At 44.4% G+C, this 51,581-nt stretch carries 48 protein-coding genes and 1 riboswitch; of the genes, 43 read left to right on the top strand and 5 right to left on the bottom strand.

Features of this window, described 5'->3' with window-relative positions; genetic code table 11:
- Positions 1-26 precede the first annotated feature (26 nt).
- The 29 genes from ACKX14_RS11290 (at position 27) to ACKX14_RS11150 (ending at position 28,278) form a co-directional block, all read left to right on the top strand.
- Positions 27-203 (top strand): helix-turn-helix domain-containing protein, encoded by a 177-nt coding sequence (locus ACKX14_RS11290; RefSeq protein WP_422447670.1) that lies wholly within the window; start codon positions 27-29, stop codon positions 201-203.
- 236 nt (positions 204-439) lie between these two features.
- Positions 440-1,840 (top strand): family 4 glycosyl hydrolase, encoded by a 1,401-nt coding sequence (locus ACKX14_RS11285; RefSeq protein WP_422447668.1) that lies wholly within the window; start codon positions 440-442, stop codon positions 1,838-1,840.
- Positions 1,841-1,904: 64 nt separating this feature from the next.
- A complete protein-coding gene (locus ACKX14_RS11280; RefSeq protein WP_422447666.1) occupies positions 1,905-2,348 on the top strand; it encodes a tripartite tricarboxylate transporter TctB family protein in 444 nt (147 codons plus the stop codon).
- A gap of 16 nt (positions 2,349-2,364) precedes the next feature.
- Positions 2,365-3,873, top strand: coding sequence for a tripartite tricarboxylate transporter permease (locus tag ACKX14_RS11275; protein WP_422447664.1), 1,509 nt, complete (start codon positions 2,365-2,367; stop codon positions 3,871-3,873).
- A gap of 91 nt (positions 3,874-3,964) precedes the next feature.
- On the top strand, positions 3,965-4,978 hold the full coding sequence (locus ACKX14_RS11270) for a tripartite tricarboxylate transporter substrate binding protein (RefSeq protein WP_422447662.1): 1,014 nt from the start codon (positions 3,965-3,967) through the stop codon (positions 4,976-4,978).
- Between the two features lie 230 nt (positions 4,979-5,208).
- Positions 5,209-6,450: a nickel-dependent malate racemase, LarAH6 family gene (gene larAH6, locus ACKX14_RS11265; protein WP_422447676.1), complete on the top strand. Its 1,242-nt coding sequence runs from the start codon at positions 5,209-5,211 to the stop codon at positions 6,448-6,450.
- A 32-nt stretch (positions 6,451-6,482) separates the two neighbouring features.
- Positions 6,483-7,751, top strand: a complete 1,269-nt coding sequence (locus ACKX14_RS11260; RefSeq protein WP_422447660.1) for a 3-isopropylmalate dehydratase large subunit — start codon at positions 6,483-6,485, stop codon at positions 7,749-7,751.
- Positions 7,751-8,248 carry a 3-isopropylmalate dehydratase small subunit gene (locus ACKX14_RS11255; protein WP_422447658.1) on the top strand — a complete coding sequence of 166 codons (498 nt, stop codon included), beginning with the start codon at positions 7,751-7,753 and terminating at the stop codon, positions 8,246-8,248. Before ACKX14_RS11260 ends, ACKX14_RS11255 begins: the two co-directional genes overlap by 1 nt.
- Positions 8,249-8,486: 238 nt before the next feature.
- Positions 8,487-9,698, top strand: a complete 1,212-nt coding sequence (locus ACKX14_RS11250; protein ID WP_422447656.1) for an NAD(P)-dependent malic enzyme — start codon at positions 8,487-8,489, stop codon at positions 9,696-9,698.
- A 550-nt stretch (positions 9,699-10,248) separates the two neighbouring features.
- On the top strand, positions 10,249-11,298 hold the full coding sequence (locus ACKX14_RS11245) for an ABC transporter substrate-binding protein (RefSeq protein WP_422447654.1): 1,050 nt from the start codon (positions 10,249-10,251) through the stop codon (positions 11,296-11,298).
- Between the two features lie 54 nt (positions 11,299-11,352).
- Entirely contained in the window at positions 11,353-12,864 is a 1,512-nt protein-coding gene (locus ACKX14_RS11240; protein WP_422447652.1) for a sugar ABC transporter ATP-binding protein, read from the top strand.
- 11 nt (positions 12,865-12,875) lie between these two features.
- Positions 12,876-13,850 (top strand): ABC transporter permease, encoded by a 975-nt coding sequence (locus ACKX14_RS11235; protein WP_422447650.1) that lies wholly within the window; start codon positions 12,876-12,878, stop codon positions 13,848-13,850.
- An 18-nt stretch (positions 13,851-13,868) separates the two neighbouring features.
- Positions 13,869-14,852, top strand: a complete 984-nt coding sequence (locus tag ACKX14_RS11230) for an aldo/keto reductase (protein ID WP_422447648.1) — start codon at positions 13,869-13,871, stop codon at positions 14,850-14,852.
- A gap of 46 nt (positions 14,853-14,898) precedes the next feature.
- A complete protein-coding gene (locus tag ACKX14_RS11225; protein WP_422447646.1) occupies positions 14,899-15,648 on the top strand; it encodes a GntR family transcriptional regulator in 750 nt (249 codons plus the stop codon).
- A 37-nt stretch (positions 15,649-15,685) separates the two neighbouring features.
- A complete protein-coding gene (xylB, locus tag ACKX14_RS11220; protein ID WP_422447644.1) occupies positions 15,686-17,203 on the top strand; it encodes a xylulokinase in 1,518 nt (505 codons plus the stop codon).
- A 28-nt stretch (positions 17,204-17,231) separates the two neighbouring features.
- Positions 17,232-18,155 (top strand): phosphoglycerate dehydrogenase, encoded by a 924-nt coding sequence (locus ACKX14_RS11215; protein ID WP_422447642.1) that lies wholly within the window; start codon positions 17,232-17,234, stop codon positions 18,153-18,155.
- Positions 18,149-19,120 (top strand): phosphotriesterase family protein, encoded by a 972-nt coding sequence (locus ACKX14_RS11210; RefSeq protein ID WP_422447640.1) that lies wholly within the window; start codon positions 18,149-18,151, stop codon positions 19,118-19,120. The genes ACKX14_RS11215 and ACKX14_RS11210 overlap by 7 nt, the downstream gene beginning before the upstream one ends.
- Position 19,121: 1 nt before the next feature.
- Complete coding sequence (locus tag ACKX14_RS11205) at positions 19,122-20,096, top strand: shikimate dehydrogenase family protein (RefSeq protein WP_422447638.1); 975 nt, start codon at positions 19,122-19,124, stop codon at positions 20,094-20,096.
- Positions 20,080-20,670 (top strand): glucose-6-phosphate isomerase, encoded by a 591-nt coding sequence (locus ACKX14_RS11200; RefSeq protein ID WP_422447636.1) that lies wholly within the window; start codon positions 20,080-20,082, stop codon positions 20,668-20,670. The genes ACKX14_RS11205 and ACKX14_RS11200 overlap by 17 nt, the downstream gene beginning before the upstream one ends.
- 83 nt (positions 20,671-20,753) lie before the next feature.
- On the top strand, positions 20,754-21,155 hold the full coding sequence (rbsD, locus tag ACKX14_RS11195; protein ID WP_422447634.1) for a D-ribose pyranase: 402 nt from the start codon (positions 20,754-20,756) through the stop codon (positions 21,153-21,155).
- Positions 21,156-21,199: 44 nt separating this feature from the next.
- Entirely contained in the window at positions 21,200-22,144 is a 945-nt protein-coding gene (gene rbsK / locus ACKX14_RS11190; protein WP_422447632.1) for a ribokinase, read from the top strand.
- Positions 22,137-22,796 carry a deoxyribose-phosphate aldolase gene (gene deoC / locus ACKX14_RS11185; RefSeq protein ID WP_422447630.1) on the top strand — a complete coding sequence of 220 codons (660 nt, stop codon included), beginning with the start codon at positions 22,137-22,139 and terminating at the stop codon, positions 22,794-22,796. The genes rbsK and deoC (ACKX14_RS11185) overlap by 8 nt, the downstream gene beginning before the upstream one ends.
- Before the next feature lie 51 nt (positions 22,797-22,847).
- Positions 22,848-23,243 carry a D-ribose pyranase gene (rbsD, locus tag ACKX14_RS11180; RefSeq protein WP_422447628.1) on the top strand — a complete coding sequence of 132 codons (396 nt, stop codon included), beginning with the start codon at positions 22,848-22,850 and terminating at the stop codon, positions 23,241-23,243.
- A gap of 23 nt (positions 23,244-23,266) precedes the next feature.
- Complete coding sequence (deoC, locus tag ACKX14_RS11175) at positions 23,267-23,959, top strand: deoxyribose-phosphate aldolase (RefSeq protein ID WP_422447626.1); 693 nt, start codon at positions 23,267-23,269, stop codon at positions 23,957-23,959.
- Between the two features lie 345 nt (positions 23,960-24,304).
- Positions 24,305-24,877, top strand: a complete 573-nt coding sequence (locus ACKX14_RS11170; RefSeq protein ID WP_422447674.1) for a LemA family protein — start codon at positions 24,305-24,307, stop codon at positions 24,875-24,877.
- Between the two features lie 2 nt (positions 24,878-24,879).
- Positions 24,880-25,713: a TPM domain-containing protein gene (locus ACKX14_RS11165; RefSeq protein WP_422447624.1), complete on the top strand. Its 834-nt coding sequence runs from the start codon at positions 24,880-24,882 to the stop codon at positions 25,711-25,713.
- A gap of 184 nt (positions 25,714-25,897) precedes the next feature.
- On the top strand, positions 25,898-27,559 hold the full coding sequence (locus tag ACKX14_RS11160; RefSeq protein WP_422447622.1) for an FAD-dependent oxidoreductase: 1,662 nt from the start codon (positions 25,898-25,900) through the stop codon (positions 27,557-27,559).
- Positions 27,560-27,571: 12 nt separating this feature from the next.
- Positions 27,572-27,793 carry a sulfurtransferase TusA family protein gene (locus ACKX14_RS11155; protein ID WP_422447620.1) on the top strand — a complete coding sequence of 74 codons (222 nt, stop codon included), beginning with the start codon at positions 27,572-27,574 and terminating at the stop codon, positions 27,791-27,793.
- Between the two features lie 11 nt (positions 27,794-27,804).
- The gene (locus tag ACKX14_RS11150; RefSeq protein ID WP_422447619.1) at positions 27,805-28,278 is read left to right on the top strand and encodes a DsrE/DsrF/DrsH-like family protein; all 474 of its coding nucleotides are present in this window, start codon (positions 27,805-27,807) and stop codon (positions 28,276-28,278) included.
- A gap of 67 nt (positions 28,279-28,345) precedes the next feature.
- Here the strand turns inward: ACKX14_RS11150 and thiD are convergent, their stop codons facing one another.
- Both thiD and thiC read right to left on the bottom strand, forming a co-directional pair.
- On the bottom strand, positions 28,346-29,161 hold the full coding sequence (gene thiD, locus ACKX14_RS11145) for a bifunctional hydroxymethylpyrimidine kinase/phosphomethylpyrimidine kinase (protein ID WP_422447617.1): 816 nt from the start codon (positions 29,159-29,161) through the stop codon (positions 28,346-28,348).
- Between the two features lie 13 nt (positions 29,162-29,174).
- Entirely contained in the window at positions 29,175-30,473 is a 1,299-nt protein-coding gene (thiC, locus tag ACKX14_RS11140) for a phosphomethylpyrimidine synthase ThiC (RefSeq protein WP_422447615.1), read from the bottom strand.
- Positions 30,474-30,524: 51 nt separating this feature from the next.
- Positions 30,525-30,629, bottom strand: a riboswitch (TPP riboswitch).
- A gap of 182 nt (positions 30,630-30,811) precedes the next feature.
- Here thiC and ACKX14_RS11135 point away from each other — a divergent pair.
- Positions 30,812-32,467: a nucleoside kinase gene (locus ACKX14_RS11135; RefSeq protein ID WP_422447613.1), complete on the top strand. Its 1,656-nt coding sequence runs from the start codon at positions 30,812-30,814 to the stop codon at positions 32,465-32,467.
- Here the strand turns inward: ACKX14_RS11135 and ACKX14_RS11130 are convergent.
- Positions 32,464-32,790 carry a hypothetical protein gene (locus ACKX14_RS11130; RefSeq protein ID WP_422447611.1) on the bottom strand — a complete coding sequence of 109 codons (327 nt, stop codon included), beginning with the start codon at positions 32,788-32,790 and terminating at the stop codon, positions 32,464-32,466. The genes ACKX14_RS11135 and ACKX14_RS11130 overlap by 4 nt on opposite strands.
- Before the next feature lie 421 nt (positions 32,791-33,211).
- On the opposite strand from ACKX14_RS11130, the gene ACKX14_RS11125 reads away from it, so the two are divergent.
- Positions 33,212-33,295 (top strand): IS3 family transposase, encoded by an 84-nt coding sequence (locus ACKX14_RS11125; protein ID WP_422447672.1) that lies wholly within the window; start codon positions 33,212-33,214, stop codon positions 33,293-33,295.
- Between the two features lie 191 nt (positions 33,296-33,486).
- Here the strand turns inward: ACKX14_RS11125 and ACKX14_RS11120 are convergent, their stop codons facing one another.
- Positions 33,487-35,412, bottom strand: coding sequence for an oxidoreductase (locus tag ACKX14_RS11120; protein ID WP_422447609.1), 1,926 nt, complete (start codon positions 35,410-35,412; stop codon positions 33,487-33,489).
- Between the two features lie 76 nt (positions 35,413-35,488).
- Positions 35,489-36,310, bottom strand: coding sequence for a MerR family transcriptional regulator (locus ACKX14_RS11115; RefSeq protein ID WP_422447607.1), 822 nt, complete (start codon positions 36,308-36,310; stop codon positions 35,489-35,491).
- Positions 36,311-37,236: 926 nt separating this feature from the next.
- On the opposite strand from ACKX14_RS11115, the gene ACKX14_RS11110 reads away from it, so the two are divergent.
- The 12 genes from ACKX14_RS11110 (at position 37,237) to madM (ending at position 51,379) form a co-directional block, all read left to right on the top strand.
- Positions 37,237-37,437: a cold shock domain-containing protein gene (locus ACKX14_RS11110; protein WP_422447605.1), complete on the top strand. Its 201-nt coding sequence runs from the start codon at positions 37,237-37,239 to the stop codon at positions 37,435-37,437.
- A gap of 150 nt (positions 37,438-37,587) precedes the next feature.
- Positions 37,588-38,118 (top strand): ribosome hibernation-promoting factor, HPF/YfiA family, encoded by a 531-nt coding sequence (gene hpf / locus ACKX14_RS11105; RefSeq protein ID WP_422447603.1) that lies wholly within the window; start codon positions 37,588-37,590, stop codon positions 38,116-38,118.
- Positions 38,119-38,252: 134 nt separating this feature from the next.
- The gene (locus ACKX14_RS11100; RefSeq protein ID WP_422447601.1) at positions 38,253-38,909 is read left to right on the top strand and encodes a hypothetical protein; all 657 of its coding nucleotides are present in this window, start codon (positions 38,253-38,255) and stop codon (positions 38,907-38,909) included.
- A gap of 226 nt (positions 38,910-39,135) precedes the next feature.
- Complete coding sequence (locus ACKX14_RS11095) at positions 39,136-40,401, top strand: HD-GYP domain-containing protein (RefSeq protein ID WP_422447599.1); 1,266 nt, start codon at positions 39,136-39,138, stop codon at positions 40,399-40,401.
- On the top strand, positions 40,391-40,960 hold the full coding sequence (locus ACKX14_RS11090) for a DUF5317 domain-containing protein (RefSeq protein WP_422447597.1): 570 nt from the start codon (positions 40,391-40,393) through the stop codon (positions 40,958-40,960). The genes ACKX14_RS11095 and ACKX14_RS11090 overlap by 11 nt, the downstream gene beginning before the upstream one ends.
- Positions 40,961-41,058: 98 nt before the next feature.
- Complete coding sequence (secA, locus tag ACKX14_RS11085) at positions 41,059-43,572, top strand: preprotein translocase subunit SecA (protein ID WP_422447595.1); 2,514 nt, start codon at positions 41,059-41,061, stop codon at positions 43,570-43,572.
- 158 nt (positions 43,573-43,730) lie between these two features.
- Positions 43,731-44,829, top strand: a protein-coding gene (prfB, locus tag ACKX14_RS11080) for a peptide chain release factor 2 (RefSeq protein WP_422447593.1) whose coding sequence is annotated in 2 segments (ribosomal slippage) — positions 43,731-43,790 and positions 43,792-44,829 — 1,098 coding nt in all. Because the reading frame shifts where the segments join, the coding sequence is not laid out codon by codon here.
- A 236-nt stretch (positions 44,830-45,065) separates the two neighbouring features.
- Complete coding sequence (locus tag ACKX14_RS11075; protein ID WP_422447591.1) at positions 45,066-47,276, top strand: ATP-binding protein; 2,211 nt, start codon at positions 45,066-45,068, stop codon at positions 47,274-47,276.
- Between the two features lie 69 nt (positions 47,277-47,345).
- On the top strand, positions 47,346-48,602 hold the full coding sequence (locus ACKX14_RS11070) for a sigma-54-dependent transcriptional regulator (RefSeq protein ID WP_422447589.1): 1,257 nt from the start codon (positions 47,346-47,348) through the stop codon (positions 48,600-48,602).
- Positions 48,603-49,011: 409 nt separating this feature from the next.
- Positions 49,012-50,196: a CaiB/BaiF CoA transferase family protein gene (locus ACKX14_RS11065; protein ID WP_422447587.1), complete on the top strand. Its 1,185-nt coding sequence runs from the start codon at positions 49,012-49,014 to the stop codon at positions 50,194-50,196.
- 16 nt (positions 50,197-50,212) lie between these two features.
- Positions 50,213-50,584: a malonate transporter subunit MadL gene (madL, locus tag ACKX14_RS11060; protein WP_422447585.1), complete on the top strand. Its 372-nt coding sequence runs from the start codon at positions 50,213-50,215 to the stop codon at positions 50,582-50,584.
- 30 nt (positions 50,585-50,614) lie between these two features.
- On the top strand, positions 50,615-51,379 hold the full coding sequence (madM, locus tag ACKX14_RS11055; protein ID WP_422447583.1) for a malonate transporter subunit MadM: 765 nt from the start codon (positions 50,615-50,617) through the stop codon (positions 51,377-51,379).
- The last annotated feature ends 202 nt before the right edge of the window (positions 51,380-51,581 follow it).

The following is a 51,581-nucleotide window of genomic DNA, read 5'->3' as shown; positions in this document are numbered from 1 at the left end:
GTTAGTTTTTATTTTTCAAGCCGTATTTGGTTAAATATGGATTGGGGAAAAGGGGGAGTTTTTACACTGGAATCAAATTTAAGTTTTTTATACCCGAAGGGGAATTCCTCAATAATTTTAATAAATCAAAGACTGCCAGACAACTGAGGATAGGAAGGATCACTCTGTGGAGGAGATTGAAGAGGCAGGAAAATGCCCGCTGAACTGTTCCGGCGTTCCCTGAAACATCATAATGTTTCAATGAAACATCACGCGTGAAACACTTTGCCTGTTCCGGCAGGGTGTTTTTTTCGTTATTATCAGGAAAAAAACATTTTCGAGAAATCTGGCATAATATTTGCTAAAATAGCATGAGGGAAATGCAGAAAGATATTCTGTAGATTAAAAAGTTTTCCTTAAACTAACAATACAGCAGGATATTGCGATGGAGGGTGGTACAATGTCTAATGCTACAATTTGCTATATCGGAGGGGGGTCTAAAGCATGGGCTAAAAAGCTCATGGGAGATATACTGTGCCAGCAAGATGTTTCAGGGGTTCTCAGACTTTATGACATCGATAAAGAGGCTGCTTTAAGGAATAAAAAATACTTTGAAGTATTGATAAAGGATAATAAGGACCTGATAAAGAGCAACTGGACATGCGAAGTCTACGAAAACCTGGATGAAGCACTGACCGGTGCGGATTTTGTTGTAATATCCATACTCCCCGGAACTTTTGATGAAATGGAGGTAGACGTCCATCTGCCCGAGAAATACGGTATTTATCAGTCGGTAGGAGATACCGTGGGCCCCGGAGGGTTCAGCAGGGCTCTTCGAGTGATACCTGCGTACAGAGAATTTGCAAGGAAGATACGAAAAAAATGCCCCGGTGCATGGGTAATCAACTACACAAATCCGATGGCAATATGTGTGGCGACTCTTTATAAAGAGTTTCCCGGGATCAAAGCTTTTGGATGCTGCCATGAAGTGTTTAAAGCGCAAATACTGCTCAAGGAAATGTATAAACTGATGACGGGCGATCCGGATCAAATCGATAGAAGAGCCATCAAAATAAATGTACAGGGGCTAAACCATTTTACATGGGTTACGGAGGCTAAATATAAGACCACAGACCTCATGCCGCTTTTTGCAAAGTTTGTAGAGCAGAACTGGGAAAGCGGTTATGTATTGGAAAAAGATAGGAACAATGCTGTGAGAACAAAATACTTCAGCTGCAAGGAAAAGGTCAAATTCGATTTGTTCAGGAGATTTGGAGTAATGGCCGCAGCGGGGGACAGGCACCTTGCTGAATTCATGCCATCATCTTATCTCAACTCACCCGATGAAATTATTAAATGGGGATTCAATATTACGCCGGTTTCGTACAGGAAAGAGGAAGAAAAGGCTAAAATACAGAAAACTTTGATGCAGATTGAAGGAAAAGAAAAGGCTGAATTAGAGCTATCGGGTGAGGAAGGAGTCGACCAGATCAGAGCCATACTGGGGCACCATGTCCTAGTAACAAATGTCAATCTTCCCAATTATGGCCAGCTGCCAGATCTTCCTTTAGGAACCGTTGTAGAGACCAATGCAGTATTTTCCAATGATAGCGTAAAACCCGTATATTCCGGCAAGATACATCCAAACATCAAAGCTATTTTGATGCAGCATTCAGTAAATCAACAAAATTTAATCGAAGCATATTTCAGTAAAAACAAACAGAAATTGTTTGAAACATTTTATAATGATCCTTCGGTGGCGAGATTAAAGAGAGACGATGCAGAGGCATTGTTCAATCAACTGATAGATGGTACTAAAAAGTATTTAGAGAACTGGATTGTTGAAGGCAGCATAATATAGCACTTAATATTGGAATTCAACCGGAGCGAATTCGCATCATGCAAGCTTGGTAGGAGGTGAAGACATGGTAGAAAAGGTTGTTTCAGGTGCTCTTATAATTATTAGCATAGGATACCTGTATATGGCCAAAGGGCTTTCTTTTGGTTCGGCCAGTCAACCCGGGGTAGGATTCATGCCAACCATTGTGGGCGCTATGGCAGTGTTTCTTTCGATTATAAATTTTATTTCGGTAATGATGAAAAAAGATAATAAAAAGGCCAACAAAAAAGATGACGATACAGCCCCTAAAATAGATATTGTAAAGCTTGTCAAATTTGTAGCCGGTTGTATTGTCTATGTATTTATGTTGGATTACACAGGTTTCCTGATAGCAACGTTTGTCGTAATGGTGCATCTCTTAAAAGTCACGGAAGTCCAGGGATGGGTCCTGCCCGTTATTGTCTCGGCGGGGACATCTCTAGGCTTTTACATCGTTTTTGAAAAAATGCTGGGTGTATTGTTACCTTAAAAAGGAGGTGAGATGATTGTCTACAGTAAGCTCTTTGCTAAGCGGTTTGGCGGCTGTTATGACCCCTACAAATTTTATCGCTTCGATAATCGGCGTGCTGATAGGGACCTTAACAGGTGTCCTGCCGGGTCTAGGAATAACTGGGGCTCTTGCCTTGCTTCTGCCGGCAAGTTATGGATTATCGCCAGCCACAGCAATGATCATGTTCTGTGGTGTATATTATGGTGCAATGTATGGCGGCTCCACCACTTCAATTCTGGTTAATATTCCGGGAGAAGGGGCTTCAGTAGTGACTTGCATCGAGGGATACGAAATGGCAAAAAAAGGGAGGGCAGGAGCAGCTTTAGCCGTAGCAGCCATAGGTTCATTTATTGCAGGCACCATGGGCACCATTGGCCTAACATTTTTTGCTCCCATGCTTGCAAAAGCGGCTCTAGCCTTTGGCCCTCCTGAATATTTTGCTATTGCAATATTGGGTTTGGTTTTATTATTTAACATCTCAGGCAAATCTCCTTTAAAATCCGCCCTCATGGTGATGATAGGGTTGATGGTGAGCACCATAGGATTTGACCCTATGACTGGTGTGAGCAGATTTACCATGGGGATTATAAATCTTGAAGACGGCATTGAATTTATTATCTTCACCATGGGCCTTTACGGTGTCGGTGAGATATTGGCTTCCATTTGCCAACCTGAAAAACAGGGAGAAATGATGAAGTTTAAATTCAGGGATCTGTATCCGAACCGTGAAGAGCTTAAACGCTCGCTGCCGCCAATGTTTCGCGGCGGTATCCTTGGGTTTTTAATAGGGCTTATGCCAGGGCCCGGAATGACAATATCTACATTCGTTTCTTATGCGGTAGAAAAACGATTAAGCAAGCACCCCGAGGAATGGGGCCATGGTGCTATTGAAGGTGTGGCCGGACCTGAGTCGGCAAACAACGCTGCAAACGCTGCCCAGATGGTGCCGCTTTTATCTCTGGGGCTACCCTTTAACTCAAGCGGTGCGCTTTTGCTGGCAGGTTTCATGATTCACGGCGTAGCCCCAGGGCCAATGCTGATGAGCACCAATCCGGATCTGTTCTGGGCAATTATCGCCAGTCTTTACGTCGGCAATGTGTTGCTGCTCATCATTAACCTGCCTTTAGTAGGTGTGTTTGCGTCTTTATTGAAAATTCCGATAAAAATACTGTTACCCATTGTAATGGTAATAACTTTTACAGGCGCGTATGCCATAAACAACAGTCTTTTTGATTTAGGTTTACTTTTGCTTTTCGGTATCTTAGGCTTTATACTGAAACAGGCAAAGTTTGATTTAGCGCCACTGGTCATAGGAATGTTCCTGGGCTCTACTATAGAAAAAGGCCTGGTACAGGGCATGATTATATCAAATGGCAGCTTTATGACACTGTTATCTCGCCCGCTTGCGGGCACAATGCTTAAAATAGGTCTTGCCGTATTATTGTTCAGCATATTAAGGGCAATTTACAGAGCAATAAGGGCAAGAAAAGCGGAGGTGATTTAAACTTTAAAATTATAGTGTTATAAAAATCTTTATCATTCTAATAAATTTATCTAATTAAAGATATAAATATGATAAACAGGAGGGTAAATTCATGAAAAAGAAAGCGTTAGTTAGTCTGACTGTATTAATGCTAGTTCTGGCGATGGCCCTTACGGGTTGTGGCGGAAATTCTAATTCAACAGAGCCTCAGGACCAAGACAAAAATGAAATCAAATATCCCGAAAGACCTATAACCATGATAATTCCAAACAGCCCCGGCGGAAGCACAGACTTGCTTGGCCGTACTGTAGCAAAAGGACTTGAGAAATATCTGGGTCAACCAGTTATAGTCCAAAATAAACCGGGAGGATCTACAACCATCGGTGCAAATGAACTAATGAATTCAAAGCCTGATGGTTATACTATAGGTTCCGTTAACACTGGTATGATTACCAGCTCGGTTTTAAAGAAATCACCCACTGATTATGCTCAAGAGTTAGAACCTATTGCTTTAGCTGCTATTTCACCTCAGATTTTAGCTGTAAAAAGTGATTCAGAGTGGAAGACCCTTGACGAATTTATAAATTATGCAAAAACAAATCCTGGTAAAATAAAAATTGGCCATACGAGTGTAGGTGGTTCCACACACATGGCCACCGCCCTGTTTGAGAAAACAACAGGAATAGAAATAGAAGATGTAACCTTTGATGGCGGCTCCAATGCTGTTGCGGCACTTTTGGGTGGCCATATCCAGGCAGCAATGCTGAGCCCCGTTGACTTTAAACAATTCATGGAATCAAAACAGGTTACAGCTTTAGCTGAAACAGGTGAAGAAAGAATTGATGACCCGGTTTACAAAGATGTACCGACTTTTAAAGAGCTAGGTTATGATTTTTCAGAGATATTATGGCAAGGATTTGGCGCTCCTAAAAATATGCCTGAAGAAGTAAAACACAAACTGGTAGAAGCCTTTAAGAAAACGATTAATGACCCGGAAATAAAACAGGCTATTATTGATTTAGGTTTAACACCTAAATACAGCACACCGGAAGAGTTCAAAAAGATGTGGCTTGAAACTCAAGAAAAATATAAAGATGTGTTTACCGAAATTGGACTAATTAAATAGAACAAGAATAGCAAAAAAATGGACATTAAACATTGATAATAATGCAAGATAATGTTTGCGTTAATATCGAGCAAATATTATCTTGCATTTGACTTTGTTATGATAATTAAAACAATATTAAGAATTGAAATAATAAATCATAATTAAAGATAAAAAGGTCGTCTTACACGATTGTGATGATTTGTTCGCATAAGGTATAACGATCGGAGGAGCGATTTACTTTGTCTACTGTGCTATTGAAATATAAGTCATCATATATAAATGTTGATATAAACGATAAGAATCTATATGCAATATTAAATCCTCAGGACTTGCCAGGAGTAAAAGAGCCGTTCAGTGAAGTAAGAAATGCTATTAATAATCCTATAAACAGCCCTTCATTAAAAGAATTAGCGAAGGGGAAAAAAAGAGTAGTAATCCTTGCCAGCGACATTTCAAGACCTTCGCCTTCACACATCCTGGTTCCGCCTATAGTTGAAGAATTAAACCAAGCAGGTGTCAGATACGGTGATATTAAAGTAATATTTGGATTGGGTTATCATAGAAAACATACGGAAGAAGAAAAGAGAAAACTTGTGGGCGAAGATGTTTACAGCAAGGTAAGGTGTATAGACCATGACATAAATGATTGTGTATACCTGGGCACAACAAAGCGAGGCACTCCGGTGGAGGTTTTCAAGCCCGTGGCCGACGCCGACCTTGTTATAGCTACTGGAAATCTTGAGTTTCACTATAAAGCGGGATACAGCGGCGGGGATAAAGCCCTCCTTCCCGGGGTTTGCAGCAAAAAGACTATTGAGACGAATCACATCATGATGATCAGGCCTGGCACAATGCCCGGAAGAGCCGACGGGAATCCCATGCGTGAAGATATAGAAGAAGCGGGGCGCATCGCAGGAGTCAAATTCATTGTAAATGCGGTTTTAAACAGCCATAAGGAGATAGTAAAAGTGGTGGCCGGAGACCCGGTTAAAGCCCACCGCGAGGGAGCTAAATACATTGACAAAATGTATAAACGAAATATAGACGAAAAGGTGGACATCGTAGTTGCGTCCTGCGGCGGCTTTCCGAAAGATATAAACCTGTACCAAGCCCAAAAAGGCCTTGAAAATGCCAGTTACGCCGTAAAAGACGGCGGAAGTATTATACTTCTCGCCGAATGCCGGGAGGGGCTCGGTGAGGCTACTTTCGAAGACTGGATGTTGAGGGCCAAATGCCCCCATGATTGCGTCGAATGGATTCAGAAGGATTTTAAACTGGGAGCTCACAAGGCGGCAGTAATATGCATGGTCCTCGAAAGAGTGAAGGTTTATCTTGTTTCCAGCCTGGATAAAGATCTGGTTAAAAAGATCTTTTTTATACCCGCCGAGTCCGCACAGGATGCTTTAAAGGAGGCATTAAAAGAATACGGTGCAGATGCAAAAGTTCTTGTATTGCCTTATGCAAATTCCACCCTTCCATATGTAGAGTAAGATAAAGTAATATTAAAGAAAGGAGAACTCATATGCACGCACTGGAAAAAATTCTGGCAAGGGCGTCGGGGAAAGAGAGGGTTAGAGCCGGTGAAATAGTTACATGCAGGGTAGACCTTGCCGAAGTAAATGATCTTTATCTGCAGGTTATAGAATCTTTTGAAGAAATGGGAGGAAAAAAGGTCTGGGACCCGGAAAAGGTGGTTTTCGTCTTCGATCACTACGCTCCGGCTCCCACAATAAAATCGGCGGCGAATCACAGAGTGATGAGAGAATTTGTCTGGAAGCACGGCATCAAGCATTTATTTGATATTAATTCAGGAGTGTGCCACCAGGTCATGCCCGAAGCCGGGCTGGTGTACCCGGGCATGATCCTGGTAGCAACCGACTCTCATACCACCACTCACGGAGCTTTTGGCGCGTTCGGGACGGGCGTTGGCGCTACGGATCTGGCGTGTATTCTCATATCGGGGGAATTATGGTTCAGGGTGCCTGAAGTAATTAAAGTAGAAATAAATGGAAAATCGCAGCCCGGCGTTCTGCCCAAAGATATAATACTTCATATATTGGGAAAACTTGGTACCGATGCGGCGGTTTATAAGGCTGTGGAATTTGCCGGTGAAACCGTTAAAAATCTTGATATCGGCGGTCGGATGGTTTTATGCAATATGTCTGTGGAAATGGGAGCTAAGACATCATATATACAGCCGGATGAAGTAACTTTCGGTTACCTCGGAAAAAGAGGCGTGAAGATAGAAGATCTGGATATTCCTGTTACAGACCCTGATTATAGGTACAGCGAGGTATATACCTTCGATGTTTCCAACCTTGAGCCCCAGGTGGCCATCCCGCACAGTGTTGATAACGTAGTCCCCGTAAGCGCGGTTTGCGGCACAAAAGTGGATCAGGTATTCATAGGGTCATGTACCGGCGGCAGGATTGAAGATATTGAGTGGGCTTATAGAATCTTGAAAGGAAGGAAGATAAATGAAAGAACCAGACTCATTATTATCCCGGCTTCAAATGAAGTATTTATAGAGTCTATAAAGAGAGGCTATGTGGAGGCTTTGGTTAAAGCCGGAGCAACTTTCAGCACGCCCGGTTGCGGCCCGTGCCTTGGAGCTCACCAGGGGGTCATTGCCGCGGGCGAGGTTTGCGTTACGGCCACCAACAGGAATTTCCCGGGACGGATGGGTAGCACCGGCGCCGACATATACCTTGCTTCCCCGGCCACAGCAGCCGCATGCGCGCTGGCGGGGAAAATCGTGGATCCGAGAGAATATATGGAGGAGGACAGATAATGAGACAGAAAATATCCGGAAGAGCATTTCTCTTTGGCGACAATATCGACACGGATCAGATTTACCCGGGGAGATATCTAGAACTGACGGCCAAAGCGGATATAGCTTCTCACTGTATGGAAGGTGTTCGGCCCGGTTTTTCAAAAGAAATACAAAAAGGTGACATAGTGGTGGCTGGGAAAAACTTTGGTTGCGGGTCATCCAGAGAACATGCCGCCATTACCTTAAAGGAATCGGGAGTAAGTGCGGTGGTGGCGGAATCTTTTGCCAGGATATTTTTCCGGAACGCCATAAACCTTGGCCTGACTGTGATAACCTGCCCGGGCATTACCGGCAGGTTGAAGGAAGGCGACATTCTGGAAATCGACGTTTCTACCGGGGTGATAGTTAACAAGACGTCGGGAGATACTTACCAGGGAGAAGGGCTTTCCGAATTTGTTTTAAGAATTCTGGAAAATGGAGGGATAAAACCGCTGTTTAAAGAAATATACGGCTGAATGTTGGCATGGTAAGGGAAGAACAGGACCGCTTTTAAGGAGTTCAGAGAATAACGGCTTAAGAACTGAAAAATCTGATATGGCACTCCGGCCGTTATACATGTTAAAATAGTGCAGGAGGGCGCGTTATATCTGACATAATTTCTTAAAGTTCCGGCAGCAAATTTATGTAAATGGAACCTGAACTTATATGAAGTAAAAGAAGCGGGGAGAAAAAAGGAGAAAGTGGGGTATTTATATGGATTTAAAAGCGGAGGCGTTGAAGCTCCATGAAGAAAACGGCGGCAAAATTGAGGTGATGAGCAAGGTGCCTCTCAAAGATTCCCGGGACCTGAGTCTTGCTTATACCCCGGGAGTAGCCGAGCCGTGCAGGGAAATCCAAAAAAACCCTGAGCTGGTGTATAAATATACCTGCAAAGGCCGCATGGTGGCCGTGGTGACGGACGGTTCGGCGGTGCTCGGCCTGGGTAATATAGGGGCAAAAGCCGGAATGCCGGTCATGGAGGGAAAGGCGCTGCTTTTTAAGAAATTCGGCGGGGTGGATGCCTTTCCCGTATGCCTTGACACCCAGGATGTGGATGAAATAGTTAAGACCGTAAAATACATATCGCCTTCCTTTGGAGGCATTAACCTGGAAGATATTTCCGCACCCCGGTGTATTGAAATTGAAAGGCGCCTTAAAGCAGAACTCGACATACCCGTATTTCACGACGACCAGCACGGAACCGCGGTGGTCGTACTGGCGGGGCTTATAAACGCATTGAAAATAGTAGGCAAAGATATTAAAGACATAAGGGTCGTAATAAACGGGGCGGGAGCCGCCGGAGTGGCGGTGGCAAAACTGCTGCTTTTAGCCGGTGCGGGCGATGTGGTGGTATGCGACAGAAAAGGGGTCATTTATAAAGGCCGGGAGGGGCTGGATTTTAGCAAGGAGGAACTTGCCGGGATTACGAACCGAACGGGCTTAAAGGGAAGCCTGGGGGAGGCCTTAAAGGGAGCCGACGTATTCATAGGCGTCTCCGCGCCGGGTGTGGTGACAAAAGATATGGTAAAGACCATGGCGAAAGACCCTGTGATTTTCGCCATGGCAAATCCCGTGCCGGAGATTTTTCCGGATGAAGCAAAAGAGGGTGGAGCCGTGGTGGTGGGCACCGGCCGCTCCGATTTTCCCAACCAGATAAACAACGTTCTGGCCTTCCCGGGCATATTCAGAGGCGCGCTGGAAGTCAGGGCAAAGGATATCAATGAAGAGATGAAACTGGCCGCGTCGCACGCCATCGCTTCACTGATTTCACAGCAAGAGCTTTCGCCCGACCGCTGCATCCCCGGAGCCTTTGACCGGAGAGTGGCGGCTCACGTGGCCTGCGAGGTGGCTAAGGCTGCCATCAGGACCGGTGTGGCCCGAATTCAGATGGACCCGGAAGAGTTGAAGGCAATTATGCTGAAGTGACCGATACAAGATACGTTCCCATAATAGAATTGAATATAACCGTCGGGATAATATTGAAAAAGGGAGACATATTCGAGTCTCCCTTTTTCATATGATAGAGTGAATACCAAATACCAGTCCTATAATCACCGCATTATGCCTGCCGACAAGAAGGCTTTGTTTGACACTTTTTATGACACAACGGCTTTTGCAGGTCCAGCCGAATCAAAAGTAATGCGCTGCCATAAAGATACTTTTCTATATTGATAATATATATAAGATATATAAAAAATAAAAAGTTATTAATATAACAAAGAAGGATTTTTTACAGAAACGTCGAATATCTTACAAAAGTAAAGATGTAAATATGTAATTACATATTTACGTCTTTATATATCTGGGGAAGGGGGGAGAGGTAGAAAGCGGTTTTTAAAAATCATAGAATCGACACTCCGGATAGATAGAAAGAAAGGGGTGGTAAATGATTCTTTCGTGAAAGGGGAAAAGATTTGACACCGAGAGAGATTATGAATGCCTTCTATAAATCATGAAATTTGGGGAGGAAAAATAAATGAAAAAAATTTTATGTATAATTCTGGCGGTATTACTGATCGGCCTGCTTTTAGCAGGATGCGGAAGCAAGCAGGCACAGCAGCCCGCCCAGCAGGAGCAGGGTCAGCAGCAACAGCAAGCCCAGCAGGAGCAATCCAAGAAAGATAAATATGAAATTGCGGTTATAGTGAAAGCCACCGACTCGGATTTCTGGCAGTACGTTTTAATCGGAGCCAACAATGCGGCGAAGGATAATCCGGACATCCACGTCACCACTTATGGACCGCCTTCAGAAGCCGACATAGACAAACAGGTTTCGATACTGGAAAACGTGGTGAACCAGAAACCCGATGGCATAGTAATCGCCTCCACCAGCTCCGAAGCCACAGTCCCGGCCCTTGAGAAGGCCTACGACATGGGCATAAAGATCATTACCATAGACAATAAGGTAAAGACCGACAAAATCCATTCCTTCCTGGCCACCGACAACGTGGAAGCCGGCGGCAAAGCGGCCCAGAAGCTGGTGGACGAATTAAAGGCCAGGGGTATTCCGCTGAAGGGCAAGGTGGGCCTCATCAGCGCCATGGCGGGAGTGCAGGTTTTGATAGACCGCGATAAAGGTTTTACTGAAAAACTGAAAGAACTGGCTCCGGATATTCAAATTGTTGGTCCCAGATACGTGGACAACGACGTGCTCAAGGCTGTGAGTGCGGCGGAGAATATACTGACCGCCAATAAGGATGTCATCGGCTTCTTTGCGGACAACAACATGACCGGTGACGGCCTGTCCCGTGTTATCACGGAAAGAAAACTGGCCGATAAAGTGGTGGCGGTGGCCTTTGACTCCGATCCGGAAGAAATAAAAGCACTGGAAAGCGGGGCCCTTAAAGCCTTGATTGTGCAGGACCCGTACGGCATGGGGTATAAAGGTGTAATGAGCGCGTACGATGCCATTCAGGGCAAAACCCTCGAAAAATACGTCAACACCGGTTCCACAGTGGTGACCAAGGAAAATATGAACCAGCAGGAAATCAAGGAATTACTCGATCCCACGCTCAAAAAGAAATAAAATTGCCGGGATAGGGCTTCAGGGCCCTATCCCCTTGTAAAAGGGGTTAATGCTATGTCGACACAGGAAATAGTAAGAATGGAAGGAATTACCAAGGAATTCCCTGGAGTTAAAGCTCTTTCTAATGTGAATTTAACGGTAAAAAAAGGGGAAGTCCATGCGCTGGTCGGAGAAAACGGAGCGGGCAAATCGACCCTTATAAAGATATTGATGGGCGCGTATCAAAAGGATAAGGGCAGGATTTTTATTGAAGGCAGGGAAGTTAATATAACAAGTCCGCTGGTGGCGAAGGAGCTGGGTTTGGGGGCTGTCTACCAGGACATTACTCTTGCTCCTCACCTTTCCGTGGGGGAAAACTTTTTTCTGGGCAAACTGCCGGTAAAGAACGGTTTGGTCGACTGGAAGACGGTGTATCGGGTCACAGCCGAAACTCTGAAAAAAATAGATATAGATATTGATCCCAGAAAAAAATTGAAAGATCTGCCCGTGGCCCAGCAGGAGATGGTGGCAATAGCCAAGATGATATATGAAAAAGTTAAGCTGGTTATATTTGATGAGCCCACGGCGCTGCTGACCAGCGAGGAAACTCAGAAACTGTTTGAAATAATAAGCAGGCTTAAAAAAGAAGGAGCGGGGGTTATATATATATCCCACAGGCTGGAAGAGATATTCGGCATCTGCGATACGGTGACGGTGCTGAAAGACGGCCAATGGGTGGACACGGTGCCGGTGTCGCAGGTCAATGAAGACCGGCTGATTTCTATGATGGTGGGCCGCAATATAAAAGATATTTATTCCATAAAGCACCATGACTCCCCTGATGTGGTCCTGGAAGTAAGGGGTTTGACCAAAGAACCCAGATTCAGAAATATCAGTTTTAAGCTGCACAGGGGTGAAATCCTGGGAATGTTCGGCCTTGTGGGGTCAGGAAGGACCGATGTGGTGCGGTGCATTTTTGGTGCGGATAGGCCCGATGCCGGTGAAATATTCATTAACGGCAAAAGACGATCTATAAATTCACCTATTGACGGGATTAAGGCCGGCCTTGGCTTTTTGCCCGAAGACAGAAAACTGCAGGGTCTGGCGTTACAGCTTCCGGTGATGACCAACACAAACCTTGTAATATATGAAAATATATCCCGTTTCGGAATTATTGACGGGGGCGAGGAAAAGAGGAGAGCCAGAAAATATATCGGTGAATTAAATATAAAGACCCCCTCCATCTATCAGAAAGTGAAAAAATTAAGCGGCGGAAACCAGCAGAAAGTGGTGGTTTCGAAATGGCTGAATGCGGAAAGTAATATATTCATTTTTGACGAGCCCACGGTGGGAGTGGATGTGGGCGCGAAACTGGAAATATACAGATTGTTTGAAAACCTGACATCGCAGGGGGCTTCCATTATATTGATTTCATCCTATTTACCGGAGGTTATGGGCCTTGCAAAGAGGATACTGGTGATGTACGAGGGCAATTGCACCGGCATTGTGAATAAAAACGAAGTTACGGATGAAGATGTGTTGAGGCTGGCGTCAGGCCTGCCGGTGGTAAGTAACAGCAGCAAATAGGAGGGTATCGGATGAGCACGAATACAAATACCAGCACCAAAAAAAGTATTTCCATAATAAGTCCGTCTTTCTCGGAAGGCACTATATTAATTGTTTTTCTGGCGCTATTCGTTTTGCTTTCCGTCGCGGTAAACGGGTTTTTTACGGCGAATAACCTTTCAAATTTGGTCAGGCAGACTTCGATTAATGGTGTCATTGCTCTGGGAATGACATTTGTAATAGTATCCGCGGGGATCGACCTGTCTGTGGGCTCCGTAGTGGGCTTTGCCGGTATGTTTGCGGCCATATTGATGACCCAGGCGGGCATGAACGCTCCGCTGTCTGTGATCATTGCTATTATAGCGGGAACTCTTGTGGGGGTGATAAACGGAATCCTGATTTACGACGGGAAGGTGCCGCCCTTTATCGCCACTCTGGGCACCATGACGGTATTCAGGGGAGTTATTATGCTTATAAGCGGCGCCAGAATGGTGTCGGGCCTGCCGGCTTCGTTCCTCAATCTCGCTCAGATGAGTATCCTCGGGATGCCGTCGCTTTTCGTCATCTGGGTTATAACGATTCTGATTTCGGCGTTTATCATATCGAAAACCAGATTCGGCCGCAACATTTACGCCATAGGCAGCAATGTGGAAGCTGCAAGGCTCAGCGGTATAAATATCAGGACCAATATGTATATGATATACGGCTACAGTGCCCTGATGTCTTCCATTGCAGGCATTATGCTGGTATCCCGGCTGGCCAACGGAATCCCCACCGCAGGAAGCGGCTATGAACTGGATGCCATTGCTGCGGCCGTTATCGGCGGGGCCAGTTTAAACGGGGCCGAAGGTTCCATTGTAGGGACAGTGGTGGGTGCCATGTTGATGTCTACCCTGCGCAATGCGGGGGATCTGTTGGGAATAGACCCGTTTATTCTTCAAATATTGATCGGCGCTCTTATCGTGGCAGCTGTCCTGATAGATCAGGTTAAAAAGCAAAGTAAATAATAAAAAGAGGTGGGACAAATGCAAAAAAGACGTATTGGGACTACGGATTTGGAGGCGTCTGTCATCGGTTTCGGCTGCTGGGTTATATCGGGAAGGGATTTCTGGACGGGAACAGACGACGAATCATCCGTAAGAGCCGTTCAGGCGGCTTATGACATGGGAATCAACTTTTTCGACGTGGCGCCGGTGTACGGTTTCGGCCATGCGGAAGAGTTGCTGGGCAAAGCATTAAAGGGGAAGAGAGACAAAGTCATTATCGCCTCAAAGTGCGGTCTTGTATGGGATGATTCAAAAAGAATCACCAACCTGCTTTCCAGAGAGAGTATTTTGAGGGAAATAGACGACAGCTTGAGGAGACTGGGAACGGACTATATAGATATATACCAGATGCACTGGCCCGATTACAACACACCCATTGAAGAAACTATGGACGCTTTAAACCGGATTAAAAAAGAGGGCAAGATAAGATATATCGGCGCTTCGAATTTCCCCATCAAATTATTGGATGAAGCAAGAAAATATGGAGAAATAGTATCTCATCAGTGCCTTTACAACATGATAGACAGAAACGCGGATTTTTATCATAACATACCGCTCTACTACAAGACTGAAAAGGAAATTATACCTCACTGCAGGGAGAACCGCATCGCCTTTATACCTTACAGCCCCCTGTGCCAGGGGCTGCTCACCGGCACCTTTAAGCCCGGAAAAAACTTTGATGAAAAGGATGTGAGAAACGCCAACCCTGAACTCCAGGGTGAAAAACTCCAGAGGAACCTTGGGATTGTGGAGGAGTTGAAAAAAATCGCCGACAGGATCGCAAGGCCGCTTTCTCAATTGGCTTTAAACTGGTTGATTAAAAATGAAGTCGTCACCACCATTATAGCCGGTGCCACAAAAATTCCGCATATTAAAGACAATGTAGAGAGCGCCACATGGGAACTGGATGACGAAACTTACAGAGAAATAAATACCATTCTTGAAAAGTATGAGCAAAAGTAATATTTTTATCTGTAGAAATTATTTTATGAAGTAAAGGATGGAAATAATGAATCTGGAAGCCGCGAAACTCAACAAAGATATACCTGTACCACTGTATTACCAGTTAAAAGAAATATTGTTGGCGTACATTCAGAAAAACCAGCTCAAACCCGGTGACTCTATCCCCACGGAAATTGAGCTGTGCAGAATTTTCAACATCAGCAGGCCCACCGTTAGGCAGGCTATAAACGAACTGGTAAGAGAAGGGTATTTAAAAAAAATAAAAGGCAAGGGGACGTTTATCACCCAGCCCAAGATTAACCAGGAATACACCCATCGAATTATAAGTTTTAACGATGAAATGATTCAAAAGGGCCTGATTCCCAAAACCAGAGTCATGAAGCAAAGGTATATAGCCGCTGATGAAAAAATAGCGGAAAAGCTGAATCTGTCCGTGGGGGAAGAAGTTTTTCACCTGAAAAGATTGCGCTACGCCAATGACGAACCCATTGTCTTCCTGGACAGTTACGTGCCTCTCAGGCTGTGCCCCGGCATTATCGATGTGGATTTTGTAAATAATTCGCTGTATTCCACCTTCGAGAAAAAATACGGTATTTTTATAAAAAGGGCAGTAAGGTCCATCGAAGTGGACCTGGCCGGAGAGTATGAAGCGAAACTGCTGAGGATTGAGGAGGGGGCTCCGATTCATTATTTCGAGACAGTAGCCTATAATCAGGATAACGTGCCGGTGGAATATACGATTTCCCGGTACAGAGGAGACAAAAGCAAGTTTATTGTGGAACTGGTCAATGAGTGAGACTTAAGCGGGGTCAGATTATGAGGAGGTGGATGGTATGGCGAAATACCTTCTGGCGCATGATCTGGGGACTTCCGGGAACAAAGCCACCCTGTATACAGCCGATGGGGAACTGATAGCCAGCAGGACCCATCCCTACGATACAAAATACTTTAATGCCAACTGGGCGGAACAAAACCCCGATGATTGGTGGCAGGCGGTATGCAATTCCACGAGACAGCTCATCCAGGGCATAGACGCGGGCCGGATAGTGTGCGTTTCATTCAGCGCCCAGATGATGGGATGCCTGTGCGTGGATAGATATGGAAGGCCGCTGAGAAATTCCATTATATATTCCGACCAGAGGGCTGTAAAAGAGACGGAAAAAATACTGGAGAAGATCGACGCCATGGAGTTTTACCGGATTGTGGGCCACAGGGCCAGTCCCTCCTATTCCCTGGAAAAGCTGATGTGGATAAAAAATAACGAGCCGGATGTCTACAGGAACACTTACAAGATGCTCAATGCCAAGGACTATATAGCTTTTAAGCTCACGGGGAATATGGTCACGGATTATACGGATGCGTCGGGGACCAACGCCTTTGATTTGAATACCTGCAAATGGTCGGAAAAAATAATTGATATTGCCGGTATAGATGGCGACAAGCTCCCCGAAGCTCACGAATCCACTTATGTGGTTGGCGAGGTGACAAGAAAGGCTGCTGAAGAAACCGGCCTGAAGGAAGGCACCCCGGTGGTCATCGGAGCCGGCGACGGCATGTGCGCTTCCGTGGGGGCGGGATGCACGAAGCCGGGGGTTGCCTATAATTATATAGGTTCATCTTCGTGGATAGGGATTACGACGGAAAAACCCATATATGACCCGAAGATGCGGACCATGACGTGGGCCCATGCCGTCCCCGGCTATGTGAACCCCATAGGGACCATGCAGACCGCCGGGACGTCTTACAGCTGGCTCAAAAATGAGATTTGCAGGATCGAAACAAAAGAGGCCGTTGAAAAAGGCGTAAGTCCCTATGACATAATCAATGAAGAAATAGAAAAATCCCCGCCGGGAGCCAGGGGAATATTATTTTTGCCCTATCTACTGGGGGAAAGGACTCCTCACTGGAACCCCAATGCTAAAGGGGCTTTTATAGGCATCCATGTGGGCCATAAAAGGGAAGACCTGCTGAGGGCCGTCATGGAAGGTGTGACCTACAACCTGAATACCATATTGAATATATTTAAAAATTACGTTTCCATCGACAGCATGATAGTTATAGGCGGAGGGGCCAAAGGCAGAGTCTGGCGTCAGATGATGGCGGATATATATAACCTGAAAATATTAAAACCCAATTATCTTGAAGAAGCCACTTCTATGGGTGCGGCCGTCATCGGGGGCATAGGCGTTGGTGAATTTAAGAGCTTTGATGCCATAAATAAATTCATAAAAATCGAAAGTGAACATGACCCCAACCCGGCTAACAGAGAAATATATCAGAAGACTTATCAGGTTTTCCTGCATTCATACGATGCACTGGTTGGAATTTACGAGGAATTGTCAAAACTCTGATTATACTTAAAAGGACTGTGATAATGAAATGAAAATACTGGTGACACCCAGGTCGTTTGCAAAACATGATCCCAAACCCATGGAAATGCTCCGTGAAAGAGGCTTTGAAATAGTGCAAAATCCGCATCAAAGGCCGCTGACCGAAGAAGAAATATCTGAACTCATTAAAGATATTGATGGCGTTATAATAGGCATCGACCCCCTGAATAGAAATGTCCTTGAAAAAGCCTCAAAATTAAAAGCTATATCCAAATACGGCGTAGGAGTAGACAACATTGACCTTGATTATGCAAAAGAAAAGGGCATTAAAGTCTCCAGGACGGTGGGAGCCAACTTTGATGCGGTAGCAGATTTTACCATGTGCCTCATGCTAGCTGTCGCAAGGAAAATCACCGTCATAGACAGAGAGTGCAGGAAAAACAACTGGAGCAAAATAATGTCTATGGAAATATACGGTAAAACCCTGGGCATAGTGGGCACCGGCCATATAGGCAGGGGAGTGATCAAAAGGGCAAAGGGATTTGACATGAATATCCTTGCCTATGATGTTTGCCCGGATGAAAAATTCGCCAGGGAATATGATGTTCGATATGTAAGCCTGGAAGAGTTATATAAAAATGCCGATATAATTTCGCTTCATGTGCCTCTGACAGAAGATACAAATAAAATGATAGGCAAAAGAGAATTGCAAATGATGAAGAAAACCGCCATTCTCATAAATACGGCCCGGGGAGGCCTCATCGATGAAGATGCGCTGTATGAAGCATTAAAAGAAAATGTGATATACGGTGCCGGCATCGATGTGTTTGAGCAGGAACCGCCGCTCAACAAAAAGCTTTTTGAACTGGACAATATAGTCATAAGTTCTCACAACGGAGCTTCCACCTATGAGGCGGTGGATAAGATGGGATTGATGGCTGTGGAGAATCTGATAAGGGACCTTTCATGTTGAGAAAAAATATCCAGACCGTATCGGGCCTTATTCCAAATGAAAAATTGGGATTTTGCCACAGCCATGAGCACTTATTCATCGCCCCGGGTCCATCGGCCAGAGTAAATCCTGCTTTGAGAATCGACGATTTTGAAAAGACCGTGGAAGAACTGAGGATGTATAAAGAGCTGGGAGGGCAAAGCATTGTAGATGCCCAGCCCGTCGGGTGCGGCAGGATGGCGGAGTATCTTGCCGAATCCTCTAGAAAAACAGGAGTCAATATAATTGCTTCTACGGGATTTCATAAGCTGATTTTTTATGCTGAAGACCACTGGATCAAATGCCTGGATGAAGATGAACTGGCTGATATTTTCATTCATGAGCTGGAAAAGGGCATGTTTGTAGATGGAGATTATAAAATGCCTGAAAAGGCTGTTCCTTCGAAGGCCGGCGTTATAAAAACCGCTTCTGACGGTGAAGGTATAACGCCGGAATATAGAAAACTTTTTAAAGCTGCAGCCAGGGCTTCGAAATCCACCGGCTTTTCCATATTGAGCCATACGGAGATGGGAAAACATGCTCTGGAGCAGATAGAACTTTTTGCGAAGGAAGGTGTAAACCCGGATTGTGTTATAATATGCCATCTGGATAGAGATCTGAGCGATATAGAATATCACAGGGCTGTGGCCGAAACAGGAGTATTTATGGAATACGATACCATTGGAAGGTTCAAATACCATAGCGATATGGAGGAAGCAAAATTTATTGCGAAAATGGTCGAATTGGGCTTTGAAGACCGGATACTGCTGGGCCTTGATACCACCCGGGATAGATTGAAAAGTTATGGGGGCAAAATAGGCCTTGGCTATATAAAACAAGAGTTTATACCACTGCTCCTGGAAGTCGGTATAACTGAAGGTATTATAGAAAAATTCACAATAAAAAATCCATCAGAAGCTTTAGCAAAAAGGAGTGAGACCGTATAAAATGGCTGTTGAATTACCTGAAAAGGCAACACAACCGACCATGTATTTCATCGGTGTGACCACAAAGCAATCCTCTATAATGAAGGTTTTTCCTTTATGGGCGAAAGAGCTGGGGCTTAAAGATGCGGTCCTTAAGGGAATAGATATGAAGATCCATGCTGATCCCGAGGATTACCGCAAAGTTGTAGGTTTTATTAAAAATGATGAATTATCTTTGGGAGCTCTGGTGACAACCCATAAAATCGATCTGTTCAACGCTGCAAAAGATATGTTTGAATATCTGGACACTTATGCACAGGCTTTTGGAGAACTGTCATCCATTTCAAAAAAAGAAGGCAGACTGGAAGGTTATGCAAAAGACCCCATTTCCAGCGGGTTGGCGCTGGAGGCCTTTCTGCCGGAAAATTTCTGGAAAGATCATGGGGGAGAAGTCTTTATAATGGGGGCCGGGGGAAGCTCCATAGCCATAACTTCATATTTGATAAAGGAAAAGCATAATGGAAATTACCCTTCAAAAATAATCGTTTCCAACAGGAGCAATCCCCGGCTGGTTTCGATGGAAAAAATCATCAGGCGGCTAAATCCACCGGTTCCCATCGAATACCATTTATGTCCCGAACCTAAAGACAACGACCGGTTGTTAAAAAACTTAAAACCCTATTCCCTCATTATAAATGCCACAGGTCTCGGGAAAGACAGGCCCGGATCGCCTTTGACCGATGCGTGTGAATTCCCTGAGAACAGTTTTGTATGGGAATTCAACTACAGAGGAAAATTGGATTTTATGCACCAGGCGTTGAGGCAGAAAGAAGAGAAAAATCTATATATCGAAGATGGGTGGACATATTTCATCCATGGCTGGACTCAGGTTATTGCGGAAGTATTTCACATTGATATCGACGGCGAAAAATTAAAGCGGCTGAGTGAAATAGCTTCCAGCATAAGAACTAATAAAGGAGATGGCGACGGTGAATGAAATATTAAGACCATTCGATATCGAATTTGATTTGAGAAGCGGCCTGTCAAATATGAAAAAATCTTCAAAAAGATATCTTTCGAATATGGCGGATATGTTTTATGATGCGGAAAAAGTCGATGAAATCTTAAAAAATGAAGATCCGCTCATATATGAATTTTATGAAATGGGAATCCCCCAGACGGTGGGAGACATCGCTTTCGGCACCAGCATAGTGTATCCCGGAAAGATAGGCGATGAATATTTCATGACAAAGGGCCACTTCCATACAGTGCTGGAGACGGCGGAAGTTTATTTATGCATAAGAGGAAAAGGGTATATGTTGATGGAGACGCCGGAAGGAGAGTGGGATGCTCAGGAATTTGTCCCCGGCAAAGCCGTGTATGTCCCGAAAAGATGGGCCCACAGAAGTATAAATGTGAGTCCAGATGAGCCTCTGATCACTTTTTTCGCCTTCAGGGCGGATGCTGGCCATGATTACGGGACCATTGAGACAAAGGGGTTCAGAAAAATGATTGTCGAAAAGGATGGCAGGCCTGCGATCGTTGATAACCCACGGTGGATATCTCGGTGATGAAGCTCATGGAAAAAATCGGGATTTCATCCGGTGAAATGTTTAAAAATCATGCCAATTTAGAATAGAAAGGGGAGGTTTTTATGCTCAAAAGAGGAATCCTTCATCCTCAATTAAAGCACGTTTTGACTTCCACAGGCCATCAGGATTATCTGGCGCTGGTGGACTCCGGATACTGCGTCCCGCTGGGAGTCGAAAGAGTGGACCTGGCCTTTCTGCCCAACATACCCACCATGCTGCAGGTCCTGGACGGCATTCTGGATGAGCTGGCTGTGGAGAAAATTATACTGGCTGAAGAAATTCATGAACACGCTCCGGAATTCTTAAAAGAAATTAAAAAGAGATTTCCCGAAAACTTTCCCATAGAGTTTGTGCCCCATGTGGAATTAAAGGAGAAGATTAAAGAGTCAAAGGCGGTAATCCGCACCGGCGATTTCGGCACTCACTACGGCAACATGGTGCTGGTGGCGGGATGCGTATATTAAAATTTATAATAATTGCTGCATAAATGAGAATCGGAGGAATATTTATGGCAAGACCCAAAATCACTGTGCTCGGCAGTTTTGTGGTGGATTTAATGAGCAGGACACCGCATCTGCCCGCGAGGGGCGAGACCGTATTTGGCGGGCCTTTTAAACTGGGGCCCGGAGGAAAAGGCTCCAATCAGGGCGTGGCCGCTCATAAGGCGGGAGCCGATGTCACCATGGTTACCAAACTGGGAAGAGACGATTTCGCTCAAATCGCCTTAAAGAGCTTCGAAAGCGTTGGGATGAGGACGGATTATATATTTTTTGACGATGAACATGAGACGGGCGCAGCGCTCATCATGGTGGAAAACGGCACGGGAGAAAACGAGATAGTGGTCTCCATAGGCGCCTGCAATTACATCACTGATGAAGAAGTGGAATCCGTAAGGGAAGAAATAAAAAATTCAAAGCTTTTATTAACACAACTGGAGACCAATTTAAGTGCGGTGTATAAAGCCATAGATATAGCCAACGAATACGGGGTTATGGTGGTTTTAAACACCGCTCCCGTCCAGCCCATTCCTGATGAAATATATAAAAAAGTAGACATTTTGACGCCCAACGAAACCGAGGCATCGATTCTGTCGGGGGTAGAAATTAAAGATATAGAAGGGGCTAAAAAAGCGGCTGAATATTTTGTGGATAAAGGAGTCAAGTCGGTCGTCATAACCCTCGGGGCATCCGGTGTTTATGTAAAATCTCCGGAATTTGAAGGACATATCCCCGCATTTAAACCCGACAATGTAATCGACACCACCGGTGCAGGTGATGCCTTTAACGGCGGGTTTGCCACCGCTCTGGCGGAAGGCAAAAGTATTAAAGAAGCCGCCGTTTTCGGAAATGCGGTGGCGGCCATTTCGGTCACGAGAATCGGCACCGCCCCCGCCATGCCCACAAGAGAAGAAGTGGAAGAATTTTTAAAAAAGCAGGTGAAAAATTATGAGTAAACCACTGGCTGAATTTATTGACCACACATTGCTGAAGCCCGAAGCGACTTCAGATCAGATTGAAACCCTCTGCAGAGAAGCGATAGAATACGGTTTTGCTTCTGTCTGCGTAAATCCCTGCCGGGTAAAACAGGCGTCGGAACTGTTGAAGGGCACGGGTGTAAAGGTGTGTACGGTAATAGGATTCCCTCTTGGGGCCAACACTCCTGAAGTCAAAGCCTTTGAAACCAGAGACGCCATTGCCAATGGCGCCGGCGAAGTGGATATGGTGATGAATATCGGCGCCCTGAAAGAAAAAGATTATGAGCTGGTGGAAAGGGATGTAAGGGCCGTGGTGGAAGCCGCCGGCGGTAAAGCCGTGGTTAAGGTGATTCTGGAGAATTGTCTGCTGGAAAAAGAAGAGATAAAAAAAGCCTGTGAAATATGCAAAAAAGCGGGAGCGGACTTCGTCAAAACCTCCACCGGCTTTAATAAATCCGGTGCCACCGTGGATGATGTAAGGTTGATGCGGGGGACGGTGGGAGATAAAATGGGGGTGAAGGCCGCCGGAGGCATTCGGGATGCAAAGACCGCCAGAGCCATGATAGAAGCGGGAGCATCGAGACTGGGCACCAGCTCCTCCGTTAAAATTATTTCCGAATCAGAAAATTAAGATGGCAGCAGGAGTATGCATTAATTATTAAGAAAGGAGCGCTTAATTAAAATGAAAAAAGGCGGTATATTGAACAAAAGATTGTGCGAAGTTATTGCCAGTCTGGGTCACATGGACACCATCGTCATATGTGATGCCGGCCTGCCCATTCCCGATGAAAATCAGAGGGTGGACCTGGCCTTTGAACCCGGAACTCCCGGCCAAATCCAGGTACTGCGAGCCATATTAAAAGAAATAGTGGTCGAAAAAGTTATCATGGCGGAGGAAAGCAAAAAAGTGAGCCCCAAAATGCACGAAGAAATTTTAAAGCTGCTGGGGGACGTGGAAATCGAATATGTGCCCCATACCGAATTTAAAGAAAGAAGCAGAAAATCCAAAGCCATCATCAGGACCGGAGAATTCACGCCTTACTCAAATGTAATGCTGGTGTGCGGCTGTGCTTATTAAAAATTAAAGAGGGAGCTAATAAAATGGGGTGTAATATTGCCTTAGAAACCCTCGCGGGGATGATTGACAACACAAACTTGAAGGTGGATATTCAAAAAGAAGATTTAAAAAAATTGTGCGAGGAAAGCGTAAAGTATGGGTTTAAATCAGTCGCCGTCAATCATTCTTCAATAAAATATTGCAGACAACTGCTGGCCGGAACGGGCGTCGGAATTGTTACCGGCATAAGTTACCCTCTTGGCACCAATACACTGGAAGAGAAACTTTTTGAAACAAAACATACAATAGAGATAGGTGCGACCGAAATAGATTATGTGATAAACATCTCCGAACTGCGGGCGAAAAATTATGACTATATGAGAAAAGAAATGGAAGAAATAGTGAAAATATGCAGGCAAAACAATGTATTATGCAAGGTGATACTGGAGACCTATTATTTAACAGATGATGAAATAAAGCAAATGTGTAAAATCGCAGCTGAAGTAAGACCCGATTTTATAAAAACCTCCACAGGCCAGATTAAGGGCGGCGGAGCCAGGGTGGAACACGTAAGGTTGATAAAGGAAGCTCTGGGAGATAGCGGAGTTCAGGTAAAAGCGGCGGGAGAGATTAGAACTCTGGATGATGCCCTGAAGATGATAGAAGCAGGGGCCACAAGACTGGGGACCAGTTCGGGAGCAAAGATTGTTGAAGAATATATGAGAAGGTTCGGCTGATATAAAAACAGCGGTTCCTTTAAAAACTATTTAAAAGGGAACCGCTTTTTTTGTTTTCCCGGCTTTGACAGGAGCAATCCGGTTAAATATAACTCAAGGGATTCTAAATACTAAGCTGTCAAAGATTTCAAAAACCTCAGGCGGATATCAAAATCATCATCCCCGGCAGCTTTAAGAAGTGACCCGAAAAAGTCAGGTATAAATGCAAGCCGAGAAAATGGAAGGGTTTTTAAATCGAAAAACCATCATAAAATCCTCAAAATTTACAGGTATCGTGACAGGTTTTTTTCATGTATAATAGAAGTCAAGAATGAAATTGGGGAGGGGTTTTTGTTGAGAAGTGGAATTTTCACGGCTTTTACAGCCGTAATAGTAGTCCTGGCACTGGGGGCCGTGCTTGTTTTAGGCAGTTATAACGGGCTCGTATCGGCCGAGGAAAACGTGAACAGCAAGTGGAGCCAGATCGAAAACCAGCTTCAGAGAAGGGCCGACCTGATTCCGAATCTGGTGGAGACCGTAAAAGGCTATGCCGCCCATGAAGAAAAAATCCTGACAGAAGTTACCCGTGCCCGGGAAAAGTTAATCGGAGCCCGGAGCGTGGGAGAAAAGGCCGAGGCCGACAGGGAACTCTCAAGTGCGCTTTCCAGGCTGCTGGCCGTCGTAGAAAATTATCCCAATCTTAAGGCCGACGCCAATTTCAGACAGCTGGCCGACGAACTGGCAGGCACCGAAAATCGTATTGCGGTGGCCCGCATGGATTACAACAACGCTGTACAGGCTTACAACAGCAGGATCAGGAGATTTCCAACAGTACTCATAGCCGGCATGTTCGGTTTTGAGAAAAAGGATTACTTTAAAGCCGAAGAAGGAGCAAAAGAAGTGCCCAAAGTGGATTTCAACACAAAGGGGAATAATTAACCATGGGCGGCAAAAAAGCTGGCGGCGTTTTTTTAATCCTCGCTCTATTGATATGCGGCTTTATACCGGCATTCTATGCAAAAGCTGCAGCCGCGGAGCCCATACCACCCCCTCCGGCCACCATAAGCTACGTATATGATTACGCCGGTCTCATAGATAGCTCCGATAAAGAAAATATCATAAAAATCGCCCGGGCCATTGATTTGAAGACCAAAGCTCAGATAGTGGTCGTGACCGTAAACAACCTGGACGGCATGTCCCTGGAAGAATACTCTCTGAAACTCCTGCGAAGCTGGGGAATCGGCGACAGGGAAAAGAACAACGGCGTTTTGCTGCTGGTAAACAAAGAGAATTTACTGGCTGGAAAGAGCGGCCGTATTAGAATAGAAGTAGGATACGGCCTTGAGGGGACCATAAACGACGGCAAGGCGGGAGCCATCCTGGACACTTTCGCCCTGCCGGCTTTTGAAGACGGAAAATACTCAAAGGGGATTTACGACACCTTTATGGCCATAGCCTTTGAAGTCGCAAAAGAATACGGCCTTGATTTGAGCGACGGCGAACTTTCGCAACTTGAGGACTATTATCTGGAGGGAGAAAACGATATACCTTTTGACGTGCTGCTTTGGGTTGTCGTCTTCATTATAATAATATTTTTTCTCATTTCCGGTAGAAGAGACCGGCGGTATCGCGGTGGCCCCTTTGGCGGTCCGTTCTTCGGCCCCTTTGACGGTGGCGGCGGTTTCTGGAGCGGTTTCGGCGGAGGTTCCGGCGGGGGATTTGGAGGTGGAGGATTCGGCGGAGGCTCCGGCGGTGGCGGCGGAGCCAGCAGGTAAAAACTTTTTATAAAACCTATAAAATTGGAATTGTACCACATGTTAAGCCCGCATTTCTTAAGAATGCGGGCTTTTTCACATTGGTTTGTAATTTGCAAGTATCATATAAACATATTATTATAATATATGAATATAAAAGAAATATGTCACAAAACGGCCGGTGGGCCAAAAAGGAGAGAGCTTTATGAAACAAAAACTTCTTGTCATCGGCGGCGTCGCATCGGGCACCAAGGCGGCCGCCAAGGCCGTACGGGAAAACCCGGACCTTGAAGTTACCGTGCTCACGGAGGAGGATTACATTTCCTACGCGGGCTGCGGCCTGCCCTATTATATAGGGAATGTAATCAAAGATAAAAAACACCTGACGGTAATGACTCCGGAAAAATTCAAGGAAAAGGACATCACGGTTTTACTGCGCCACCGGGCAGAGAAAATAGTTCCTGCGGGGAAAAAAGTCATTGCAAAAGATCTGGTAACGGGAGACGTAAAAGATTTCGCCTATGACAAGCTGATCCTTGCCACGGGGGCAAAACCCGTAGTCCCGCCCATCCCGGGTGTCGGCCTCAAAAACGTCTACACCCTGCGCAGCGTTACGGATGCACTTAAAATAAGGGAGGCGGTTGAGAAAGAAGGCATAAAGAAGGCCGTAGTGGTGGGTGGCGGCTTCATCGGCCTGGAGGTGGCGGAGAATCTGACTCTGCAGGGCGTAAAAGTCACCCTTGTGGAGCTCCTTGACCAGATCCTCCCCAACTTTGACAGAGAAATCGCCCTCCTGGCGGAAAAATACCTGAAGGAAAAGGGAATAGAAATACACACCGGTGATAAGGCTGTAGCCGTTGAAGGAGACGCCGATGGAAAAGCAAAGGCCCTGGTGACGGAAAAGATGAAAATAGATACGGATATGGTGCTGCTTTCCATAGGAGTAAAGCCGAATACTCAACTGGCCGCCGAAGCCGGCGTCGAACTGGGCGTAAAAGATGCCATCAAGGTCAATGAAAATATGGAGACGAACATCCCGGATATCTACGCCGTTGGGGACTGCGCGGAAAACATAAATCTCATCACGGGTCGGCCAGCATGGTACCCCATGGGCTCCACCGCCAACAAGATGGGCCGGGTGGCGGCGCTCAATCTCTACCCCAAAGGTGAAAAAGAAAGCCTGAAAGGCGTCCTGGGGACCACGGTGGTAAAACTGTTCGATATGAATGTGGCCAGAACGGGCCTCTCCGAGAGGGAAGCCAGAAACGCCGGCTACGATGTGGTGACCGTCCTGGTGCCCGCTCATGACAGAGCTCATTACTACCCGGGCGCAAAGAATATAATTACAAAACTTGTTGTCGACAGGGCCAGCCACAGGGTGCTGGGAGCTCAGATCATCGGCGAAGGCGTTGTGGATAAACCCATTGACATTATAGCCACGGTGATAACATTTAAAGGCACCGTGGAAGACGTGTCAAAACTTGATCTGGCCTATGCGCCGCCATTCTCTTCGGCCATGAGTTCCACCATAGTGGCCGCCAATGTGGCGGTAAATAAACTCACCGGAAAGCTCGAGGGCATTTCACCCCTGGAGTTAAAGGAAAGGCTGTCAGATCCCGGCCTCCAGGTGATCGACGTGAGGGAAGAGGCGGAGTATCTGGTGGGAGCCATCCCGGGTTCCAGGAACATCCCCCTCAAGACTATAAAAATTAGGGCCGGTGAAATAGACAGGAGCAAGGAAACCGTAGTCGTCTGCAAGATAGGGTTGAGGGCTTACCTGGCATATACAACTTTAAAACATCTGGGTTTCGGCAATATAAAAATTCTCGACGGCGGTGTTGCGGCGTGGCCTTTTGAACTGGAGTAGGAGGTGCTGAAAATGGCGGAGATTAAAATTGACGCAAAATGCCTTCAGTGTCCCGGGCCCATTGTCCAGCTTTTTAATGCGGCCAGAAACGCAAAAAGCGGCGATATAATTGTGGTGGAAGCTACGGACAGGGGATTTTACAAAGACGTCCAGGCCTGGTGCCGGAAGACCGGAAATGAGCTTATAAGCCTGGAAGATGGAGATGTTATTGTGGCGAGAGTTAAAAAGGCTTAGGAGGGTGCGCCATGGGCAATAAAAAGACTATCATAGTTTTCTCCGGGGACCTGGACAAGGCCATGGCGGCCTTCATCATAGCCACCGGCGCCGCGGCCATGGGGGACGAGGTAACCATGTTTTTCACCTTCTGGGGCCTCAACATCCTGCGAAAGGCCCGGAAAGTCCGTGTAAAAAAGGACTTTTTCGAGAGAATGTTCGGATTCATGATGCCCCGCGGGCCTGAGAAGCTGGGCCTCTCAAAGATGAACTTCGGCGGCCTGGGAGCCAGGATGATGCGATATATTATGAAGCGCAAAAACGTCGACACATTGAACCAATTGATGCAAAACGCCCAGGCCCTGGGAGTTAAAATAATTGCCTGCACCATGTCCATGGATGTCATGGGCATAAAAAAGGAAGAGTTGATAGACGGCATAGACTACGCCGGAGTGGCGACCTATCTTGGGGAAGCCGATGAAGCAAATGTTAATTTATTTATTTAGAAAATGCCCCGGTTTGGATTTAATCCTGCAGCCGGGGTTGTTTTATTAATCAGCTTATTCAGAACTTTCATTCATATCGTATCCCGGCCTTTTTGTACAGTTCCACCAGGTGGCCGACAGGACCCGCGCCTTTGCCCAGCGATAAAGAATTTTTTATGGCCTCTGTAATGTATTTTTTCGCAAGTTTTACTGCCTGTTCCATGTCAAACCCCCTGCCCAGGTAGGATGCAATGGCGGCGGAATATGTACAACCGGTCCCGTGAGTGTTTCCGGTGACAATCCTCCCGCTCGACAAAATTTTAAAGGCTTTTCCGTCGTAAAATACGTCAGATACATTTGCGGCATCATCGTTCATGTGCCCGCCTTTTACCACCACCGATTTTGGCCCCATGTCAATTATACGCTTTGCCGCCTCTTTCATGTCCGCCACAGTCGCAATTTTCATACCCGTCAGTTCCTCAGCTTCGGGTATATTGGGAGTTACCACATCGGCCAGCGGCACCAGGTTTTCCTTTAATGCGTCGATGGCCTCTTTTTTTAGAAGATAATAACCGCTTTTTGAAATCATGACCGGGTCCAGCACAATATTTTTTGCATTCCAACTCTTTAATGAAGACGCCACAGTTTCAATGATGGTACTGCTTGACACCATGCCGATCTTAACGGCGTCTACCTCAACATCCTCAAAAATCCGGTCTATCTGTCCCCTTATAATTTCTTGGTCAAGCTCCCTGACGTCAAAAACACCCATTGTGTTTTGGGCGGTGACGGCCGTTATGACGCTCATGCCGTATACACCCAGGGCACAAAACGTTTTTATGTCGGCCTGGATGCCCGCTCCGCCTATGCTGTCGGAACCTGCGATGGTCAAGATTTTCTTCATAAACAGCTCTCCTTTAACAGTCGCTCCTGCTTTTTCCCAGGTATTTGGCAACAATGTCCATGGCGCAGAATTTGCCGCACATGGTGCACGTCCTGACATCCGAAGGGTTTTTTTCGTCCCTGTATCTTCGTGCTTTCTCAGGGTCCAGCGCCAGCTTTAACTGAGACTCCCAGTCGAGGTTTTTCCGGGCTGCGGCCATTGTTAAATCCCACTCTATCGCTCCCGGAATACCCTTTACTATATCGGCCGCATGGGCCGCAATCCTGGATGCTATAACTCCCTCTCTTACGTCTTCCTCCGTAGGGAGTCCCAGGTGCTCTGCAGGAGTCACATAGCACAGGAAATCGGCTCCGGCGGACGCCGCCACGGCCCCGCCGATGGCGGCGGCGATGTGGTCGTAACCCGCTGCCACGTCGGTCACAAGAGGCCCCAGCACATAAAAAGGCGCTTCGTGGCATATCCTCTTTTGAAGCTGAACATTGGCCTGAACCTGATCCAGCGGCACGTGTCCGGGGCCTTCCACCATCACCTGCACCCCATGTTTCCAGGCCTCCTGCACCAGTTCGCCAAGTATTATGAGCTCCTGGATCTGGGCGCGGTCTGTGGCGTCGGCGATACAGCCCGGCCTCAAGCCGTCTCCCAGGCTCAGGGTCACATCGTATTTTTTGGCGATTTCCAGCAGCCTGTCGAAGTGTTCGTAGAGAGGGTTCTGCTTTTCGTTTTTCAGCATCCAGCCCGTGATGAAGGCCCCGCCCCTGCTCACGATGTCGGTTATCCTGCCCTCCCGCCGAAGCCTTTCTACAGCCTCCAGTGTCAGGCCGCAGTGAACGGTGATAAAATCCACACCCTGTTCGGCCTGCTGTTCTATAACTTCAAAAAGCTCGTCATCCGTGAATTCAATGACACTGCCGTTTTTGTTCTGGGCCAGAACCCCAACCTCATAAACCGGCACCGTTCCCAGAGGCACACTGACTTCAGAAAGCATGACCTTTCTTATGGATTTAATATCCCCTCCGGTGGAAAGATCCATTATGGCATCGGCTCCGGCGTCTATTGCCGTTTTTGCCTTGGCAAGCTCCGGCGCCATATCGGGGTACTTGTCGGATGTCCCGATATTGGCATTGACCTTTGTCCTGAGCCCCTTTCCTATGCCGCACGGTTTTAACCCTCTGTGGTTGGGATTAAAAGGGATTACTATCTTGCCTGCGGCAACTCCCTCTTTTACCACTTCCGGGCTTATTCCTTCTTTTTTTGCCACCTCCCTCATCTCATCTGTTATAAATCCTTTTCTGGCCGCTTCCAGTTGGGTCATTTTTATCCCTCCAGAAAAATAAAATCCGCATCCGAAGGGATGCGGTTTATAAACACTGATATTCTACCTTCCCTTCGCTGGCATTACCCAAACAGGTTCTAAGGGTTCGGGATTGTCCCGTCTCAGCCGCTCTAAGCAGCACCCCTGGTAGAAAATATTTAGTTTGATTCATTATACTTTAAAAACAGGGTAATGTCAATTCGGTTCTACAACTGTGAAATTTCCTGCCTGAAGATGTGGTATAATAGCAAAGGGAACCTTGAATTGATTTATGGAAAAAAGAAATGTTAAGTATTAGATTATAAAATTGCACTGTATTAGCAGGAGGGGGTAACGTTATGAAGGTTACCATCGATGGCCGTGGAGAAAAATTAATAAATGAACCCGTGGCGCTTCTAACACTGGCAAAAGAATATCAAAAAGAGTACTCATCACCCATTGTCGGGGCCATAGTGAACAACCGGCTCAGGGAACTTACATACGTCCTGAAAGAAGATGCCCGGCTGGAGTTTCTGGACCTTACCACGGAAATAGGCATGAAGATTTATGTAAGAAGTCTTTCTTTTTTGTTCATAAAGGCATGTCACGATGTCTTACCGGGCTGCAGGGTCCACATTGAACACTCCCTTGGAGATGGTCTCTACTGTGAGATATACAGGGGAGAGCCCATCAGTGAGGAAGATGTGGAAGATATTGAAAGCAGGATGAGGCAGCTGGTGGAAAGGGATATCCCGATCCTGAAGACGAAGATGTCCGTCGAAGAGGCCGCCATAATGTTCAAAAAAATGGGCCTTGAAGACAAAGTGAGGGTATTGAAGTACAGGAAAGAACCCTTTGTCAATATATACGAACTGGACGGTATGAAGGACTACTTTTACGGTTACATGCTGCCATCAACCGGCTACCTTAAATGGTTTAAACTCAAATTTTACCTCCCCGGCGTCATACTTCAATTCCCCGGCAGGTCAAATCCCACCCTGGTGGCGCCATACCGGGAACAGCCGAAACTTGCCAGGGTATTCAGGGAAGCCGAGCGATGGGCCCATATTCTGGGAGTCGCCGATGTGGGCGCGCTGAACGACTACATCGCCGCCGGCAGGGCCGGTGAAATCATCCGAATAGCCGAGGCCCTGCATGAGAAAAAGATAGCCCAGATAGCCGACACCATATATGAGAACAGGGAAAGAATGAGGATAATTCTCATTGCGGGCCCATCCTCATCGGGCAAGACCACCTTCGCCCAGCGCCTCATGGTCCAGCTCAGGGTAAACGGACTCCGGCCCATATCCGTATCCCTGGATGACTACTTTGTTGACCGTGATAGAACTCCTCTGGATGAAGAAGGTAAACCCGACTTTGAAGCGCTGGAGGCCATAGACATAAAGCTTTTCAATCAACACCTGACCAGGCTGATTCAGGGAAAGGAAGTGCTGCTGCCCAGATATAATTTTCATACTGGCAAAAGGGAGTATCAGAACATCCCCATAAGGGTGGACAGGGACCAGCCCATTATCATTGAAGGCATACACGGCCTCAATGAGCGTCTGACGTTGTCTATCCCTAAGGAGAACAAATTTAAAATATACGTAAGCGCCCTCACGCAGCTCAGCCTTGACAACCACAACCGTATTTCCACCACCGACACAAGACTGCTTCGCCGCATTGTGAGAGACAGCTGGAGCCGTTCGGCCGACGCCAGGAAGACCATAGCCATGTGGCCGTCGGTTTTGAAGGGTGCCGAGAAAAACATATTCCCGTACCAGGAAGAGGCGGACGTGATGTTCAATTCGGCCCTGGTGTATGAACTTGCCGTACTGAAAAAGTACGCCGAACCGCTGCTGAAGCAGGTTAGACCCGAAGACCCCGAATACGTCACCGCCAGCTACCTGTTGAAGTTTCTTGCATACTTTGTGCCGATAGAAGATGAAAAAGATATACCCCTGACGTCCATAATACGGGAGTTTATAGGGGGCAGCTGCTTTTACGGGGATTAAGATTTGCGGGGCGGGATTTCGGGCGGGGGGGACGGAGGCGGCCCCGCCAGGGGGTGTCTTGGGGCATGGACTACAGTTATGCTGCTGTATATGATTTCATATTCATATCTGGTGCAGGCGTCGTCAAGGCATCTCTTTCGGATTTCCGCCCTTGGCACCACCACCGTAACCTCGTGAGGCGTGTCGATATCCAGTTTTCTGTTGAGCTTTATGGAAAGGCCCGGAAGGTTGACCACGACCGTGTCATCCTGCCGGGTTTTCTTTCGTTTAATAAAATTCTTCATCCAGTTTTTTATTTTTAATATAGCACTTTTCAAGGGCATGCAAACCCCTCTTTTGAAAATTTTAAAGAATCCTTAATAGAACATATTAAATATAACCTGATAAGGTGATATTATTTTAATGCTTTTCAGTAAAACTCTGTCTAAAATTTGCACGGAGGAATCTTAAAAACTGACCTTTCGCACCATTAACCTCTAAAAAAATTTTTTAAGCTGCTAAAACTAGAAGGTAGAAAGCGACAAAATCAAGTGTTATTTACCCGAGAAGTATATCACTGAGCCAAGGAGAGTGGCGAGTTTCATGTGGATTGATTTTGGTATTTTTATAAACCCGCCTTAGGTTATTATTGCCATTTTATGGAATATAAAAATATGTTGTCTTATGAAATAGGGTGTGAAATCGAGATAAATAATAAAAGATCTATGATTCTTAGAAGAATTATGATGAACTTTAAAATTAGAAATATATTATACATTTAAAAACATTGAAGAATTAAAAAAGGCAATTAAAAAATATATCTATTTTTACAACAATGAGCGATTATAAGAGAAAACTAAATGGAATGACATATTTAGAGTATTACAATTGCTATCTTGAATATATCACTTCATAAAAAAGATTGAATCCCATTAGGGATTCAATCTGAAAACTTCTTGTTTTTTTGACCGGTTGATTGAAAGGAAGTAGTTTAGATATTTTTTAACAAACCCTTCTAATAAAGAAAAGAGTAGAACAAACTACAGTTTTAAACCGACCTGAAAACCATCCTGAATTGCATCCAATGCATTGCTGGTCTTGACAGCACCGCCTATAGTATAAACCTCTCTGCAGTATGCCCTTGCTTTATCTTCCAATGTTTTATTGGGTTTATAGCCAAAAGCCAAAACTATTGTGTCAGCAGGAAGGGTAAACCGGTTACCTTTACTTTCACAAACAACGCCATTATCCGTGATTTCAACTACTTTTGTATTTGTATATTGTTTTACACCGTATTTGTTCAAGATATTGGTCAGTTCGATTGTCTGTACCGGATCAAGTTCTTTCAGAATTTCCGGAAGCATTTCAACAATGGAAACTTTCTTTTCTTCCAATGCAAGGGCTGCAGCCGTTTCTCCACCGACTTCACCACCGCCGCAAACAACAATTAAATCCTTAGTCGGTACTTTACCTAAAAGGACATCTTCTGCAAAGACAACGTGATCTTTGTCAATGCCTTTGATATTTGGTTTTACCGGGACACCACCAGTAGCAAGGACTATTGCATCCGGATTAACTTCCTTTATTAATTCTTCAGTGACTGTTGTATTTAATTTTATCTCGACGTTCAGTTTCTTTAACTCATGGCGGATCCAAGAAACAAAGGTTGAAAGTTCACCTTTGCATGGAGGGTAGGCAGCAGATTTGAACTGTCCGCCAATATCGTTTCTCTGCTCATAGACGGTAACCCTATGACCGCGTTTTGCAGCAATCATTGCAGCTTCTAGCCCGCCAGGGCCTGCGCCAATGACCATTACGTTTTTCGGTTGTTCTACTTTTGTATAATCGGTTTCATATTCGTGACCAATTTCCGGATTGACGAGGCAAGTGATACTTCTGCCCTTAAGTAGCTGCATGACACATCCTTGTAGACAACCGATGCAGTAACGAATTGATTCAAAATCGCCCATTTTCGCTTTCATCGGGAGATAAGGATCAGCTAATGAACCACGGCCCATACCTACAAAGTCTGCTTTTCCCATACTTATGATGGTGTCTGCCATCTTAGGTTCGTTGATACGGTTAACAGTAATAACTGGAATACTGACAACCTTTTTCACTTCTGCTGCAAAGTCAGTAGTCCATGCGTGTTCCTGGTACATGGTAGAAACAATGCCTTTATTATAGTTACCGTAAACACCGCTTGAAACATGGATACCGTCAAAACCCATTGATTCAATTTCCCTGGCAAGGACAAGGGTTTCTGCCATGGTCCTGCCCCCTTCAACCCGTTCTTCACCGGAAATACGGACGATAACGGGGAAGTCCTGACCTACTTTGCTGCGTATGTCAGCAATTACTTCTTTTAAAATACGAATTCTATTTTCAAAACATCCCCCATATTCATCTGTCCGTTTGTTGGCATAAGGAGAAAGAAATTCTGCAAGCAGATAGCCATGTGCAGCATGGACTTCAACACCATCAAAACCTGCTTTCTTTGCACGCAGGGCAGTATCACCAAATTGACCGACAATTTCATGGATTTCGTCGACCGTCAGCTCACGCGGAAGATCACGACACCATGGGCATGGGATTGCAGAAGGAGCAACCGGCTGAACACCGCCATTAACAAAGTGGCTGGTCTGTCTTCCTGGATGATAAATCTGGCAGAAAATTTTTGATTCATATTTGTGAATAGTATCGGTTAAGCGTTTGTTGCCTTCAATTTGTTCATCATTGTACAAGCCAGCTATGAACTGGTAGCCTTTTGCATTCGGATTTACCGCGTAGTCTTCGGTAATGATTAAACCCCAGCCGCCTTTTGCCTTTTCTTCATGATATTTTATGAAGCGATCGGTGAGGGTACCATCTTCGTTGCAAAAGTTTGTAACCATTGCTGTAACTACCAGCCTGTTGGGAATGACGCAGTTGTTTATTTTTTGTGGAGTAAATAGTGCCTTTAACATGTACAAATCCTCCTTGTTTGTTTTTTATTTCACAAGAATGATTATACAGTATGAAGAAACTATAGACTCAAGTCCTTTATTTTTTATTTACGGGAATCTGCACTTCGAAATAACGGCAATAACGTTTGCCTTTATGCACACGTACAAGTAGTTTCCCGATAACGTCACCGCAAATTTTATAATTACTGGTTTGCAAATATTCCATTATGGGATTGAACAGTTTTAAAGATAAATTACCTTTATCGCCGGCATTGATAATAGTGCAAAGGCAAAGCTGTGATGGCACAAACTTTACGGACTCATTTACCGGGAGTTTTAAAATATCAGCATATTTCTTCTCTGTAATCAGCGACCATTGAATACGGTCCACTGTATTTCGGTGTATCAGATCTTCCAAAGTAACATGTAAGCCAAACTCTACAAAAGGCAGAAAATTCATCCATTCAGAAAACAGTGGATTTGTACTATCAAGCTCTTCATATTGATCTCCTTGGCTGCTGAGGTAAATAAAATACAACTGTTCCGGTATTTTTTTAATCCAGAAATTTCCTTCATTCAACTCTACGGTTTCAATACTTGAGCGATATTGTTCAATTTTCTCATATAGCAGCGTATTGTAACGGATCTCATCATTGATACTATTTTGCTTTTCATCTATCTTCTGCAGAAAAAAGTCCAAAGACTCAGCGTGTAAGATTTTAGAAATATCCTTAACCGATATATCAAAGCTTCTGTATTTCATACACTCCATCAGAAAGAAAATATCCCAAGTTTCATAAATACGATATTTACTGTCCGCTTTTCGGGAGGGCTTGATTATATTCTGTGATTCGTAAAAGCGGATCGTTTCCACCGACATATTTAAAAGCTTTGACACCTCGCCAATCTTTAAACTCATCAAAATCTTCCTTCCTAAAGTCTGTAGTTTCTGCAGGCTTTATTTTTTATTTATTGTTTTAGTTTTATTATAAAATCGTGAAAGGAAATTCATCAAGATTACTACAAAAAACAATAGTTTTGATGATTAAATTGATGAACTAAATCTATACAAGACAATTATTGAGTTAATTATTTGAAATTTTTGAAATATGATGCATAACTTAAACTTTAAGCAGCCAAAAGCTGTCAGATTATTTCTGATATCTTCAGCTTGTAGACAAACACCGCTTTTAGACCGTGCATCCTAAAAGCAATATTTTATTAATCAGTACCACTGTATCAATACAGGGTTCTGCCAGTATTTTCGCTGTAAAATAACCTGGGCTACAACAAAGAACATCGCACCGATTTAAAGCAATTTAAAGTTGGCTTTGTATTTGGTAGTGTATGCCCCTTAAACCCCGACAAGCGCAAGCTATGAGGACTGGAATCTGTTTACCGCATCAAAATAAGGGTAGAAGACCCTGATGAAAAAGCTATAATTACCCTTTTAATCTACATGCTCATCCAGATAAGGGTTCGCCATTCACTTAAAAAAGAAAAAGACCCTATCGAACTGGTAGGAAAGGCAAAAAGCTTTGAGCCAACAGGGGCCGGGATTCTGGAACTATTTGAATACGTGAAGATATTGAAAGTAAAGGAAAGCGACAAAATCAAGCGTTATTTACCAAAGAAATATATCACTGAGCTAAGGAGGGTGGCGAGTTTCATCAGGATTGATTTTGGCATTTTTACAAACCCGCCTTAGGTTATTATTACCATTTTATGGAATACGAAATCTGAGTTAAAAAAACTTTTATTTAATTTGACTTTACCATCCCGGTGTGTTATAGTGAATGAAGTGGATATCCCACTTCTATTTCTTTTTTAGGAGGAATGAATAAATTGCAAGGCAAAGTAAAATGGTTCAATCAGGAGAAGGGTTATGGTTTCATTCATGTGGAAGAAGGAAAGGACATATTTGTCCATTACTCCGCGATTCAGCAGGAGGGCTTTAAGACCCTGAAAGAAGGCGATACGGTAGAATTTGACATAGTCGAAGGCCAGAAAGGCCCTCAGGCCGCAAATGTTGTAAAAGTCGACTAGAAAATCAAGCCCGGTGAAAGCCGGGCTTTTTTAACTTTATTCTCCCTTTCCTGTTTTTCGAGGAGGAATTTTGTAAAAAATGAGGAATAATATATATGTACTAGCAAAAATATAATAAAAACCAATAATTCCCAGAAGGGAGTTGAACTTATGAAAGTAAATGTCAGCGGCAAGAACTTTATCGTCACAAATCCTTTGAAAGAATATGCGGAAAAGAAAGTAGGTAAAATTGCAAAATTTTTTGACGGAGAGCTCGAAGCTCAGGTTACGATGAGCGTGGAAAAAGACAGGCATATAGTGGAAGTAACCATACCGGTGAATGGCATTATACTGAGGGGAGAAGTGGAGAGTCCCGACATGTATTCGTCCATTGACCTGGTGGTGGATAAATTAGATAAGCAAATAGAAAAGCACAGGACAAAATTATCGCGAAATTTGCGCAGAGTACCGATTAAATTTAACGGTGAAGCCGCCAGCGCCGCCAGGGTGGAAAATGAACCCAGGGTGGTCAAGGTGAAAAAATTTGCCCTGAAACCAATGGATGTAGAAGAAGCTGTATTGCAGATGGACCTTCTGGGACACGACTTTTTCGTGTTTTCCAATGCAGAGACCAATGAAATAAATGTGGTGTATAAGCGCAGAGACGGGAATTACGGATTGATAGAGCCCGAATTATTATAGGCGGAGTCTACTGTTAATGTATTGAAACTAAAGCCTGCTTTATGGGCTCTTTTTTTATCAAAAAGTTACTTTATTTAGAAGGAAATAGCAATTTCGAGTCGAATTGTTTATTATACGGAGTGAGGGGTGATTTAATGTCAGAAAATATAGATAGAGAGCAAATTATCAGACACTGCGAAGAATTGATACGCAAGATAAAAGATATAGTTTCGGCCAAGATTATTACGGCTCCCGACGGTAAAATTTCCGAAATCCACGTCATAGCGAATTCAAAGAGAAACCCGAAGCAGATTGTAAGGGACATAGAGTCGGCCTTAATAGCGTCGTTTGGCTCTGAAGTGGATCATAAAAAGATTAGCGTGGCTCAGTTGAACAACGAAAACCAGTTTACATCCGAGATTAGACTAAAGGTGGAAGGAATAGGAGTAAAAAATTATCAGCAAAATTATGAAGTCACGGTGTCGCTGAGCGACCCCGAAGGCAATACTTATGAAGGGAGGTCTTCCGGTCCAGGGTCTTACGAGAGCCGCATGAGGACGGTGGCCGTAGCAACCCTGGAAGCCATACGTCAATATTTGAAGGCAAACTGCATATTGAGTCTGGAGGACATAATTGAATTTAAGGTGGGCGGCAAAGATGCCGTGGCCGTCTTAATATCGTTTATAATTGACAGAAATGAAGAGCATTTTCTCGGTAGCGCGCTGGTCAAGCATGACAGGGTGGAGAGCATAGTAGCCGCAGTATTGAATGCAGTTAACAGAAAGATAAGTTTTCTGGTAAAGGAGATGTAGTTTAAGGGCCGACAAAGAGCGAAGCGATTTTATAGCCTGCTTAACTAGCGGTAGAGCAGAGCAACCGAAAAAGGAGGCTATAAAATGAAGCTTAACGACACGCTGATAAAGATTTTACTAGCTCTTTTCGCCTTGGTTCTGGCCGGTGGAGCCAGTTTCAGATTAGGACCTTAGTTGAAAAACTTTTTTGTCGGCCCTTATTTCATATAAACAAGGTGATAAAGCTATGAAAAAATACTCAATACAGTTTTTTATGTACTTTTTTGTTATTGTAATTTCCGCACTGTATCTTTTGTTTTATTCAATGACTAGCGTGAATCTTGATGATGTAAGATCGCCTGTGGGGATTTTACTTTTTACCGGCCTTTTAATCTTTGCCCAACAACTGCCAGTGCCCCTGCCAGAAAAAGCCGAAGTTACGGTAGACTTTGCCATTGTATTAAGTTCGTTATTGATTTTTGGTACAAAGACCAGTATATTGATGGTCTTTTTATCATCTCTTATTACGGAAATAAAACGTATTAAAATCATGTCATTTTATAAAGCGGTATTTAATATCTCTCTATATGTTGTAATGGTTGGGGCAGGAGGATTCGTTTTCGAAAAGTTGGGAGGCATTCCCGGCGAAATAAACCTTTATCGCGATTTCCAGGGAATAATGGCAGTAACGTTTACATATCTTTTTATAAACGTTTGTCTTGTAACTGTTGCTTTGTCATTGATTGAAAAAGAACCTGTATCACGCATTTTTTTCAATAATTTTAAATGGGCCCTGCCAAATTATATTGCCCTCGCTCCACTTGGTATTCTTCTTGCGATAATCTTTCTAAATGTTGGTGGTCTTGGAATTTTGCTTTTTTTGGTTCCTCTGCTCGTAGCTCGCCACTCTTTTAAGCTGTACATGAATATGAGAAAAGTATACCTCGACACCGTCCAGGCTCTGGCAACGGCCATTGAGGCCAAAGATCCGTATACCCGCGGCCACTCAGAGAGGGTTGCCAAATATTCTTCGATAATAGCCGAGGAAATGAATCTGCCCCAGGATGTTGTGAACAACCTGAATTTTGCAGCCCTACTTCACGATATAGGGAAAATAGGCATACCCGAAGCCATCCTCAATAAGCCCGGGAAGCTATCCGAAGATGAATTTTCAAAGATTAAAACTCACCCCATCCTGGGGGCGAGCATAGTGGAAAAAATAGATTTTTTAGCCAGGGCCTCATCATTTATAAAGTTTCATCATGAAAAACAGAACGGTTCCGGTTACCCGGCGGGTTTGCAGGGAGAGGAGATTCCCCTAGGAGCGGCCATACTGGCGGTGGCCGATGCCTTCGACGCCCTGACGTCCGATAGGCCCTATCGAAAGGCCTGGAGCGTCGAGGAAACATTAGTAGAGATAGAGAGAAATTCAAACATTCAGTTTAAGCCGGAGGTCGTTGACGCTTTGAAAAGTGCTGTGAAAAAGGGGAGGATAAAGGTTAATGCTGATTGATTTTTTAGTGATATCCATTGCCGTTGGTTTAATAAGGAGGGGCAATTTCAGAGGGCTGGCCGCCATACCGCTAAGAAAAGTGGAGTTTATTTTTTTGTCCTTTATCATCCGCTATTTGCCTCTTTTTTTAAGGGGACGACTGTACGAACTGGCAGTAAAATACAATGTCATAATAGCCGCCGCGGCTTATGCAGCTTTGCTCTACGGCCTTGCTTCCAACTGGCACATTAAAGCCATGCGGCCGGTGGCGCTGGGAGTCTTTTTAAATTTCCTGGTCATTGCGGTCAACGGCGGTAAGATGCCGGTATCCCTGAAGGCCGTCGAAACTGCCGGACTCGCCGATCTGAAGCTGTTGCTCTTCGACCGAAACTACCTGTACCATGCGGCCGTAAATTCAGCCACGAAGCTGAAATTTCTGGGAGATGTTATACCCCTCCCGCCGCCATATCCAAAACCCAGAGTATTCAGCATAGGCGACTTTATTATGGGCCTGGGGATATTTTTTACCATTCAGCAGGCTATGTTGAAAAAAAGTTCTACAAGTGATAAAATTATATAGATAAATTCAGGAAGGAACCTTAAATGGGTTCCTTATATAATTTTTTTGAAATAGAAGACTTTTGGCAAGGTACATGCCGGAAGTTATGAGGTGATATCATGCTGGGTATTTTAAATAAGATACTGGGAAAATCCAACGAAAGGGAGATAAAAAAACTAAATAAAATAGTGGAAGAGGTCAATTCATGGGAGCCTAAAATAACAGAGCTTTCCGATGAAGAACTCAGGAAAAAAACCGATGAGTTCAGGGAGCGCCTGTCAAAGGGTGAAACACTGGACGACCTGCTGCCCGAGGCCTTTGCAGTGGTGAGGGAAGCCGCCAGGAGGACCCTTGGTATGCGGCCCTTTGACGTACAGGTGCTGGGCGGCATAGTCCTCCATCAGGGTCGCATCGCCGAGATGAAGACCGGCGAAGGGAAAACGCTGGTGGCCACAATGCCGGCCTATTTAAATGCCCTGACGGGCCGCGGCGTCCATGTGGTGACGGTAAACGACTACCTGGCCCGAAGAGACAGCGAGTGGATGGGCAAGATTTATAAATTTCTCGGCCTGGAGGTGGGCCTCATAGTCCACGGCCTGGATTACGAAGAACGCAAGAGGGCATACAGCGCCGACATCACTTACGGCACCAACAATGAGTTCGGGTTTGACTACCTGAGGGACAATATGGTGCTCTACAAGGAGCACATGGTCCAGAGGGAACTAAACTACGCCATCGTCGACGAGGTGGACAGCATTCTCATAGACGAAGCCCGTACTCCGCTCATTATATCCGGCCAGGCGGAAGAATCCACGGATATATACTATAAATTCGCCAGGTTCGTACCCAGGTTGAAGGAAGGCGAGGATTACACCGTTGACGAAAAGGCCCACAGCGTAATGCCCACCGAAAAGGGCATTAAAAAAGCCGAAAGCTTCCTGGGGGTGGAAAATCTTTACGATGAGGAGAACATGGAGCTTCTGCACCACTTCCAGCAGGCGTTAAAGGCCCATGCTCTGATGAAGATAGACAGGGATTACGTTGTAAAAGACGGCCAGGTCATTATAGTGGATGAGTTTACCGGCCGCCTCATGTTCGGCCGCAGGTACAGCGACGGCCTTCACCAGGCCATAGAGGCCAAAGAGGGAGTCAAGGTGGAGCACGAGAGCAAGACCCTTGCCACCATTACCTTTCAGAACTATTTCAGAATGTACAGGAAACTCGCCGGTATGACCGGCACCGCCGCCACAGAGGAAGAGGAATTCAGGAAGATATACGGCCTCGATGTGGTTGTTATTCCCACAAATAAGCCCATGATAAGGGTAGACTATCCCGACGTGGTATTTAAGACGGAGAAAGGCAAATTTCAGGCGGTGGTCAGGGAAATCGAGGAGTGTTACAGAAGAGGCCAGCCGGTGCTGGTTGGCACCGTCTCTATAGAAAAATCTGAACTCCTGAGCGCCATGCTCAAGAAAAAAGGGATACCCCACGAGGTGCTGAATGCCAAGTACCATGAAAAGGAAGCGGAAATTGTGGCCAGAGCGGGTCAGAAGGGCGCCGTCACCATAGCCACCAATATGGCGGGCCGCGGAACGGATATCGTCCTGGGCGAAGGTGTGGCAGAACTGGGAGGCCTTCATATTATAGGTACGGAAAGACACGAGGCACGCCGGATTGACAACCAGCTCAGAGGCCGCGCAGGACGCCAGGGAGACCCGGGCTCTTCCAGGTTTTATATATCTCTGGAAGACGACCTGATGAGGCTTTTCGGCTCGGACAACATTAAAGGTATCATGGATAAGCTGGGGCTGGAAGAGGATCAGCCCATCGAGCACCCGCTTATAACCAGAGCCATAGAAAACGCTCAGAAGAAGGTGGAGGCCAGAAACTTCGATATAAGAAAACATGTGCTCGAATACGATGATGTCATGAACACCCAGAGGGAGGTCATATACTCCCAGCGCCGGAAAGTGCTGGAGGAGGAAAACCTCAAAGATAGCATAAAAGACATGATAGTCCAGGTTGTCGACAGGCTGCTGGACATATATGCCGGAAAGGAAATTCATCCGGAAGAATGGGATCTGAAAGGCCTTTCGGAATACCTGGCAGATATCTTCCAGATAAAAGGGGAAATCCTGCCGGGGGACGTTGAAAAAATGTCGCGGGAGGATGTGCGCCAGAGCATTATCGAAAAGGCGCTTTCCGCTTATGAGAGAAAAGAGGCCGAACTGGGCGCCGAGACCATGCGGGAACTGGAAAGGTTCATCATGCTAAAGGTCGTGGACCAGAAATGGATGGACCACATCGACGCCATGGACCAGTTAAGGGAAGGCATCGGTCTCAGGGCTTACGGCCAGAGAGATCCGCTGGTGGAATACAAAATAGAGGGCTATGAAATGTTCCAGGAGATGATAAAAAACATCCAGGAAGACACACTGCGGTACCTCTTCAGAATGCAGGTGAAAACCGCTCCTCAGAGACAGCAGAAGACATACAACGTTACCTATTCCCACGGAGGAAGTGACGAAAAACCGCAGCCCGTCCGCAAGGAAAAGAAAATAGGCCGAAACGACCCATGCCCCTGCGGCAGCGGCAAGAAATACAAGAAGTGCTGCGGTCGCTTTGCGAGCTGAAGAAACTTCCAACTCGCAGCCGATACAATATAGTTTATGCTCCCATGCAGATGTTCCATGGTAAGAGCGCCTGAATTTGTCAATCACCCGTTGCCAGAGATGTCCGGGTAAATGCCTTTACCTTGCAAAAACTTATAGAAGGGAAGTGAGGTTTGCAAATGTTTGAGGAATATAAAGCAGAAGTAGAATCTATGAGATCCGTTTTATCCGAACTGAGGGATTCTCTTTGAAATAGATAAGATGCAGGAAGAAATTGGGGAACTGGAGCGGAAAACCGCTGTCCCGGATTTCTGGGACGACCCGGAAAACGCCCAGAAGATTTTGCAGAGGTTAAATGAAAAAAAAGAAAAAGTGGAAAAATACCTGCGATTGGAAAAAAATTACGAAGACCTGGAGGCCTTGATTGAACTTGGCATTGAAACTGCGGAACCGGAACTGGAGCAGGAAATAAAAGAGGAGACGAAACTCTTTAAAGACAGGCTCGAGAGAATGAAGCTTGAAACGCTGCTCTCGGGCAAATATGACAGGAACAACGCCATATTATCGCTTCACGCCGGGGCTGGCGGCACTGAAGCCCAGGACTGGGTGGAGATGCTGCTCCGCATGTACACCCGGTGGGCGGAAGATAAGGGATATAAGGTAACCACCCTGGACGTTTTGCCGGGAGAAGAAGCCGGAATAAAGAGCGCCACGATATTAATTCAAGGCCCCAATGCGTTTGGCTATTTGAAGTCGGAAAAAGGCGTCCATCGTCTCGTGCGCATATCGCCTTTCGACGCGGCCGGCCGGCGCCACACCTCCTTCGCATCGGTGGATGTCATGCCGGAAATCGACGACGATGTGGAGATTGAGATCAGGCCCGAGGATATTAAAATAGACACCTTCAGGGCCGGCGGTGCCGGAGGCCAGTATGTCAACAAGACCGAGTCGGCTGTGCGTATAACTCATATTCCTACGGGCATCGTGGTATCCTGCCAGAATGAACGTTCCCAGCAGAGCAACAGGAACACCGCCATGAAATTATTGAAAGCCAAGCTGTTCGAACTTTATCAGGAAAAACAGCAGGAAGAGCTTGAAAAAATTCGAGGCGATCAAAAAGAGATTGCCTGGGGCAGCCAGATAAGGTCTTACATCTTTCACCCGTACAGCCTGGTAAAAGACCACAGGACCAATGTGGAAGTTGGCAATGTCCAGGCCGTAATGGACGGCGAGATAGATGTTTTTATAAATGCGTATCTGAAATTTCAGGTAAGGTAAGGAAAACCAAGAATAAAATTGTATTTAAATTTAATAATTAAATAAAGGTTGCCTTAAAAGTCATTTTCAAGGCAGCCTTTTTTATTTTTGAGTGTTTTCGCCGTCATAATTTGGTTGTGAAAAATCTTGTCATTTGTGGATGGTTTGTGTAACATAAATATATAGATTAATTCAGGGAAATTAAAGCGCAGAGAAGGAAATTGAGACTATCAGAGATTTGGGTAAGGAAGGAAAGAATGAAATTTTTCAACTTTAGTTTGAAATTAAAGATCCCAATTTTCATTGTTATTCTGGTCATCATTACCGTCAGTGTTACCGGGGCCCTTTCTCTTTTTATTGCCACAAAAAACACGCAAAAAGAAGTACTGGATAAAAATTTGCTGATTTCTCGAATGATATCCGAACGTATTTATCAGTTTTTATCCGATGCTACGGAAACCGTAGTAACGGCAGCCAATATTTCATCGCAGAGTAATGACAACTTCGAGCAAATAGAAAATGAAATATTTAGAATATACGACAATTTCGCGTATTTTGATTTAATATTTTACATGAATTCTGAGGCAAGAATGCTGTTCTCAAAACCGTCCAACGAGCATGTGAAGGACAGGACATATTTTGACAGGGATTATTTTAATGAAGTAATGAAAACAGGTAAACCATTTGTAAGCCGGCTTTTAATTAGCAGCGTTCTTGGAAGACCGCATTTCATCATCGCGGCTCCAGTTTTCGATAAATATGGCCGGGTGCAGGGACTTATAGGCGCCGGCATACCGCTTGAGAAAATTGGAAGTATAGTAGAAGAAATACAGAGAGAATTTAACGGCAGGATATGGGTGACTGACAGGGAGGGAGTGATTGCCGTCCACCCCGATAAAAAGCTTATTTTGAAATTAATGCCTTCACCGGAAGTTATGATAAATCTTGAGTCTTCCTCGAAAAAGCTGGCAGATATCATAAAAGATAAAAGTGAAGGGATTAGATATTACAAGGAAGGTAAAGATACAGTTTTTGCGGCTATCAGTTTTGTTCCTAAAGTGGATTGGATGGTCATGGTGGAACAGTATGAAAAAGATGTTTTTGCTCAAACCCTGAATTTAAAAAGGCAGCTGAAAAGCTCCATATATGTTATTATATTTATAGCTATTATTTCGGGCGTCCTCCTGGCAATGAGCATTACAAATCCAATAGAAAGACTGGTAACTAGCGTCAGGAATATAGAAAAAGGGATGTCCAATATAGAAAGCATACCAGTAAACAGAAAAGATGAAATCGGGGACTTGAGCAGAGCCTTTAACGATATGAGCATTCGACTAAAAAGTTATGTGAACGAATTGCAAAATTCTTACTTAAAGGTAAATAATATTCAGCAATACTTAAATAACATTATAGAAAGTGCGGCCAGCGGGATCATTGTAATTGATAAAGAAAAAAATATAACAGTGTTTAATAAGGAAGCAGAAAAAATTACCGGTTTCAAAAGCAGCGATTTTACCAATAAGCACATTTTTAAATTTTGTGAAGCCACGAAATTTGACATTGGCTTGATAGATAGCCTTAATCAGAACATGGATGATGTGGAAACAAATTTGATTACAAAAAATAATGATGAAATACCTATAAATGTTTCGCTATCGCCTGTAATAAATGAGCAGGGTGAAATTCTGGGAACCATTATTCTTTTTAAAGACCTTTCACGTATAAAGATGCTGGAAGAGGAGTTAAAAAGAGAAGACAGGATAAGAACATTGGGAGAAATGTCGGCAAGCATTATCCATGAGATTGGAAATCCTTTGGCCGGTATTGCCAATTTGCTTCAGGTGTTAAATGAAAACTGGCAGGATGATGAAACAAGAACTGAGATAATGAATATCCTGCAGGAAGAAGTTGGAAACCTAAATAAAATGGTGATAAATTTTTTGAATTTCAGCAGGTCCAGCAAACTGAATCCGGAGGCGACAAATATCATAGATTTGCTGGAAGATATTTTAAATCTGTTAAAATCCGATTTAATTGCAAAAAAAATAATTGTAAGCAGAAAGATAGACCCTTTTATTCCACCTGTTTTTGTTGATCGGGGAACTATAAAACAATGCTTTTTGAATATATTGATAAATGCCATTCAGGCGGTGGGCCAGAATGGCAGGATAGTGATAGAGTGCAAAGCCGTTGGCGAATCGGGCAATAACAATTCAAAGAAATTCGCTCAAATTAAAATTTCAGATAATGGGATCGGCATACCTCCGGAAAATATCGAAAAGATATTTTCGCCCTTTTTTACTACAAAAAAAGGAGGTACAGGTTTGGGTCTGGCTATAACATATAAATTAGTAAAAGAAAACGGTGGTAAAATTGCGGTAAAAAGTGAAGTCGGCAAAGGGACTGAAATCGAAGTCCTGCTGCCTGCAGTACCCTGCAGTGTTTCGGAAGCTGGTGAAAAAAGATGAAAATATTGATAATAGATGACGAAAAAAGCATAAGGTTTTCTTTGCAGATAAGCCTCGGCAAGATGGGACATGAAATATATAGCGGAAACAGGCGAAGAAGGTCTGGAAATTTTGAGAAAATATAACCCTGAAATTGCCGTTGTAGACATTAAACTCCCGGGAATCGACGGTATTCAAGTTTTACAAGAGATAAAAAAGTATAGAAAAGAATGCCTTGTGATAATGATAACGTATCTTAGTGAAGTAAGGCTTGCGGTAGAAGCTATGAAAATGGGGGCATATGATTATTTTACAAAGCCCTTTGATCTGGATGAAATAAAAGATACTGTTAATCAGGCAGCCAATTATCTTATGATAAAGCGGCAGATTGAGAAAAGTGACAATAGTCTAGACACCGGTATTATAATCGGCAGGAGTAAGGCTATTTCAGAAATAAAGGAAGTCATTAAGAAGATCTCAAATTTGACTTTCAGCACTGCGGTTTTAATCACCGGGGAGAGCGGCACGGGAAAAGAAGTGATAGCAAGAGCCATACATTATAGCGGGGTAAGGGCCGAGAAACCATTTATAGCCTTAAACTGTGCGGCCATACCCAAAACGCTCCAGGAAAGCGAGCTTTTCGGCTATGAAAAAGGAGCTTTTTCAGATGCAAAAGTGTCAAAAAAAGGTATGATTGAAGAAGCAGATGGGGGCACTTTGTTTTTGGATGAGATTGCCGACATGGATCTTAGCCTTCAGGCCAAGTTATTGAGGACAATCCAGGAAAAAACTTTCCGGCGCCTTGGCAGCAATAAAGAAAGAACTTTTGATGCACATATAGTCTGCGCCACAAATAAGGATCTGCTAAAGGAAATAAAAGAAGGCAGATTCCGGGAAGACCTTTTTTACCGTTTAAATGTAGTTCCTATAAATATACCGCCTTTAAGGGAACGGCTAGAGGATATCGAGCTTCTTGCTGTAGAATTTATAAAAATTTACAACAATAAACTAAATAAAAATATCCCGGGAATTTCTCCAGAAGCTATAGAAATATTAAAAAAATATAAATGGCCCGGTAACGTCCGGGAGATGAAAAATCTTATAGAAAGAGTCATGATATTTAAAGAAGATAATACTGTCATATGTGAAGATGATTTACCTTTAGAAATATTAACTCAAGATGGGGACGAAGATTACGATAAAAATTTAAATCTTGAAAACGTTGAAAGAGAAGCTATACTGACCTCGTTGAAAAAAAATTCCTGGAACATTTCAAGAACCGCTGAAGAATTGGGTATTTCACGCCTGACCCTTAGAAGGAAAATAAAAAGATATAACATAAAATAGAGGAATTATAATAATTTATCATATTATCATACGGCACCTGCCCATATGTAAATAAAAATAATATTAATATATTGATAAAATTAGATATTATTGATAGAGACAGTGGTAACTTTTGAACTTTTAAGTTCAAAAGTTACCATTTTTTTTTAAATAAAAAAGCGTGTTTTTTGCTTAATCCCAAGAAAAATAAGCTTTTCAAAGCATAAGAATAACAGGCATGTTTTTTGCACTGAATAAATACAGGGCAGTGCTAAACAAGCCCAGATACAGCTTAAAGTATTGGCATTGCAAGCTATTGAATCGATTAACTTATCAGGATGAGAGGTGATGACTTCCTTATTAACGATATCATAGCACAACATAAAAAATTTAGTTACAGTAGAAATTATTTTGTAAAGGAGGAGCAGCTTTGAAACCGTTAGAAGGAATTAAGGTGCTGGATTTATCCAGGGTATTAGCAGGTCCTTTTGCCACAATGATTTTGGGGGATCTGGGGGCTGAGATTATAAAAATCGAAATACCGGGTGTTGGCGACGATTCCAGAAGTTTTGGCCCTTTTATAAAAAATGAAAGCGCTTATTTTATGAGCATTAACAGAAACAAAAAAAGCATGACATTAAACCTTAAGAAAAAAGAAGGCGTAGATATATTAAAAAAATTGGTGAAAGAAGCAGACGTTATTGTGGAAAATTTTAGGCCTGGAACCATGGACAAATTAGGAATAGGCTATGATGTTTTAAAAGAAATCAATCCGAGAATTATTTACGCTGCTTGTTCCGGATTTGGTCATACAGGTCCATACAGTCAGAGGCCTGCTTATGATGTGATAGTGCAGGGAATGGGAGGCATTATGAGTATTACCGGTCAGCCGGGTGGGCCTCCGACTAGAGTAGGTGCCTCCATTGGCGACATCACCGCAGCATTGTTTACAGCCATAGGTGTTCTTGCAGCACTTAATGTCCGTGAAAAAACGGGAAAGGGGCAAAAGGTGGATGTTGCTATGCTAGACTGCCAGGTGGCAATCCTGGAAAATGCGATAGCCAGGTATTTTGTTAGCGGTAAGTCACCGGAACCCATCGGGAACAGACATCCTTCCATCACTCCGTTTTCCTCTTTTAAAACTGAAGACGGATTTGTAATTATAGCCATAGGCAATGATAACTTGTGGGCCAAATTTTGTAGCGTAGTAGAAAGAACAGAGTTAATAGACGATGAAAGATTTAAGACAAACCCTGACAGGACAAAGAATTGGAATGAATTGGAACCAATTCTGAATGAGATATTCAGCAAAAAAACCACAGACGAATGGCTGGAAGTTTTAGAAAAGGCCGGTATACCATGTGGGCCCATAAACGACGTCGAACGGGTGGTAAAAGACCCGCAGGTAAAGGCAAGGGAGATGCTGGTAGAACTTGAACACCCTGTGGCCGGAAAAATGAAAGTTCCGGGAATTCCTATAAAATTTTCAGAAACGCCGGGGCAGATTGAAAATCCCGCACCTCTTCTCGGACAGCATACAGAAGAAATTTTAGCGGGTATGCTTGGTTTTAGTAAGAAAGAAATAGAGAATTTAAGAGCAAATAAAGTAATTTAAAAGGAGATGAGTTAATATGGAAATTTACGGTCTCGGGATAATTGCCGTGTGTATGTTTGCCGGTACTTTTTTAGGAAATCTGCTGGGAGAATTGTTAGGTGTTAAGGGAGATGTGGGCGGAGTAGGAATAGCAATGTTATTGCTGGTATTGATTAGCAATTATATGGAATCCAAAGGCAGACCTTTTCCGGAAAAGACCAGTAAAGGCATAGAGTTTGTAAGTTCTCTGTATATCCCTATAGTTGTGGCTATGGCCTCCATCCAAAATGTTGTGGCGGCTTTTAAAGGCGGTGCCGTGGCATTTCTAGCAGGAGGCCTTGCAACGATAGGCTCTATGCTTTTGATTCCTATTATTTCAAGAATAGGTGCGTCTGAAAAAAACTCGTGAAATAACAAAATATGAAGGAGCTGAAATGATATGGTAGTCAGTATAATAAGCGAACTGTTCAAATCATACGGCCTGGTGGGGGCTATAGGTATTGTTGCTCTTGTGATGTATGCGGCATATTACATTGCAAATGCGCTAGGGCAGAAAAGGATGGGATCCGCATTTGCTATAATAATTGGTCTCATTCTGGCCTATATAGCAGGAAAATATACAGGAGGAAAAAAAGGCCTTGCCGATATAGAGCTTTTTGCCGGCGTAGGTTTATTGGGAGGGGGCATGCTTAGGGACTATGCTATTATTTCAACTGCTTATGGAGTAAAGATTGAAAATCTAAAGAAAGCGGGTCTGGTAGGTGTTGTATCATTGATCGTAGGAGTTTTTTTCTCGTTTATAGTCGGTGTAATAACCGCAGTATTATTAGGCTTTAAGAACCCCGTTGATATAACTACAATCGGTGCCGGTGCAGTAACTTTCATAGTGGGACCTGTAACCGGGAGCGCCCTTGGCGCGAGTTCGGAAGTAATTGCCCTATCCATAGCAGCCGGTGTGGTTAAATCGGTACTGACAATGATAATTACACCTATAATTGCTCCGGTAATAGGTTTAAACAATCCCACAGCTGCCATGGTTTACGGAGGTCTTCTTGGTACCACCAGCGGAGTTGCCGGAGGACTTGCGGCTACTGATCCAAAACTTGTACCCTATGGCGCAATGACTGCCACTTTTTATACGGGCTTCGGTACTCTTGTTGCTCCATCTCTGGGATTCTTACTCGTAAGAGCTATATTTGGTTAAATTATCCCCCATTTACCATTTACCGGAAATTTATATCGAAACTTTTAAAATCATATGGAGGAACGTTATGACAAAATTAGATGAAAAGCTAAATGATTTGAGACAAAGGCGCAAGACCATCCAGCAGGGCGGCGGCGAAAAGCGCATAGCAAAGCAGCATGAAAGCGGCAAACTCACCGCCCGGGAAAGGATCGAAAAACTT

The sequence above is a fragment of the Thermorhabdus hydrogeniformans genome (assembly GCF_049310025.1).
Taxonomy (GTDB): domain Bacteria; phylum Bacillota; class Thermosediminibacteria; order Thermosediminibacterales; family Tepidanaerobacteraceae; genus JBJYKD01.
The sequence above is the reverse complement of the archived record's forward strand: the minus strand, read 5'-3'. Positions and strand labels throughout refer to the sequence as shown.

What these genes read in the sequence shown, in the direction of transcription:
- ACKX14_RS11285 (WP_422447668.1), top strand. Translation starts at nt 440, where the DNA reads ATGTCTAATGCTACAATTTGCTATATCGGAGGGGGGTCTAAAGCATGG.
- ACKX14_RS11280 (WP_422447666.1), top strand. Translation starts at nt 1,905, where the DNA reads ATGGTAGAAAAGGTTGTTTCAGGTGCTCTTATAATTATTAGCATAGGA.
- ACKX14_RS11270 (WP_422447662.1), top strand. Translation starts at nt 3,965, where the DNA reads ATGAAAAAGAAAGCGTTAGTTAGTCTGACTGTATTAATGCTAGTTCTG.
- ACKX14_RS11260 (WP_422447660.1), top strand. Translation starts at nt 6,483, where the DNA reads ATGCACGCACTGGAAAAAATTCTGGCAAGGGCGTCGGGGAAAGAGAGG.
- ACKX14_RS11255 (WP_422447658.1), top strand. Translation starts at nt 7,751, where the DNA reads ATGAGACAGAAAATATCCGGAAGAGCATTTCTCTTTGGCGACAATATC.
- ACKX14_RS11250 (WP_422447656.1), top strand. Translation starts at nt 8,487, where the DNA reads ATGGATTTAAAAGCGGAGGCGTTGAAGCTCCATGAAGAAAACGGCGGC.
- ACKX14_RS11245 (WP_422447654.1), top strand. Translation starts at nt 10,249, where the DNA reads ATGAAAAAAATTTTATGTATAATTCTGGCGGTATTACTGATCGGCCTG.
- ACKX14_RS11240 (WP_422447652.1), top strand. Translation starts at nt 11,353, where the DNA reads ATGTCGACACAGGAAATAGTAAGAATGGAAGGAATTACCAAGGAATTC.
- ACKX14_RS11235 (WP_422447650.1), top strand. Translation starts at nt 12,876, where the DNA reads ATGAGCACGAATACAAATACCAGCACCAAAAAAAGTATTTCCATAATA.
- ACKX14_RS11230 (WP_422447648.1), top strand. Translation starts at nt 13,869, where the DNA reads ATGCAAAAAAGACGTATTGGGACTACGGATTTGGAGGCGTCTGTCATC.
- ACKX14_RS11225 (WP_422447646.1), top strand. Translation starts at nt 14,899, where the DNA reads ATGAATCTGGAAGCCGCGAAACTCAACAAAGATATACCTGTACCACTG.
- xylB (WP_422447644.1), top strand. Translation starts at nt 15,686, where the DNA reads ATGGCGAAATACCTTCTGGCGCATGATCTGGGGACTTCCGGGAACAAA.
- ACKX14_RS11215 (WP_422447642.1), top strand. Translation starts at nt 17,232, where the DNA reads ATGAAAATACTGGTGACACCCAGGTCGTTTGCAAAACATGATCCCAAA.
- ACKX14_RS11210 (WP_422447640.1), top strand. Translation starts at nt 18,149, where the DNA reads ATGTTGAGAAAAAATATCCAGACCGTATCGGGCCTTATTCCAAATGAA.
- ACKX14_RS11205 (WP_422447638.1), top strand. Translation starts at nt 19,122, where the DNA reads ATGGCTGTTGAATTACCTGAAAAGGCAACACAACCGACCATGTATTTC.
- ACKX14_RS11200 (WP_422447636.1), top strand. Translation starts at nt 20,080, where the DNA reads ATGGCGACGGTGAATGAAATATTAAGACCATTCGATATCGAATTTGAT.
- rbsD (WP_422447634.1), top strand. Translation starts at nt 20,754, where the DNA reads ATGCTCAAAAGAGGAATCCTTCATCCTCAATTAAAGCACGTTTTGACT.
- rbsK (WP_422447632.1), top strand. Translation starts at nt 21,200, where the DNA reads ATGGCAAGACCCAAAATCACTGTGCTCGGCAGTTTTGTGGTGGATTTA.
- deoC (WP_422447630.1), top strand. Translation starts at nt 22,137, where the DNA reads ATGAGTAAACCACTGGCTGAATTTATTGACCACACATTGCTGAAGCCC.
- rbsD (WP_422447628.1), top strand. Translation starts at nt 22,848, where the DNA reads ATGAAAAAAGGCGGTATATTGAACAAAAGATTGTGCGAAGTTATTGCC.
- deoC (WP_422447626.1), top strand. Translation starts at nt 23,267, where the DNA reads ATGGGGTGTAATATTGCCTTAGAAACCCTCGCGGGGATGATTGACAAC.
- ACKX14_RS11165 (WP_422447624.1), top strand. Translation starts at nt 24,880, where the DNA reads ATGGGCGGCAAAAAAGCTGGCGGCGTTTTTTTAATCCTCGCTCTATTG.
- ACKX14_RS11160 (WP_422447622.1), top strand. Translation starts at nt 25,898, where the DNA reads ATGAAACAAAAACTTCTTGTCATCGGCGGCGTCGCATCGGGCACCAAG.
- ACKX14_RS11155 (WP_422447620.1), top strand. Translation starts at nt 27,572, where the DNA reads ATGGCGGAGATTAAAATTGACGCAAAATGCCTTCAGTGTCCCGGGCCC.
- ACKX14_RS11150 (WP_422447619.1), top strand. Translation starts at nt 27,805, where the DNA reads ATGGGCAATAAAAAGACTATCATAGTTTTCTCCGGGGACCTGGACAAG.
- thiD (WP_422447617.1), bottom strand. Translation starts at nt 29,161, where the DNA reads ATGAAGAAAATCTTGACCATCGCAGGTTCCGACAGCATAGGCGGAGCG.
- thiC (WP_422447615.1), bottom strand. Translation starts at nt 30,473, where the DNA reads ATGACCCAACTGGAAGCGGCCAGAAAAGGATTTATAACAGATGAGATG.
- ACKX14_RS11135 (WP_422447613.1), top strand. Translation starts at nt 30,812, where the DNA reads ATGAAGGTTACCATCGATGGCCGTGGAGAAAAATTAATAAATGAACCC.
- ACKX14_RS11130 (WP_422447611.1), bottom strand. Translation starts at nt 32,790, where the DNA reads ATGCCCTTGAAAAGTGCTATATTAAAAATAAAAAACTGGATGAAGAAT.
- ACKX14_RS11120 (WP_422447609.1), bottom strand. Translation starts at nt 35,412, where the DNA reads ATGTTAAAGGCACTATTTACTCCACAAAAAATAAACAACTGCGTCATT.
- ACKX14_RS11115 (WP_422447607.1), bottom strand. Translation starts at nt 36,310, where the DNA reads ATGAGTTTAAAGATTGGCGAGGTGTCAAAGCTTTTAAATATGTCGGTG.
- hpf (WP_422447603.1), top strand. Translation starts at nt 37,588, where the DNA reads ATGAAAGTAAATGTCAGCGGCAAGAACTTTATCGTCACAAATCCTTTG.
- ACKX14_RS11100 (WP_422447601.1), top strand. Translation starts at nt 38,253, where the DNA reads ATGTCAGAAAATATAGATAGAGAGCAAATTATCAGACACTGCGAAGAA.
- ACKX14_RS11095 (WP_422447599.1), top strand. Translation starts at nt 39,136, where the DNA reads ATGAAAAAATACTCAATACAGTTTTTTATGTACTTTTTTGTTATTGTA.
- ACKX14_RS11090 (WP_422447597.1), top strand. Translation starts at nt 40,391, where the DNA reads ATGCTGATTGATTTTTTAGTGATATCCATTGCCGTTGGTTTAATAAGG.
- secA (WP_422447595.1), top strand. Translation starts at nt 41,059, where the DNA reads ATGCTGGGTATTTTAAATAAGATACTGGGAAAATCCAACGAAAGGGAG.
- ACKX14_RS11075 (WP_422447591.1), top strand. Translation starts at nt 45,066, where the DNA reads ATGAAATTTTTCAACTTTAGTTTGAAATTAAAGATCCCAATTTTCATT.
- ACKX14_RS11070 (WP_422447589.1), top strand. Translation starts at nt 47,346, where the DNA reads ATGAAATATATAGCGGAAACAGGCGAAGAAGGTCTGGAAATTTTGAGA.
- madL (WP_422447585.1), top strand. Translation starts at nt 50,213, where the DNA reads ATGGAAATTTACGGTCTCGGGATAATTGCCGTGTGTATGTTTGCCGGT.
- madM (WP_422447583.1), top strand. Translation starts at nt 50,615, where the DNA reads ATGGTAGTCAGTATAATAAGCGAACTGTTCAAATCATACGGCCTGGTG.